Genomic DNA, 57671 nt, shown 5'->3' on the forward strand with positions numbered 1-57671 from the left:
CGCACTGATCGGCATCGCCACGGTCTTGTCGGCCGTGTTTATCCCGATGGCCTTCTTCTCCGGTTCGGTCGGCATCATCTACCGGCAGTTCTCGGTGACGATCGTCTCGGCGATGGTGCTGTCCGTCATCGTCGCTCTTATCCTCACGCCAGCTCTTTGCGCCACCATTCTCAGACAGCCCAAACATGGTGCGAAGGAAAAGGGCGTGTTCGGCTGGTTCAACCGCAATTTCGAGCGGGGAACACGCAGTTATCAGCGCGGCGTCCACCGCATGATTCGCATGACCGCCGTTTTTCTGCTGATATTCGTCCTGATCGGCGTCGGCGTCGGTTATCTCTTCAACCGCTTGCCGAGCTCCTTCCTTCCGGACGAGGACCAGGGCATTCTGCTGACGGCCATCCAGCTGCCTCCAGGCGCCACGGATTCCCGTACCTGGGCGGTGCTCGACCAGGTGAGAGATTATTATCTCAACAACGAGAAGGACTATGTCGAGGGCGCATTCGCAGTCGCCGGGTTCGGATTCAGCGGTCAGGGCCAGAATGTCGGTCTCGTCTTCGTCAGGCTGAAGGACTTTGATCAGCGCAAGACGCCGCAGTCTAAGGCACAAGCCATCGCCGGTCGTGCCATGGGAGCCTTTTCCAAGATCAAGGACGGTAGCGTCTTTGCGCTGGCACCGCCGGCAATCCCCGGCTTCGGCAGCTCGAGCGGCTTCGACTTCTTCATCAAGGATATCAACGGCGCCGGCCATGAAGCGCTCATAGCGGCCCGCAATCAGCTGCTTGGCGCAGCCGCACAGAACCACAAGCTGTTCGGAACGCGTCCGAACGGCCAGGAGGACACGCCGCAATATTCCGTAAACATCGACCAGGAAAAGGCGAGCGCGCTGAACATCGGCCTTTCGGATATCGACACGACGCTGTCGACGGCCTGGGGCGGCACCTATGTCAACGACTTCATCGACCGCGGCCGTGTCAAGAAGGTCTATGTCCAGGCCGACAAGGATTTCCGCATGCAGCCCGAAGACCTGGGCCGTTGGTATGTGCGCAATTCCGGTGGCGACATGGTGCCATTCTCCGCTTTCTCGAGCGGCGAATGGACCTACGGCTCACCGCGTCTGGAGCGCTATAACGGCTCGTCGGCGGTCGAAATCCTCGGCTCCGCGGCTCCTGGCGTCTCCTCGGGCGACGCCATGAACGAGATCGACAAGATCATGGCGAGCCTGCCGCCCGGCTTCAGTCATGAATGGACCAGCCTGTCTGCCCAGGAAAAGCTTTCGGGCAACCAGGCGACCCAGCTCTATGCGATCTCGATCCTGGTCGTCTTCCTGGCACTCGCCGCCCTTTACGAGAGCTGGTCGATCCCGCTTGCCGTCATGCTGTCGGTGCCGATCGGCATCTTCGGCGCACTCTTGGCAGCCACCATTTTCGGCCAGTCGAACGACGTCTACTTCAAGGTCGGTCTGCTGACAACAATCGGTCTGGCGGCAAAGAACGCCATCCTGATCGTCGAATTCGCCATCGAGCAACAGAACCAGGGCAAGAGCCTGATCGACGCAACGCTGGAAGCATCCCGCCAGCGCTTGCGACCGATCCTGATGACCTCGCTCGCCTTCATCCTCGGCGTGCTGCCGCTGGCGGTCGCCAATGGGGCCGGTTCCGGCAGCCAGAACTCGATCGGCATCGGCGTCATGGGCGGCATGATTTCGGCGACCGTGCTCGGCATCTTTTTCATCCCGCTGCTCTTCGTCTCCGTCCGCCGTATCTTCAAGGGCAATGTTCGGTCGCCGGCAGGGCGGGAGGCTGGTAACCCTGACGTGGCGCATTAAGGTCTCTCCACTCGCTCTCTCGAAGCAGAGAGCGAGTGGAGATCTCGATCGGGTATCGGATGCTTCGTCTTGATTTGCCAAGATTGTCATCAATGATTAATATGCAATCATTGATGATGGGATACTTCCATGGCCAGTATGACGATCCGCAACATCGACGATCATTTAAAGACCCGACTGCGCATTCGCGCGGCTGCACATGGGCGATCGATGGAGGATGAGGCGCGAGACATTCTGCGGGCGGCCTTGTCGACCGAAGAAAAGCGTCAACCCAACTTGGTTGAGACAATCCGTCGCCGCATGGCTGCGAGTGGTGGGGTCGTGCTGGATATGGCTCCGCGTGAACCAATCCGACCGGTCGATCTCGATCCATGATCGTTCTCGACACAAATGTCATTTCTGACCTATTGGCACCATCACCATCGCCAATGGTTGAAGCGTGGCTCGCCGCCCAGCCTCCTCTCGCCATCTTTACGACGGCAACGACGCAGGCGGAAATCCTTTACGGTCTCCGGCTGCTGCCTGCGGGCCGACGCCGAAGCGAATTGGAAGCTGCTATTCTCCCGATATTCGAAGAGGATTTCGCCGGAAGAGTTCTCCCCTTCGATAGCGAAGCCGCGGGAGCTTATTCCTTCATTGCAACATCGCGGCGTCGGGCCGGCAAGCCGATCAGCCAGTTCGATGCTCAGATCGCCGCAATTGTAGCGTCGCGAGGAGCAACCCTTGCCACCCGCAACGTGTCGGATTTCCTGGACATCGGAATAGCTGTCGTCAATCCGTGGGATTATCAGGGCTGATCCGGTCCATCCATACACCGCTAAACATTCAAGTTGAGAGCGGAGATATTGGCGGCACCGTGGCTTGTGCCTTCGGCGACCATTTTGCATGCAGCTTGGCAAGCATCAGGTAGATGATCGGCGTGGTATAGAGCGTCAGCACCTGTGACACGACGAGCCCGCCGACGATCGTGATCCCAAGCGGCCGACGCAGCTCTGCGCCGGGGCCGGTGGCGATGATCAGCGGAATGGCGCCCATCAATGCGGCAAGGGTCGTCATCAGGATAGGCCGGAAACGCTTGAGGCACGCCTGATAGATGGCTTCTTCCGAAGACAGGCCGAGTATGCGCTCGCCCTGCAGCGCGAAGTCCACCATCATGATGCCGTTCTTCTTGACGATGCCGATCAACAGGATGATGCCGATGAAGGCAATGATCGTCAGCTCGGTGCCGCTGATCGCAAGCGCCAGCAGCGCGCCGAGACCGGCGGACGGCAGCGTCGAGATGATCGTCAGCGGATGCGCCAGGCTCTCATAGAGGATGCCGAGGACGATATAGACCGTCAGCAATGCCGCCAGCAGCAGCAGCGGCTGGCTGCCCGACGACTGGGTGACGCTCGCCGCATCGCCGGCGAAATCCGCATGCAGCGTATCGGGCAAATGCATGTCCAGCACCGCCTTCTGAATGGCGTCGTTCGCCACCTGCAGCGGCGTGTTGAGCGCCAGATTGTAGGAGATGGTGACGGAGGGATATTGGCCCTGATGATTGACCACCAGCGGCGCCAGCGTCCGGTCGATCGACGCCACCGCGCTCAGCGGCACCTGCGTGCCGCCGGAGGCGGGCACATAGAGCTTGGAAATATCGTGGGGATCGAGCGCATACTCGGGATTCGCCTCCAATACGACACGATACTGGTTGCGCTGCGTATAGATCGTCGAGATCTGCCGCTGCGCGAAGGCATTGTTCAGCGCGGAATCTATGGACTGAATGTTCACGCCGAGCTGCGAGGCCAGACTGCGGTCGATATTGACGGTCGCCTGCAAGCCGTTAGGCTGCCTGTCGGTCGCGACATCGGCCAATCCCGGCAGGGCCTGCATCCGCTCCAGCACCTTGGGCGCCCATTCCACCAACTCGTCGTAATTCGCGCCCCAGAGCGTGAACTGATATTGCGATTGCGACTGGCGCGCGCCGGCGCGGATATCGCCCGGCGAAAACAGGAAGGTGCTGAGGCCTGGAACGGCCATCAGCTGCTTGCGCAGCCTGTCTATGACGTCGGCCGTCGGCGCACGCTCCGATTCCGGCTTCAGCGAGATGAAAAGCTGGCCACGATTGATGGAGCTGGAAAAGCCGCCACCGCCGACGGAAGAGCCGATACCGGAAACGGCGGGATCCTTTGAGGCGATATCCGCGGCCTGCTGCTGCAGCTTGACCATGGCGGGATAGGAAATGTCGGTCGCAGCCTGCGTTCCGCCCTGGATGAAGCCGGTGTCATCCTGTGGGATGAAGCCCTTCGGAACCTTGACATAGAGATACCCGGACATGACCACGCAGGCGATGATGACGACCACGGAAAGGAAACGGTGATGCAGCACCGCCCGTAGCGTGCGGCCGTAAAAGCCGGTAATGGCACTGAGCGTGCCCTCGACGATGCGGCCGAACAGGCCGGGCCGGGCATCGATATCGTGCTGACGCAGTCGATGGCCGCAGATCATCGGCGTCAGCGTCAGGGATACCAGTGTCGAAACGACGATGGTAAAGCCGAGCGTCAGCGAGAAGGTCTGAAAGAACCGGCCGACAATGCCGCCCATGAAGAACAGCGGAATGAAGGCGGCAAGCAGCGACAGGCTGATCGAAACGACGGTGAAGCCGATCTGCTTGGCGCCTTCGAGCGCCGCCCGCATCGGCTTCATGCCCGCTTCCAGATTGGCATAGATATTCTCGATCATAACGATGGCATCGTCGACGACGAAGCCGACGGAAACGGCAAGCGCCATCAGCGAGAGATTGTCGATCGACAGGCCGAAGAGCCACATCGCGGCAAAAGTGCCGGCAAGAGACAGCGGCACAGTAACGCCAGCAGCGACTGTAGGGGTAGCGCGCCGCAGGAACACGAAGACGACGGCCATGACCAGACAAATGGTGGCAAGCAACGTCCATTGCATGTCGGTGACGCTGGCATGGATCGTCGTGGTGCGGTCGGAGAGAATCGAGATATTCACACCGGCAGGAATGAGCCGCTGCAATTCGGGGATCAGCTGCTTGACGCCATCGACGGTGGCGATGACGTTCGCATCCGCCTGCTTGGTGATGTTGAGCAGCACGGCCGGTTTGCCGTCATACCAGGCATCCGAGCGGCTGTTGCGTACGCCCGGCTCGACAGTGGCGATATCGGACAAGCGAACCGCCGTGCCGTCCCCGCTCTGTACGATGATCCGTCCATAGGCTTCCGGCGTCCGCAACTGGCTGTTCACGGCAAGGGAGAATGCGCCCGAAGCTCCATCGATCGAGCCGAAGGGGCCGAGCACGCTGGCATTGACGATCGCGGTGCGTACGGCATCGAGCGACAGGCCCATGGCCGAGAGCCGATCAGGATCGAGCCTGACGCGGATGGCCGGCTGGTCTGCGCCACTGACGGTAACGCCGCCGACGCCATCGACCTGCGAAATGCGCTGCACGACCACAGTGTCGGCCGCATCGTAGATGGCGCTCGCAGGCACATTGTCCGAGGTCAGCGCCAGGATCAGCACGGGAGCGGCAGCCGGGTTGATCTTGCGGAAGGATGGCAGCGTCGGCAGGTCGCCCGGCAGGTCGGTCGCCGCCGCGTTCAACGCCGCCTGCACGTCCTGCGCGGCGCCATCGACGCTGCGGGAAAGATCGAATTGTGCGATAATGCTGCTCGAGCCGAGCGAGCTCACCGATGTCAGCTGCGTGACACCGGCGATCGTGCCGAGATGGCGTTCCAGCGGCGCTGCAACGCTCGCCGCCATGCTGGCGGGATCGGCGCCCGGACGGCTGGCGGAGACGACGATTGTGGGAAGGTCGACGGTCGGCAGGCTGGCAACCGGCAGGAAACGATAGGCAACGATGCCGAGGATCACCAGCCCGATCGCCAGAAGCGTCGTCCCGACAGGGCGTTTGATAAACGGCTCGGAGATGTTCATCTCTCGCCACCCGCCAATTCATTCATCTCAGCGCTCGGCGTGCCGCTGGTGCGGCCGACGACCTTGGCGCGCAGACGCTCGAAGGCGAGATAGATCACCGGCGTCGTATAGAGCGTCAAAAGCTGCGAGAGCACGAGACCGCCGATGATGGTGATCCCGAGTGGAATGCGCAACTCTGCGCCCGTGCCCTGCGCCAACGCCAGCGGCAAAGCGCCGAAGAGCGCCGCGAGCGTCGTCATCATGATCGGCCGGAAACGCAGAATCGAGGCTTTCAGAATGGCCGCGCGGGGCTCGAGACCTTCCTTGCGCTCCGCCTCCAGCGCAAAGTCGATCATCATGATCGCATTCTTCTTGACGATACCCATCAGGAGCACGACGCCGATGAGAGCGATGATCGAGAGATCCTGCCCGAACAGCATCAGCGCCAGCAGTGCGCCGACGCCGGCCGAAGGCAGCGTCGACAGGATCGTCACCGGATGCACGGCGCTCTCATAGAGCAGGCCGAGCACGATGTAGATCGTCACGATAGCCGCCAGGATCAGCCAGGGCTCACCCGCAAGCGACGAGGCAAACTCTTCGGCATCGCCCGAATATTTGCGCTGGATATTGTCGGGCATCTCGATATCTCGCTCCGCCGCCTTGATCTCCGCGACGGCATCGCTGAGCGAGGCGCCCTTGGCGAGATCGAAGCTGAGCGTCACGGCCGGGAATTGCTCATCATGGCTGATGACCAGCGGCGCGGTCGTGAAACTCGCCGTCGTGAAGGCGTTGAGCGGCACCTGCGTATCGCTGGCACCGGCGACATAAAGCTTGTCGAGCGATTTGGGATCCGACTGATATTGCGGCGCCGCCTCCAGGATGACGCGATACTGGTTGGCCTGGCCATAGATCGTTGCGATCTGCCGCTGGCCGAAGGCATCATTCAAAGTATCGCTGACGGCCTGCATCGACACGCCGAGCCGCGAGGCGGTCTCGCGATTGACATCGACGAAGATGCGCCCACCACCCATCTCCACTTCGGAGGCGACATCCATCAGCTTCGGGCTTTCCTGCAGGCGCTGGGCGAGCTTCTGCGCCCAGTCGACCACCGTATTCGTGTCCGTGCCCGTCAAGGTATATTGGTAGGGTGCACGGCTGGCCCTGGTGCTGATCGAAATATCGCGCACACTTTGGAAGGTGACGTGGATGCCGGGCATGCCGGTAACTTCGCCGCGCATTCGTTCGATAATCTGATCAGCGGACGCATTACGCTCACTCCGCGGCTTCAAGACAAGGCTGAGATTACCGGTATTCAGCGTCAGATTGCTGGCGCTGGCACCGATGACGGCAACGACGCCGGTAACATCCGGATCCTTGCGCAGTCGGTCGGTCACATCAGCCTGGATCTGCTTCATGGTTTCGAAGGAGGTCGTCGGTTCGGCCTCGATGACGGCGGTGATGAGGCCCGTATCCTGCGCCGGCAGGAAACCCTTGGGGATGACGACATAGAGCGCGATCGTCGCAGCCAGCGTCACCACCGTCACCAGCAGCATGAGACGGCTGCGATCCACGGCCCAGACAAGGCTGCGCCGATAGCCTTCAACCATCCAGTCGGTGAAACGGTCGGCACCGGCCAGAAAGCCGCCCTGATGCTCTTTCGGCTTGCGCAGGATGCGCGCGCACATCATCGGCGTGAGCGTCAGCGAGACCACGGCCGACACGACGACGGCAATGGTGAGCGTCAGTGCGAATTCGCGGAACATGCGGCCGACAATGCCGGTCATGAACAGTAGCGGAATGAAGACGGCGACCAGCGATACGGTCAGCGAAATGATGGTGAACCCGATCTCGCCGGCGCCCTTCAGCGCCGCCTGCATCGGATTTTCACCTTCCTCGATATGGCGGGCGATGTTCTCGATCATCACGATAGCGTCGTCCACGACGAAGCCGGTGCCGATGGTCAGCGCCATGAGCGAGAGATTGTCGAGGCTGAAGCCGGCAAACCACATGACGCCGAAAGTGGCAATCAGCGACAGCGGCAGCGCGACGCCGGCAATGAAGGTCGCAGTCATCGTCCGCAGGAACAGCAGCACGACCAGGATGACGAGGCCGATGCTGATGACGAGCGTCCATTGCACGTCATGGATCGAAGCGCGGATCGTCTCGGTGCGGTCGTTCACGATGTCAAGCGAAATACCGGCCGGCATCGCCTGCTTCAGCTTCGGGATCTGCTTCAGCACGTTCTCGACGGTCTGGATGACGTTGGCGCCCGGCTGACGCATGATATCGAGAATGACGGCGGGCTGCCCCTGATACCAGGCACCGACTCGATTATTCTCCAGCCCCTCGACGACCGTTGCGACGTCCTTCAACTGCACCGGCGCACTGTTGCGGTAGGCGACGATGACGGATTTATAGACATTGGGATCGACGATCTGATCGTTCGCGGCGAGCGTGAAACTCTGCTGTGTGCCGTCGAGCGAACCCTTAGCGCCGGCCACGCTGGCATTGGTGATCGCCGAGCGAATATCCTCCAGCGCCAGCCCATAGGAAGCGAGACGCGGCAGATCCACCTGGATGCGGATGGCGGGTTTGACGCCGCCCTGGATGTTGACGTCGCCGACACCCGACACTTCGCTCAAGCGCTGCGCCATCATGGTGTCGGCAAAATCGCTGAGCTCACGGATCGAATAGCTGTTGGAACGCAGCGCCAGCGTCACGATCGGCGTATCGGCCGGATTCACCTTCGAATAGGTCGGCGGATAGGGAAGCGTGCGCGGCAAAGTCGATCCGGCGGCGTTGATCGCTGCCTGCACGTCCTGCGCGGCGCCATCGATATCGCGGCCAAGATCGAACTGCAGCGTGATCTGGCTGATACCGAAGGCGCTCGACGAGGTCATGGAGGCAAGCGAAGGGATCTGGCCGAGCGGTCGCTCCAGGGGTGCGGTCACCAGCGCCGCCATCGTATCGGGATCGGCGCCCGGAAGCTGCGTCGTCACCTGGATCGTCGGGAAATCTACCTGCGGCAGCGGCGCGACCGGCAGGAAGAGAAAGCCGAGAATGCCGCCCAACAGAACCGCTACCCCGAGAAGCGTGGTGGCGATCGGCCTGGAAATGAAGAGCGACGAGACGTTCATTGTTGCTGCGTCGGCGTAGCGGAGGAATTGTTGTTGGAGGCCGAGCCGCCGCCCGTATCCGCACCCTGCTCGCCGCCGGCGCCAGGCTGACCATCGTGGCCGCGATGGCCACTATGACCGCCGGCACCGCCCTGCCCGCCCTGGCCACCATTTCCACCCTGGCCATTGTGGCGGCGGTGCGGACGTTCGCTCGCATTCGCGGTGCCTGGAGCAGCATTCTGTTGGTCGTTTTCTGCAACAGGCTGCCCGTTATTGTCGGTTGACGGAGCAGCCGGCGACGCCTGATCCGGATTGGCCGAAATCTGCACCTTCGATCCATTCTGAAGCCGCGCGAAACCGGTCGTCACCACTTTATCGCCGGGCGCCACCCCATCGGCGATGACGGCGAGCGTATCGTCCTGCTGGCGCACCTTCACCGGCTTCATCGCGACCGTCTGATCCCGGCCGATGATATAGACGAAGGTGCCGTTCGGTCCGCGCTGCACGGCGCCGCTCGGAATGACGGTAACGCCCTTCAGCGTCTCGACGAGCAAGCGGGCATTGACGAAGGCGCCTGGCCACAGCGCCAGTTTGTCGTTGGGGAAATTCGCCTTCAGCTTGACCGTACCCGTAGTGGGATCGACCTGATTGTCGACCACGCCAAGCGAGCCGTTGTCGACCACCGTCTCGCCGTCATTGCCCATGGCCTGGACGGCAAGCGTTCCGGCCTCACTGGCCGCATTGACGCGGGCAAGCTGTTGCTGGGGAATGGAAAACAGCACGGAGATCGGCTTGATCTGCGAGAGCGTCACGATGCCGGTCGCATCGGACGAGCTGACGAGATTGCCGACGTCCACGTTGCGGATGCCGGTGCGCCCATCGAAGGCCGCCCTGATCGTCGTATAATCGAGTGTTGCCTGCGCGCTTTCGATGGCTGCCACATCCACCTGGACCTGTGCTGTATATTGGGCCACCAATGATGTCTGCGTGTCGACCTGCTGCTGCGTGCCGGACGCGCTCTTTACCATCAGCTGATAGCGGGCGAGATCGCGCTGGGCGCCTGCAAGCAGGGCTTCGTCCTGCGCCTTCTTGGCGATCGCCTGGTCGAGCTGCGCCTTATAGACGGAATCGTCGATACGGGCGATGACATCACCCTTCTTGATATCCTGGCCCTCACCGAAATTGATTTCGACGATTCGTCCGCTGACCTGCGCGCGCACCGTCACGGTATTCAGCGCCTTCACCGACCCAACGCCGTTAATGTAGACGGGGACATCGGCCGTCGTCGCATCGGCAGCAAGCACGGGAACCGGCCCGCTGAACTGCGACATGCTGCGCCGTCCGCCACCACTGCCACCCTGCCTTTGACCGCCACGGCGTCCGTCCTGGGCTTGTTCCCCCGGTGCTGCAGCATTCTGGTAGCCAAGCAGCTTCTCCGCCGGCCCAAGCCAACGATCGCGGGTCGCATAGGCGCCATATCCGACTGCGCCGATCACTGCCAACCAAACGACGACCCGAAACGTCCGAGCCATTCACGCACCTTTCCTCAAATCCCGGGGCGACGACGATCCCGCGCTATTCATGGCGCGACCTTAGCTTGCATCGTGCCGCTTAGGAATTTGGTATGGCCATTAAATTTTGTCCATTTTAGCGCCACTTAGCGTAACAAACTGTAACATTGGACGAAAAACTAGGGTTGTGGTTGCAAGGTGGATGCGTCTACCCGCACAAGCCGCTGCAGCGCCTCAAAGCACGCCCCAGCCACGGTAGCGACCGCGACCCGTCATCTCGCGCAGGCCGAGCTCGGCCACCAGATTAAGCGCGCCTCTGGAGGTGACGCCGACATGACGTGCGATCATTTTCGCCGAAACGATCGGCCGCGACAGCACGATATCGATGACTTCGGGCAGGCTGCTGTTGGACCGCCGGTCCTTGAGCCGGAGCTCCATCTGCAGCCGGGCAAGCGAAAGGCGATCGAGCTCCTTCAGGCCCGAATCGGCCGAAAGTGCCATGGCCTCCAGAAAGGCTGTCAGCCGCGTGGTGCGATCCGGTGCACGCCGGCGATCGTGACGGACGGCTTTCAGGCCGACATTCAGGCAGAAGAGATGGGATGTGACCTTGCCCCGGCTGCGCAGATAGGCGCTGACCAGCAAGCCGCCGAGCCAATGCTGCCGCCGCAGTGGCTCGATGCGCTCCCAGGCATCGAAAAGCACCGCCGCGCCGAGAACGGGCGGCAGCAGATCCGCGTCGCGAATGACGGCGCGCCAACTCTCCAGCCGCTCATCCTCATCCCAATCCTCATCGCGAACGAGCGCAAGGGGATCTTCGACATCGATCGTAGGCTGCCGGGCTTCCGGAACGCCGCCGTTCAGGATCTTGTCGGATCGGGCGAGAATGGCGTCGATCTCGGCGAAATCAACGCCGAAATCGTCTTCCTCGTCCACTGGTTCGTCGGGCTCTATGGCCGGGGCACGCGTCGAACGCGGCGAAATGGTGTCTTCGGTTTCGCCGACATCCCCGCGTAAGACGGCAAGGCCGGCTGGCTCCAGCCCCCAGGACGGATCGGCGGCCCATAGCCGGCGACGGCTGCGCAGCACCGCATGGGCGATGGTCAGCTCGTGCGTCGGTGTGCGCGTATCCATGCGCGCATCATGCAGGACGAGATCCTCCACATGCACGAGTTCGCCGCCGACCCAGAGCGCGCCTGCGGCATCGAAAAAGTGCCCGCGCTCGCGAAAACCATCCGCCACCGCATGCCTCAGGACACGCTCATCCAGCCGTGCCAACATATCCTCCGCCTTGACGATGGCGGGCAGAAGCGCGGCAAGCGGCAGTGTGGTTAGATCATATCGCATTGGAATCACATCATTGCATCGATCTTACGGAACTTATCATCGCCGTCCGCGGCGAGATAGGAAGGCAACCCTGTGAACTGTGGATGGCAATCACTATTTTCCGCCTTGACCTTCCAGCGATCGGAAGGTTCATAAGGGTTTCCGACGCCCTTTCGGGCAAAGGAGTATGACATGGCACCGCACCACGAGCACGATCACGGCCATCATGGCCACGGTCATCACCATCATCATGATGCCGACATTCAGGATGTGGTGATCCGCGATCCCGTCTGCGGCATGACCGTCAATCCCGATGCTGGTAAGCCGTCGATGGATTATCACGGCTGTATTTTCCACTTCTGCAGCAATGGCTGCCGCGCAAAATTCGAGGCTGCACCGGAAAACTATCTCACAGCAAAAGATCCCGTCTGCGGTATGGTGGTCGATCGCGCCACCGCCCGCCATTTCATGAAGCACGAGGGTGAGAAATTCTATTTCTGCTCAGCCAGCTGCAAGGCGAAGTTCGAAGCGGAGCCATCAGCTTATCTCGATGGCAACAGACCCGCGCCAAAGCCGGTGCCGAAAGGCACGCTCTATACCTGCCCGATGCACCCCGAAGTCATCAGCGACCATCCCGGCGACTGCCCGAAATGCGGCATGGCGCTGGAGCCGATGGGTGTTCCCGCGGCCGATGAAGGCCCGAACCCGGAACTTACAGATTTCACACGCCGGCTCTGGATCAGCGCCGCGCTGTCGCTGCCGCTGCTTGTCATCAGCATGGGTCCGATGATCGGCCTGCCGATTCGCGACTGGATCGGCGAACCCCTCGCCACCTGGGTCGAACTTCTGCTCGCGACGCCGGTCGTGCTTTGGGCGGCTCTTCCTTTCTTCCGCCGCGCCTGGAATTCGCTCGTCAACCGCAGCCCTAATATGTGGACGCTGATCGGCCTCGGCGTCGGCACTGCCTATCTCTACAGCGTCATCGCCACGTTCGCCCCTGGCTTGTTTCCCATGAGCTTCCGAGGCCATGGTGAGAGCGTGCCCGTCTATTTCGAGGCAGCTTCCGTCATCGTCGCATTGGTCTTCGTCGGCCAGGTGCTCGAGCTGAAGGCCCGCGAACGCACGGGCTCGGCCATTCGCGCGCTTCTCGATCTCGCACCGAAAACAGCACGGCGCGTCGGCGCCGACGGAAGCGAAACCGATGTGCCTGTCGACGAAATCCAGGCCGGCGACCGGCTGCGTGTGCGCCCGGGTGAACGCGTCCCCGTGGACGGCTCCGTCGTCGAAGGACAATCCACTATCGATGAATCGATGATCACGGGCGAGCCCCTGCCGGTCGAAAAGACCAAGGGCGACGCCTTGACCGGCGGCACCATCAACAGGAACGGCGCGCTCATCATGCAGGCCGAAAAGGTCGGCGCGGAGACCACGCTCTCGCGCATCGTCGAGCTCGTTGCCAAAGCGCAACGCTCACGCGCGCCGATCCAGACAATGGTCGATCGCGTCTCTACCGTCTTTGTGCCCGCCGTCGTCGCGGCTGCCATCATCGCTTTCGCCGTCTGGACCTTTGTCGGGCCGGAGCCTCGGCTGGCGCATGCGCTGCTTGCCGCCGTCGCCGTGCTGATCATCGCCTGCCCCTGTGCGCTTGGGCTGGCGACGCCCATGTCCATCATGATCGCCACAGGCCGAGGCGCACATGAAGGTGTGCTGGTGCGCGATGCCGAGGCGCTGGAACACTTCGCCAAGGTCGACACGCTGATCGTCGACAAAACAGGCACACTGACCGAAGGAAAACCGCACCTGACCGACATCGTCACCGCGGCGGGCACAGACGAGGCACGCCTCCTCTCGCTCGCCGCCAGCCTGGAGCGCGGCTCCGAGCACCCGCTGGCTGAAGCCATCGTTGCCGGCGCGAAGGAGCGCGGGGCACGCTTCGTCGAAATCTCCAGCTTTGCGGCGGTGACCGGCAAGGGCGTGGAGGGCCGCTCCGGTGACACCGCGATCGCTCTCGGCAATGCCGCGATGATGGCCGACCTTGGCGTTGCGGCTGACGCATTGAAAACCGAGACAGAGCGCCTGCGCAGCGAAGGCAAGACGGTCATGTTCGTCGCCATCGGCAGGAAGCTGGCCGGCCTCGTCGCCGTCGCCGACCGGATCAAGCCGACCACGGCAGCCGCCATCAAGGCGCTGCATGAAAGCGGCCTGACGATCGTCATGGCGACCGGCGACAACGGCAAGACCGCCGCTGCCGTCGCCAGAGAGCTCGGGATCGACGAGGTGCGTGCGGACATGCTGCCGGAAGGCAAGAAGGCGCTGGTCGACGAGTTGCGGGCTAAAGGCCGTATCCTTGCCATGGCGGGCGACGGCGTTAACGATGCTCCGGCACTTGCATCAGCCGATGTCGGCATTGCCATGGGCACGGGCGCCGATGTCGCCATGGAAAGCGCCGGCATTACCCTGGTGAAGGGCGATCTCAACGGCATCGTCCGCGCCCGCCATCTCTCGGAAGCGACGATCCGCAACATCAAGCAAAACCTTGCCTTCGCCTTCGGCTACAATGCGCTCGGCGTGCCGCTTGCGGCCGGCGTGCTCTATCCGGTGTTCGGCCTGCTGCTGTCACCGATGATTGCGGCCGCCGCAATGAGCCTGTCCTCGGTCTCGGTCATCGGCAATGCACTGAGGCTGAGATTGGCGAAATAGCGCGATGCCGGGAAACTGGACACAGCAAATGGCCGATGCCAGTATCCATATCCGAGACAAGATAACGGACCTGGCATGAATAGGGATCGATTCCAGCTGAAGCGACGGAGCGATGATTTGGTCTATACGTTCCATCGCAAACAGCTATCCGATGGAAGGATCGGCTACCGGCGTGAGGATGCCGATCTCTGGATCAGGTTTCAAGTTGGCTTCGGTTGGGGCACTTGGGATGATGAAGACGGAGCCTTGCTCGGCAGGCCATGGAGCGTACCGTTTCCGGAACAAGACGCCGATTATCCGCCGGAAGGCGAGTGGGTGAGCAAGAAGGGTTCGAAATCCTACGTCTACGAACTGGTCTATGTTTGACGGCATGGAGAGGGCGAGGGCATGCACTCTTCCTGCTCGTGGGAAGAGGGAATTTTAGTTGATAGCCTACGATCTTTTACACAAATTCGCCGCCTCGCGCGGTCGTCCCTTCTCCCCGCATGAGCGGGGGAAGGCTAGATGAGGGGCCATGCCCACACTTGCGGCATCGGAAGACGCACCTGACTTGCCCAAATTCGCTTACGCGACCCGCTCCACAGCAATCGCGGTCGCCTCGCCACCGCCGATGCAGAGCGCGGCAACACCACGCCGCGCACCTTGACACTGCAGCGCATGCAGCAGGGTCACGATCAACCGCGCACCTGTGGCGCCGATCGGATGGCCAAGCGCGCAGGCGCCGCCGTTAACATTGAGACGGTCACGAGCAATGCCGAGCTCCTTGGCAGCCGCCATGGCGACGACGGCGAAGGCCTCGTTGATCTCGAAAAGATCGACATCGCCGATCTTCCAGCCCGTCTTGTCGAGCAGCTTGCGGATCGCCGGGATCGGCGCTGTCGTGTACCAGGCGGGCTCTTGGCTATGCGTGGCATGCGCCTTGATTTCGGCAAGGATCGGCAATCCCTCACGCTCGGCAAGCGAACGGCGAGTCAGGATCAAGGCGGCCGCGCCATCGGCATTGGCCGAGGCACTGGCAGCCGTAATCGTGCCGTCCTTGCGGAAGGCGGGCTTCAGCGTCGGGATTTTTTCCGGCGAGACCTTTTGCGGATGCTCGTCCTTGGCGATGGTGATCGGGCCGCCCTTGGCCATGACGGAAACTGGCGTGATTTCGGCTTCGAAGGCGCCGTTCTCCGTTGCGGCACGGGCGCGCGATAAAGTCTCGATCGCATAGGCATCCTGATCGTCGCGGCTGAACTGATAGGCCTCGACCGCCAGCTCGCCGAAATCGCCCATCGAGCGGCCCTTCTCATAGGCATCTTCCAGCCCGTCCAGCATCATGTGATCGAAGATGCGGTCGTGGCCCATGCGGTAGCCGCCACGCGCCTTGGCAAGCAGATAAGGCGCATTCGACATCGATTCCATGCCGCCGGCGACTGCGATGGAGGCCGAGCCGGCGAGAAGCAGATCATGCGCCAGCATGGTGGCCTTCATGCCGGAGCCGCAGACCTTGTTGACCGTAGTGGCGCCGACGGCATCCGGCAGGCCAGCCCCGCGAGCAGCCTGCCGGGCCGGCGCCTGTCCCTGCCCCGCAGGCAGGACGCAGCCGAACAGAACTTCATCCACTCTCTCCGCCGAAAGACCCGCACGCGCTAGCGCGGCGCGGATGACATGCGCGCCAAGCTCGTGCGCCTGCAAAGGCGAGAGATCTCCCTGGAAGCGGCCGAGCGGCGTGCGGGTGGCGGAAACGATGACAATGGGATCGATAGCGGACATGACATCTCCTTACGGTCGGCAAACATATCTTCAGCCCATTTCTATCACGTTAGATGATGATCGTCATCTAAATATCGCAGGAAAGAGGATACGACCGACGGCGGATATGATTGCCCTCACCGCGTACAGACCCTAAGGATATCCATAGACTTTGAAGGAATATTCCATGCCGCTTTACATTAAGGACGACGCCATCGACCGATTGGCGCGCCGCTATCAGGCGCTGACCAGGGCCACCACCAAGACGGAAGCCGTACGGCTTGCCTTGCAGAAGGCGCTGGATGAGGAGCTGACCAAGCCGGCTCTTGCTGACGTCGCCGTCGCTTTTTGCCGCAATCTCAAGCAGAAGGCCATCGCCAAAAGCGTAAGCGCCGACATAGCGGGAGAGATTTGATGTTCATCGACGCTTCAGTGCTGTCGGCGATGATGACCGATGAAGAGGAGGCGCGCGCCTTCGCCATCCGCATGCAGCCGGCAACGGCACGAATGACCTCGCCGCTTGTCGCAGCGAATGCCGCAATCCTGGTCTCCGATATTTTGGGATTGTCGCCTATCGAGGCCGGCGAAGCTGTCCGCACGTTTCTGCAGCTCATGAACATTCAGCCGCTTGCGGTGCCGCCTCGCGCCGCCATCTTGGCGACCGAAGCCTACGAGCGCTATGGCCAAGGCGGCCATACGGCGCGCCTCAGTCTTGACGATTGCATGACCTATGCCTGCGCTCGCTATTATCGCCAGCCGCTATTGTCGAAAAGCGACCGGTTCAAGCAGACAGATATCGAGCTGGCATAGAGCATGTCGCGTAAAAGTGTGCAGCGGTTTTGCGACGACGACATGCACAAAATCAAAGACCTAAAGCGTGAGAAGCGAATCTGAAAGATCGCGACGCGCTTTAGGCCAGCTCGAGCCATCACGTCATTACGGGCAAAGCGAGGCGGAGCCTGCACTATAGGTGCTCGAACGAGCACCGACGGAGTTAGGAGCAGCGGCGCATTGCAAGCGGGAAATGGAGTCGCCGGCGCGGATCGGGCCGGTCACCGACGGATCGGTATTGATCGTGCCGTCCGGAAGGATTGCATCCTTCGAATGGTCGACGCTGCCGACATCGGCCTGGAACGCCTCGACATTGACGCGCTTGGGATGATGCTTATGCACCTGCTCTGCCATGGCGGCGCTGGACATGCCGAGGACGAGAGCGGAGATGGCGAGGGTTCTGAGCAGCATGGGACTGCCTCCTGTGGGAGTTGACGCGGATTTCATATGGGAACCGGCAGCTCACTTTACAGCGGCTTGCCTGTCAATATCGTTAAGAATTTGAAGGTTTTGATTAGGTCTTCACTTTATGGCGGGATACCTCTGCGCCGGCATCGTACGGCAGGCTGATAAAACGCAATGCGGAGATGCCACCGATAAGGCCAATGATGAGGAAAGCCCAGCGAAAATCGATGAGCGAGAGCGTTTCCCCACCATGAATCGTGCGCGAGAGATTGAGAACGGCGGCAGCGACGGCAACGCCGAGCAATAGCGAAACCTGCTGCAGCATGCTCGACAATGTCGAGGCGGAGCTGCGCTGCGCGGCATGGATATCGGCAAACCCCAGCGTATTCAGCGCCGTGAAGTTCATCGACCGTGACAGGCCGGCGATGAATAGCAGGCAATATATCAACGCATCTGGTGTCGATGGAGACAGAAGCGCGCATCCGGCAATGCTTGCGGATGAGATCAGGCCGTTGACGACGAGCACGTTGCGGAAACCGAAAATCCTCAGCATGTGCGTCGTTATCGCCTTCATGCCGAGATTGCCGGCGAAATAGAAGAGCAGATAAGTGCCCGCATCGATCGCCGTACGGCCGAAACCGACCTGGAAGAGCAGCGGGATCAGGAAAGGCGTCGCGTTGATCGCCACACGGCTCGCCGTGCCGGCCGAAAGCGTCGACATCGCGAAGGTCTGCACCTTGAAGGCGGAGAGATCGAGCAAGGGCGCATCGACCGTCATGAAATGCCGGGTGGCGATGATGGAGAAAACCACACCTGCTACGATCAACCCAATGCTGGGCGCCAACCCCGTCGTGCCCTGCACCACGAATTCGAGGCCGGCAAGCAGGAAGGTCAGCCCCGCCGCCGATTGCAGAAAGCCGATAAAATCGAGCCGCGCGACCTTTTCCTCCCGCTGATCCGGCACGAAGCGCAGAACGAGGCCGAGACCGATGACGCCGATCGGGATATTGATCAGGAAGTTCCAATGCCAGCTGAGATAGGTGGTGATGAAGCTGCCAAGCACCGGGCCGATGACAGGAGCGGTCAGCGCCGGCCAGGTGATCATCGACATCGCATGCACCAGATCGGATTTGCGAGCATTCTTCAGCACGATGATGCGTCCCACGGGCGTCATCAGCGCGCTGCCAACGCCTTGAACGGCACGGGCAATGATGAACTCGGTCAAATTGCCCGAGAGACCGCAAAACAGCGATGCCACGGTGAAGATCGTAATCGACGCCAGGAACACTCGCCGCGCGCCATAACGATCGCCGGCCCAGCCGGCCAGGGGCACGAAGGCGGCCATGGTCAGCAGATAGACCGTGATGCCGATGCTCATCGAAACCGGCTCGACGCCGAAGGTTTTCGCCATCTGCGGCAGCGAGGTGGTGACGATGGTGCCGTCCAGGATCTGCATGAAGAAGGAGACGGCGACGACAAAGGCGATGATGCGGGACTGCCGGCCGAAACTTACTTCGGAAGGCTCTTCTATGGTCCGGACAACGGTCATGATCTGAATTCGGAGATTGGCGTTCAAAGGAGCCGTGCATGCCGGCCGTAATCATACGATCATTGAATACGCCCATGATGGTGGCTTGCAAAGCCACAAACCCAGCCGTCGCCATCAAAAATTGACACGGTGACATAAGAACCGCGATTCCAGAGAGCCAGGCCACCTCACCCGCAAGGCGCCGGGAGCGTCAATCGTCGGAGTAACGCTGCTCCCGCCACGGATCACCATACATGTGGTAGCCGTTTTTCTCCCAGAAGCCGGCCCTGTCCGCACCGATGAGCTCGATGCGGTTCAGCCATTTGGCGCTCTTCCAGAAGTAAAGATGCGGCACGACGAGGCGCATCGGGCCGCCATGTTCGACTGTCAGCGGCTGGCCTTCCCAGGCGGTCGCGAGGATCGCATCCTCGGCAGCGAAATCAGCAAGCGGCAGGTTGGTGGTATAGCCGTCATAGCTTGTCAGCAACACGTGCTGTGCCTCGGCCGTCGGCATGGCAAGATCGAGGAGATCACGCGTCGAAACCCCTTCCCAGCGATTGTCATAGCGCGACCAGGTCGTCACGCAATGGATATCGCTGACGCGGGTGCTTTGCTCGATCGCCTGGAAAGTCGCCCAATCGAGGCTGAGCCGATTTTCCACGAAGCCGATCACATCGAGCCGCCAATTCGACAAAGAAATCTGCGGCTGCACGCCGAGGTCGAGCACCGGCCAATTCTTGACGAGATGCTGCCCCGGCGGCAGCCGCTCGGTCTCGGGCCGACTAATGCGCCCCGTCAAAAACTTGCCCTCCGCCGCCCAGCGGCGCTTAGAGGTGGTGAGCTTGCTATCGGCGGGGATTTGGTCGTCACTCATGCCGGTATCCTCTCTGCTGAACAGAAATAGGATGACCGAGCTGGGCAGGTGTCAAGTCAAGGAACGGCGGATAGCCGACTATATTGCCGCGATGGCGATATAGAACAGCTGCGTCTTGCCCGAGATCGGGTGTCGCTCGGCACCGCCGTTGGAAATCAAAAGGCAATCGCCCGCAGCTAGCGCCATGCCATCAACCTCGGCACTGCCCCGATGGCAAAGAACAAAGGTGGTCCCGCTCTGGAAGGTGATTTCCTTATGTCCATCTATGGCGACGCGCCGCACCGAATGTGTGAAACGTCCCCGGCGCGTCATCACGTTGAGATCGGTGATCGTGCCATCAATCAAGGTCGCCGAGGTCGGCGCGTCGGCTGCAAAGGATAGCGGTTCGCTGGCCTGCGTCAGGCGGTCGGGCGCGCGCCCCTCGATGAAGAGGATCATGCCCTCGCCTTCAAGAATAGATAGCGTACGATCGATGCCCGGAAAAACCGAAAACGGCCCGTCCGTGGCAACGGTTGCCATGCTGACGCGCCAGTCGAAGTCGGCAAGCCCGGCGCCCTCGGGCGAAATGGCGATCTCCACCGTTTCCCCGCCGCCGTTTTTCCAGGGCATGCGACGGTGACTATCGCTGCGGAGAAGCGTGATTTTCGGCGTTGTCATCTAATCATGTCCCATCATTGCAATTCGATTCAGAGTAAACTAAGTTTAGTGGACTAAGTCCATTCGGAGCCTGCTATGGAAACCGTCAACATTCACGAGGCGAAAACGCATTTGTCGCGGCTGATCGAAAAAGCCGCCAAGGGCGAAGCTTTCATTATCGCCAAGGCGGGCAAGCCGATGGTGAAGGTCGTGCCGATCAAAGAGAAAGAGGCGCCAAAGAAGCGTCGCATTGGTTTTATGGATGGCCAATTTACCGTCCCCGAAGACTTCGACACGATGATGGCCGATGAAATCGAAGAGATGTTTTATGGGAATCTCAACGATTTCAAAGACATCAAAGAAAAATGAGGCTTCTTGTCGATACGCATATTCTGCTTTGGATGACCGGTATGTCCCAACGATTGCCGGAGAAAGCCCGCAATCTGATTGAAGATATCGACAATACGATTGTATTTTCGACCGTCAGCATATGGGAAGTGGCAATCAAGACCGGACGTGCTCGGGCAGACTTTACCATCGATGCCCGCAAGCTTCGCGAAAATCTGCTCGAAAATGGCTACCAAGAACTCCCAGTTCTGGGTGAACATGCAACTGCGGTCGCGGATCTGCCTGATATTCATAAGGATCCTTTCGACCGAATTCTTGTTGCCCAAGCCTTCGTTGAAGGCCTTTCCCTGATAACCGCCGACAAGACCGTCGCAAGCTACGGCGGCCTTGTGCGGCTGGTCTAGGCCTTAGTTCCCCAGGATGGCCGGCAGGCGCAGGCCCTGCTGCTTAGCCCAGTCGAGTGCTATGTCATAGCCCGCATCGGCGTGGCGCATGACGCCGGTGGCCGGGTCGTTCCAGAGAACGCGCTCCAGGCGCTTGGCCGCATCATCCGTGCCGTCGGCGCAGATGACCATGCCGGAGTGCTGGCTGAAGCCCATGCCGACGCCGCCGCCGTGGTGCAGCGATACCCAGGTGGCACCCGATGCGGTGTTGAGCAGGGCGTTGAGCAGCGGCCAGTCGGAAACGGCATCCGAACCATCCTTCATGGCTTCCGTTTCGCGATTCGGTGAAGCGACCGAGCCGGAGTCGAGATGGTCGCGGCCGATGACGACGGGAGCCTTCAGCTCGCCATTCCTGACCATTTCGTTGAAGGCGAGGCCGAGACGATGGCGATCGCCGAGGCCCACCCAGCAAATGCGCGCCGGTAGGCCCTGGAAGGCGATGCGCTCGCGCGCCATGTCGAGCCAGTTGTGCAGGTGCTTGTTGTCGGGCAGCAACTCCTTCACCTTGGCGTCGGTCTTATAGATATCCTCCGGATCGCCCGAGAGAGCAGCCCAGCGGAACGGACCGATGCCGCGGCAGAACAGCGGGCGGATATAGGCCGGCACGAAGCCCGGGAAGGCGAAGGCGTTTTCGAAACCCTCTTCCTTGGCGACCTGGCGGATATTGTTGCCGTAATCGAGCGTCGGCACGCCGGCATCCCAGAAGGCGACCATGGCTTCGACATGCACCTTCATCGAGGCGCGGGCGGCAGCTTCGACGGACTTCGGATCGCTCTCGCGCTTGGCCCGATGTTCGGCCACCGTCCAGCCGATCGGCAGATAGCCGTTCAGCGGATCGTGGGCAGAGGTCTGGTCGGTGACGATATCCGGGCGCGGGCCGCCGGCCTTCATGCGCTTCACCAGCTCGGGGAAGATTTCGGCGGCGTTGCCGAGCAGACCGACGGACTTGGCTTCGCCGGCCTTCGTCCACTTGTCGATCAAAGCAAGCGCTTCATCGAGCGTCCTTGCCTTCTCGTCGACATAGCGGGTGCGCAGACGGAAATCGATGCGGGTTTCGTCGGATTCAACAGCGAGGCAGCAGGCGCCCGCCATGACGGCCGCCAGCGGCTGTGCGCCGCCCATGCCGCCGAGACCGCCGGTCAGGATCCACTTGCCCTTGAGGTTGCCATTATAGTGCTGGCGGCCGGCTTCGACGAAGGTTTCGTAGGTGCCCTGCACGATGCCTTGCGTGCCGATATAGATCCACGAGCCGGCCGTCATCTGGCCGTACATGGCGAGGCCCTTCTTATCCAGCTCGTTGAAGTGATCCCAGGTTGCCCAATGCGGCACGAGGTTGGAGTTGGCGATCAGCACGCGCGGCGCATCCTTGTGGGTGCGGAACACGGCGACCGGCTTGCCGGACTGCACGAGCAGCGTCTCGTCTTCGTTGAGCGTCTTCAGCGTCGCAGCGATACGGTCGAAATCGTCCCAGGTGCGGGCGGCGCGGCCGATGCCGCCATAGACGACCAGCTCGTTCGGGTTCTCCGCAACGTCCGGGTCGAGGTTGTTCATCAGCATGCGCAGCGGCGCTTCGGTCAGCCAGCTCTTGGCGTTGAGCTCCGGACCACGAGGCGCCCGGATTTCGCGGATATTATGGCGTGGATTGGTCATGTCACATCTCCAAGGAGGGCAGGATGTCGGTTGAAATCGAGGCATTGAGGGCGCCGGAAGCGATGAGGTCGCTGGCGGCCTTGAGGTCGTTTGCCATGTAGCGGTCCTCTTCCAGCGACGGCACGGCGGCGCGGATCGAAGCGATGGCAAGGGTCAGTTCCGGGCTGGTCGTCAGCGGCGCGCGCAGCTCGACGCCCTGGGCGGCGGTCAGCGCTTCGATGCCGATGATGCCGAACAGATTTTCGGTCATTTGCAGCAGGCGGCGCGCACCATGGCAGGCCATGGAAACGTGATCTTCCTGGTTGGCGGAGGTCGGGGTCGAGTCGACCGAGGCCGGATGCGACATCTGCTTGTTTTCCGACATCAGCGCGGCGGAGGTCACTTCGGCGATCATCAGGCCGGAGTTCAGACCGGGCTTCTTCGCCAGGAAGGCCGGCAGGCCGTAGCTGAGCGCGGGGTCAACGAGCAGTGCGATACGGCGTTGCGCGATCGCGCCGATTTCGCAGACGGCGATGGCAATCTGATCGGCGGCGAAGGCGACGGGCTCGGCATGGAAATTGCCGCCGGAAATGACGGAATTGTCGGACAGCACGAGCGGATTGTCGGTGACCGCATTGGCTTCGATTTCAAGCGTGCGGCCGACAGAACGCAGGAGGTCGAGGCAGGCGCCGTCGACTTGCGGCTGGCAACGGATGCAATAAGGATCCTGCACGCGCTCGTCGCCCTCGATATGGCTCTCGCGGATTACCGAGCCAGCCAGCAAGCCGCGAAGGGCGGCGGCGGTATCGATCTGGCCCTTATGACCGCGCAGCGTATGGATATCCGGATGGAACGGGGCGGAAGAGCCCATGGCCGCATCCGTCGACATCGCGCCGGTAATGAGAGCGGCCTGGGCGGCACGATGGGCACGGAAGAGGCCGGCAAGCGCAAGCGCGGTCGAGACCTGCGTGCCGTTGATCAGCGCGAGGCCTTCCTTGGCGGCAAGCACGACCGGCTTCAAACCGGCCTTTTCGAGCGCCGCCGCGCCGGAGAGCTGCTCACCGGCATAGAAGGCCTCGCCATGACCCATCATGACAGCGGTCATATGCGCGAGCGGCGCCAGATCGCCGGAAGCGCCAACCGAACCCTTTTCGGGGATGACGGGCACGACGCCCTTTTCAAGCATGCCTTCGATCAGTCGTACCAGCTCCAGCCGCACGCCGGATGCGCCGCGGCCGAGCGAAATGAGCTTCAGCGACATGATGAGGCGAACGACGTTCTCAGGCAGCGGCTGCCCGACGCCGCAGCAATGCGAGAGGATGAGATTGCGCTGGAGCGTGGCGACATCGGCGCTGTCGATCTTGATCGATGCCAATTTGCCGAAGCCGGTGTTGATGCCATAGACGGGCGCGTTGCCGGCAGCGATTTCGGCGATGCGAGCAGCTGCCTTGGCAATGCCGGCATCGAAGGACGCATCGAGCTTCGCCGGCTCACCGCTCCAATAGATCGTCGCCAGCTGTTGCAGCGAGACGGAACCCGAATGGAGAACGACAGTCATCGGTTGAACCTCTTTCCCTTGAAAACATGTGCATGGAGCGGATTGAAGCCGATGCGGTAGACCAGCTCCGCCAGGCTTTCGACATCCCAGATGGCAAAATCGGCCGACTTGCCGGCCTCGAGCGTGCCGGTTTCGGAGAGCAGTCCAAGGGCGCGGGCGCCTTCGCGCGTCGCGCCGGCAATGCACTCCTCGACCGTCAGGCGAAAAAGGGTGGCAGCCATGTTCATGGTCAGCAGCAGCGAGGTCAGCGGCGAGGTACCGGGATTGGAGTCCGTGGCAATGGCGATCGAGACGCCCGCATCACGCAGGGCCTGAACCGGTGGCTTCTGCTTCTCGTTGATGGCATAGAAGGCACCTGGCAGCAGCACGGCAACCGTGCCAGCCGCAGCCATCGCCTTGACGCCATCCTCATCGAGATATTCGACATGATCGGCTGATAACGCACCATAAGAGGCGGCAAGCTTGGCGCCGCCGAGATTGGAAAGCTGTTCGGCATGCAGCTTCACGGGAATGCCTAGCGATTTGGCAAGATCGAAGACGCGGGCGATTTCCGCGGTCGAAAAGGCAATCCTCTCGCAGAAGCCATCAACAGCATCGACAAGACCTTCGGCGTGCGCCTGTTCCAGGCCGGGCAGCACGACATCAGTGATATAATCGGCGTTACGTCCCTTGTACTCCACCGGGGTCGCGTGCGCGCCGAGATAGGAGGTGACGACGCGAACCGGGCGAACTTCGCCGAGCTTGCGTGCGGCCCGCAGCATCTTCAATTCGGATTCAATGTTGAGGCCGTAGCCCGACTTCACTTCGATCGTCGTTACGCCCTCAGACAGCAGCGTATCGAGGCGCGGCAAGGCAGCGGCAACAAGCTCGCTTACCGAAAGTGCCCGCGTCGCGTTGACGGAGGAGACGATGCCGCCGCCGGCGCGGGCGATCTCTTCGTAGCTCGCGCCTTCCAGCCGCATCTCGAATTCACGGGCGCGATTGCCGCCATAGACGATGTGCGTGTGGCAATCGACGAGGCCAGGGGTCACCCAGCGCCCTTCGAGATCGATGATTTCAGCGCCTGATGTATCGGGCAAGTCGGCTTCATGGCCGGCGAAGACGATACGGCCGCCCCTGGTCAAGATCGCGCCTTTCTCGATCGCGCCGAGCCGGGCCTCACCCTCTTTCAAGGTCGCAAGGCGAGCATTGCGCCAGACACGGCCTGCCGCGCCGTCTTTCTCGCCATCTTCGGAAAAATTATTCCCACCCATCAGCTTTACGCCTTTCCTCATTGGCTCATAATGTATATACATAATCGAAAGGCTGACAAGAGGGATTTTGGACTCTGCGTCCGAAAGGAAAGGGTGAGACCATGATGAGACTTCACGCACGCACGGCTTTGCTTGGCGACGGATGGCACGAGAATGTGCGACTGACCCTCGCAGACGGCCAGATCACCGAGATCGCGACCGATGTCGCTCCCGAGGCCGGTGATGACAGGCAGGATGTTCTTGTTCCGGCGATGCCGAATCTGCACAGCCATGCCTTCCAGCGCGCCATGGCCGGCCTGGCCGAAGTCCGCGGCCCTGCAAACGACAGTTTCTGGAGCTGGCGCACGGTGATGTACAAGTTCGCTTTGTCGATGACCCCGGACCATGTCGAGGCCGTCGCAGCGCAGCTCTATATGGAAATGCTCGAAGCCGGCTTTTCCCGCGTCGGCGAGTTCCACTACCTGCATCACGACAAGGACGGCAGCCATTATGCCAATATCGCCGAACTGGCCGAGCGCATCGGCGCCGCCAGCACTGAGACCGGTATTGCGCTGACGCTGCTTCCTGTCTTCTACGCCCATTCCGGCTTCGGCGGCGCCGCTCCCATTGACGGCCAGCGCCGCTTCATCAATTCAATCGAGAGCTTCGAAGCCCTCATGGCCGGCTGCCGTACGGTCGCCAGCCGCCTCCCCGGCGCCGAACTCGGCATCGCACCGCACAGCCTGCGCGCCGTCACACCGGAAGAGCTGGCCAAACTCGTGCCGATCGCCGGCGATGGACCGATCCATATCCACGTCGCCGAGCAGGTGAAGGAAGTCGAAGACTGCATCGCCTGGTCGGGTGCCCGCCCAGTGCAATGGCTGCTCGACAACGCTCCTATGAACGAGCGCTGGTGCCTGATCCACGCCACGCACATGACCGAGGATGAAACCCGCCGCATGGCAAAGAGCGGTGCTATCGCCGGCCTTTGCCCCATAACCGAGGCTAATCTTGGCGACGGCGTTTTCGCTGCACCGCTCTTCCTCGAAGAAGGTGGTCGTTACGGTATTGGTTCGGATTCCAACATCCTGATTTCGGTGCCTGAGGAGTTGCGGCAGCTCGAATATTCGCAGCGCCTGGCGCTGCGTGCCCGCAACGTTATCGCCGAAACCGGCGGTTCGACCGCCCGCATGTTGTTCGACGGCGCTCTGGCTGGTGGTGGTGCGGCTCTGAAGGCACCAGCGGGCCTTGCCGTCGGCAACCATGCCGATATCGTTTCGCTCGATGTGAGTGCCGTGCCCTACCTCTCCGGCGACCGTATTCTGGATCACTGGACCTTCGCCGGCGGCGTCAAGGTCGATGGCGTATGGGCGCTGGGCCGCAAGCAAGTCGAAGGCGGTCAGCATATCAAGCGGGAGGCAATCTCTGCGCGATTCCGGCAGACGATGGCCGAGCTGATCGCTTAAAAACCGCTTTTCCTCCCCTAGATTGGCCTCTAAATAACCTGCGGGAGATCCCATGTCTCACACGGAACAGACGGACGGTATGACCACAGGCAAAGAGGCGACCCTCCATCAGCGCATCCTCAGCGATATCGAGGGCCGGATTGTCTCCGGCGCCTGGCCTCCAGGGCATCGCATTCCGTTCGAGATGGACCTGGCGGAGCACTATGACTGCTCGCGCATGACGGTGAACAAGGTGCTGACCCAGCTTGCCCGCGCCGGCCTGATCGAGCGGCGAAAGCGTTCGGGCAGTTTCGTCACGCATCCGCAGGCGCAATCCGCCGTACTTGAGATTCACGACATCAAGTCCGAGGTCCTGTCGCTCAACCTGCCCTATTCGCACCGACTGATAAAGCTTGCCGAACGGCGTGGACGGTCGGAGGACGCGCGCAGGCTGCAGTTCGTCGGCTCCATCCCCGTGATAGAGATCACCTGCATCCACTACGCCGGTCCGCGCCCCTTCTGCCTGGAAAATCGCGTCATCAATCTCGACGCGGTGCCGGAAGCAGCGACGGCAGATTTCGAGACATTGCCGCCGGGCCCTTGGCTGCTCAACCAGGTGCCATGGAGTACCGCCGAACATCAGATCCGCGCCATATCGGCCGAAGGCGACGCGGCCGTCAACCTCGATATTCAAAAAGGGACGGCATGCCTCGTCGTCGAACGGCGCACCTGGAGCGCCGCCGGCCCGATCACCCACGTTCGCCTCACCTATCCTGGTGATCGCCATAGCCTCGTGGCGCGCTTTACGCCGGCAAGCTGACCATTTCCCAGCCCCGCTTTAAGGACGCTGGGGCGAGTCTGTCGGCGGCGGAATGAGGCTGTCGGATTGACGGATAGGCTGGTGAGGATCGACCAGCAGGATACTGAGCGCAATCAGAACCAGTGCCAGAATCAGGAGGATTCCGATCAGAAGCGGACGAATCGCGGTCATTTCGTTCTCCAATCTCCCCAGCCCAGCGCCAAGCGCGATAGGGAATTCGAGATAACCGGCGCAGTCTAACGGTAAATGTTAAGCAATGCTTGATGTTCCGCGAAATAATAGGCCTTTTCCAGTAATTTCTGCCCACGCCGGACGAGACGACAATCTCACGCTTGTTTGAATGGCGAGTGATGGAAGCGCCGCATAGGATCGCGATGTAGATGGCTTCAAAGCCGTTCTTCGGCCTCCTGCCCCTCGTCCAACCTTCTTATCAAGCACGACCGGGGCATGGCTCGGCCGATATCTCAAGGGAGACTCCACCCATGGATCGCAAACGTCTGATCGCGGCTGCGCTGATGCTCTCCGTCGCCACGCTTGCCGCTTTTCAAAACGCCGAGGCCGCCGAGCGTGTAAAGGTGCGCGGCATCGTGGAAAGTCTCGATGGCGATACGCTCAAGGTCAAGTCCCGCGACGGCAAGGACATTACAGTTGCGCTGAAATCCGGCTGGAGCGTCGGTGGCGTCGTTAAGGCCGCGGTCAGCGACATCAAGCCCGGCGATTTCGTCGGCATCGCCTCGCAGCCGACCGATAGCGGCATCAATGGCGCGATCGAAGTCGTCATCTTCCCGGCTTCGATGAAAGGAACGGGCGAAGGCGACCGCCCCTGGGATTCAGCGCCGAATGGCTCGATGACCAATGCTACGGTCACCAATGCCGTGACCTCGGTCAGCGGCCCGACATTGACCCTCACCTACAAGGGCGGCGAACGCAAGATCAAGATCCCGGATGGAACGCCCGTCGTGACGCTGACATCAGCAACGAAAGCCGATCTGAAGCCCGGCACCGGCGTCTTCATCACTGGCGAGCAAACCGGAGAGACCACAGTCTCCGCCAACCGGGTTGCCGTCGGTCTCAACGGCACGGTGCCGCCTATGTGATCGCTTCGAAAGCCGCAGGCAGCCGGGCAATCTTGAATTCGATCGCCAAAAGTAATACCTCTTTTCGAGAGGGTATTACCGAGGAAGAGATGAGTACGACCGTAACGGCAAAAGGACAGGTGACGATTCCCAAGGCCGTCCGCGACATGCTCGGGATCGGCCCCGGAAGCCAGGTTGATTTTCGCCTGATGTCCGATGGCAACATCGTCCTTGTCCCGGTGGATGCCCAGAAGCAGGCTAGCCGATTCAGCAAGTTCCGCGGCCATGCCGGCAAGGGTATGACCACGGATGAAATCATGGCTTTGACGCGCGGCCAAGATTGAGGTGATTTTCGTCGATTCCAACATATTGCTGGATATTATCACGAATGATCCGGTGTGGTACGGCTGGTCGCTCTCGCAACTCGACGCCGCAAGCTTTCTCGGCCCCTTATGCATCAATGATGTCGTATATGCCGAAATTTCTGTCCGTTACGACAGGATCGAAGATCTCGATTATATGCTTGCCGAAACCGGCCTCGACATAGTGCCGATCCCGCGGCCGGCACTTTTCCTCGCCGCTAAGATCTTCTCTCAATATAGAAAATCAGGTGGGACACGCAGCAGCGTCCTGCCTGATTTCTTTATTGGCGCCCACGCAGCTGTCAGCGGCCTGCCTTTGCTGACGCGCGATACGAAGCGCTTCCGGACCTATTTCAAATCGGTCACGCTCATCAGCCCTCAAGGAAACTGAGACGAGACGGAACAGGAAATCCTGTTCCGCCACATGCAGCATCACCTTAATTGCATCGTCCGACCTATGGTCGGGTCGCTGAGTTGCCGGCGATCCTGCTCGCCGAATGGCTTAGATCTAGCAACTCCTTTTCCCTCATCAATGTCGGCGAACGGCTCATACGCCCTCTCGTCGGCTCGACGCGATATGATGACGGCCGATAGTTATTCGCCCACATGCCGCATGGCGTCGGCCAGCGAAATGTCCGACTTGATCTCCCGCGTCGACATCGAGGTCACCGTATGCCGGACGCCCGGCAGCCGGTTCAGCTCCTGCCGTAACAGCCGGTCGAGAGCAGCCATGTCGGTCGCCAGGATATGGAGGAGATAATCGGCCTCCCCCGTCGTCGCATGGCAGCGCCAGATCAGCGGATGCCGGCGCACGGCCGCTTCGAAGGCATCGAAGCGCTCGACGTCGATGGAGACCTGCACGAAAGCCTCCAGACCGAAGCCGAGGCGGGCGGGGTCGAGAAGTGCCCTGTATCCGCGGATCACACCAGCCTCCTCCAGCGCCTTCACCCGCTTCCAGCATGGCGTCTTGCTGAGGCCGGCGAGTTCGGCAAGTGTGGCAAACGAGATGCGGGCATCGGCCTCGAGGGCTGCGACGATCTTGTGATCCAAAGCGTCTAACTCCATCGTTCTCTCCACAGCGTCAATACTGCTCGATCGTACTCTATTTATGCGATTCTGGATGACAAATAGGAACAATGTTCAAGCCGAAATTTCGTATTCTGCAGGAAGAGCAAACATGCTTAGCGGCCGAGAGCCGGAACAAAGGGAACGAGGATGCAGAAGAAAGATTATTACGCGCGCATCGAAGCGCCCGAAATGCGCGACTACGGCGTCTACCTGCAGTGCGACAAGCTGCTGGCCTGTCAGAAGCCGTTGAACGGCATGGTCAACGGCGACGAACTGCAGTTCCAGATCATCCATCAGGTCGAAGAACTCTGGATGAAGCTGATGGCCTATACGCTGGTCGATGTCATTGCCTTCATGGAGGAGCACAACACGCATCGCGTCGTGACGCTCATGGGCCGCGTGCACCGGATCATGCGCATGATGACGACCCAGCTCGATCTTTTGGAAACCATGTCCCCGAAGGAATATCAGCAAATCCGCCTGCAGCTCGGCAATGGCAGCGGCCAGGAATCACCTGGCTTCGGGTTTCTGCTGCGTATGCCGCCGGATCTCTGGCACGCCTTCAAAGCGAACTATCTCGATGCCGCCGGCCTGACGGTCGAAGATATCTATGACGGCAAATACGATCACGGCGACAGCTATGTAGTCGCCGAAGCGCTGGTCGAATATGACGAACTGTTCCAGAAGTTCCGCGCCAATCACATCTATCTGATCCAGCGTTCCATCGGCCTCGGCTCGAAATCGTTGAAAGGCCGTCCCGTCGAGCTACTGCAGGCCGGCACGCGCCATCGCTTCTTCCCCGAACTATGGGATATTCGCCACGAAATGACAGATCGCTGGGGTGGCCAATATGGTGTCATCCGCGATTCCATCTCCAAGCACGACGCCGCCGACTAGGCGCTGAGCAAAGCCGGCATTCCGCCGCCCTCACCATGCGGCGGAAGCTTTCCGGGCGACAGCCGGCTCTTGCGAGAACCCGCAGTCGCGCCTCGGCGCAGCAACCAACATCAAAGGCCGCTGCGATTTTGGTCCCTCATAGGCTTTCAGCCGATGATCGATGGCCGCACCGGCCGGCAGCAACGCGGCCCTCCACCATAACGGTCCGGTCATCCGCATCCTTTCCTTAAAATCCTTCTGATGGCTTCGACACCCGAGCCTCCCTTGGCGCTCGACTCAAGGAGCCGGGACGCGCATTTTGATGCTACGAAATGCAAAAACTATGAAATATAGCCTATTGCATAAATTTGTTGCCTGGCATATTTGTTTAGTAACTCGCAATCCGATCCTCCCCGGAGCCACGTAAGCATGACGCAAATTCAGGAGGCCGCTGAGCAGCGGCGTGCATGGAAATTCGCTGATTCCGTAGAGGATGCCCGTCCGAGCCTTCCCGAAGTCAATGCCACGGTTAAGGTTCCTCATGGCGGCAGCTGGATTCGGCGCCTGATGGCTTTCGTCGGTCCCGGCTACATGATCTCCGTCGGCTATATGGATCCCGGTAATTGGGCGACCGATCTCGCCGGCGGCGCACAGTTCGGCTATACGCTTCTCACTGTCATCATGCTGTCAAACCTGATGGCGATCCTGCTACAGGCGCTGTCGGCAAGGCTCGGCATCGCCACCGGCCGCGATCTCGCCCAAGCCTGTCGCGATCACTATCCGCGGCCGGTCAATCTGGCACTTTGGTTCGCCTGCGAGCTCGCCATCATCGCCTGCGATCTCGCCGAGGTTATCGGCACGGCGATCGCGTTGCAGCTGCTCTTCGGAATTCCGCTGATCGGCGGCGCGCTGATCACCGCGCTCGACGCCTTTTTGTTGCTGCTGCTGATGAGCAAGGGCTTCCGCTACCTCGAAGCTTTCGTCATCGCGCTGCTGACCGTCATTGCCATCTGTTTCGCCATCCAGATCGCCGCGGCGGCACCGCCGGTGGCGGCGATTCTCCGAGGCTTTATCCCCTCGCCCGAAATCGTCACCAATCATGAGATGCTCTATATCGCCATGGGCATCATCGGCGCGACGGTGATGCCGCATAATCTCTACCTGCACTCCTCCATCGTGCAGACCCGCGCCTACAAGCGCACGGAAGAGGGTCGCCGCGATGCGATCAAATGGGCAACGATCGACAGCACCGTCGCCCTCATGCTGGCGCTCTTCGTCAATGCCGCGATCCTGATCGTCGCAGCCGCCGCCTTCCATACCAGCGGCCATTCCGATGTCGCCGAGATCGGTCAGGCCTACGAGCTGCTGTCGCCGCTGCTCGGCCTCGGCATCGCTTCGACGCTTTTTGCCGTCGCGCTGCTCGCCTCCGGCCTCAACTCCACCGTGACGGCGACGCTTGCCGGCCAGATCGTGATGGAAGGCTTTCTCCGGCTCAGGATTCCGCATTGGGCAAGACGGCTTTTGACGCGCGGCCTCGCAATTATTCCGGTTGTGTTTGTGACCGCTATTTATGGTGAAAAAGGCACTGCGAACCTGCTCGTGCTGAGCCAGGTCGTTCTCTCCATGCAACTGCCCTTTGCCGTCGTTCCACTGGTGCAATTCGTCACGAATCGCGAGAAAATGGGTAGTTTCGTCGTCTCTAGAAGCATCGCCATTCTATCCTGGATAGTTGCCGCGATCATCTTGGCGCTGAACTTCAAACTGCTCTACGACACCATCTTCGGTTGACGAATCATCTTGAACGCGCGAATCTCGCCCTGTGGACGATCACGGCAGTTAACTGACTCGTAATATTTGCCTAGATTTTGCCATGATTTGCCCTAGTTTGGGCCCACCGCAATCTGCAGGGTTCCTCACTTCATGGCCGAAAGTCCATTGCGCGTTCAATTTCCTGCAGAGGCTGCGATTCAGGCGCGGCCGCATCACGATTTTCATATTCCATTTCTGCCGCGCTCCGCCCATCTTCGCCACCTGATCGTCATCGGTCTCGCAGGCACTGCGTCCTTCGGCCTGCTCGCCACCGTGCTCTATCCCTTGCTGGCGCGTCACACGATCGAGCGGGCAACGCCGGTGGGCACGGCCCAGCTCGCGCGCCCTCAGCCAGCCATGCGCAAGGCCAGCCGGCTGGCCGCAAAACAGCGTTTCGACGGCGCCCGCTTTGCGCAGGTGGCCGAAAAATTATCCAGTGGTGAAACCCGCATCTTCACCTATCATCGCACGACGCTGGTCTTCAAATCCGACGAAGCTGCTCTGGCGCGTGACGGCGGGCTCGACATCAACGCCTCCTATGGCGAGGAGCGCGCTGACAATGTGGCATTTTCGCCGCCTTCACTTTCCGATATCCGCCACGGCATCTATCCGCAAACCACGCATTATGATGCCGTGCGCCGCTCTCGCTTTCCGGTTCGCGGCGTGCCGCTGAATGTCAGCGTATCGCGCGCAACGACCGGCGAAGCCGGCCGCGAGTTTCACAGGCTCGTATCCATGCCGAAGGACAAGCAGGATCTGCAGGACATCCTGGCGTCTGCGGGCCTCGGCAGCGACGCCGGCGACGAGCTGCAGCGCGCCTTGGAGACCGATACCGTTTCCCCCGGCGACAGCCTGGAACTGCTGCTTGAGAAAAAAGGCACCAATGCCCGCCCGAAGCTGATCATGGCCCGCCTCAGCGGCGACAAGACGCCGGAGCGCGTCGTTGCCCGCGACGATGCCAACGGCTTCGTCCCGGTGGCCGATGACAGGCTGTTTTCGATGCTCTACAGCGAAAGCCAGGCCGATGCTCCATCCTCGACGGAGGTTGCCGCGGTCGATTTGAAGGGTGTCGACGAGAGCGACGAGCGGGCAGTCAGCAACAAGCTCGAAAGAGCCGGCCTGACCAAGGAATATGCCTCGCAGCTCATCAAGCTCGCCAAGGCCAAGGGCATCTCGCTCACCAGCATCGACGATGCTCCCGACAGCGTCGACCTGCTCTTCCGCAAGGCGGAAGACGGCCGGACCGAACTTATGTTCATCGAATTCCATGCCGACGGCGACACGCATCGTTTCTATCTGCATAAGAATGAAGGCGAAGGCCCCTCGGAATTCTACGACGAGAGCGGCCACTCGATCGCGAAGTCGCTCGTGCACCGACCCGTGCCGAATGGCACGCTTGGTGACGGCTTTGCCTGGCGAATCCACCCCATCCTGGGTGTGAAGAAATTCCACAATGGCGTCGATTTCCGCGCACCGATGGGAAGCCCCATCCAGGCCGCCGGCGACGGCGTCGTCGAAAAGATCTCCTGGGAAACCGGTTACGGCAAATATGTCCGCATCCGCCACGACGGCGGCTACGAGACCACCTATGCCCATATTTCGGCAACGCCGTCGGATCTGCGCGTCGGCCAGCGCGTCACCCAGGGCCAGGTCATCGCCTATGTCGGCTCGACAGGCTACTCCACCGGCCCGCACCTCTATTACGAGCTGCGCGTCAACGGCCGTTACGAAAACCCGCTGACAGCGCAATTGCCCGCTGGCACCAATCTGACCGGCAAGTCCCTCGACAGCCTGCGCTCGCAGGTCAACCATGTCGAGAACATCATGAGCTATCTCGACGTTCCGCCGGCCCGTGAAAATCCGCCCGCCCCGTTCGCCAATTTCGAGCAAGGCCCAAGCTTCGGGCCGAATTCAGGCCCGGACTTCGGACCGAACTTGGGATCGGGCTTTGGGCCGAGCCATTTCGGCGCACCGTCTCCATAGGCCGGCCAGACATCCGCAAAAACGTCCTTCCCGATCCTTGCAAGCCCGATTCCCGCGGGCGGCAATGGCGCCTTGATGTCGAATGCGATAACAATCCTTTTGTGTTTCGCCATGGAGAAGATATCGCCGCGCACTATCTGACGCGATGCCGATATCATCGTGGCACCCTGCAAGGAGCAGAAATTGGCGCGCAAGCCGTTGCCGGAACCAAAGCCTATGCCGCCGAATGAAAGCCGGCGGCTGCGCGCCGATGCGCGGCGCAATTATGACAAGCTGATCGAAGTTGCAGCGCAAGCCTTCGCCAGCCACGGCACCGCCGCCTCCCTGGAAGACATAGCTCGCCGCGCGGATGTTGGTATTGGCACGCTCTATCGCCATTTTCCGAGCCGGGAACATTTGGTGGAAGCGGTTTATCGTCATGAGGTCGAAGCGCTGTGCGCTGCCGCAGAAGAGCTTTCGCGCGAGCGCGCGCCGGATGAAGCTCTGGAAGAGTGGATGAACCGCTTCGTCGGTTACATCGCAACGAAACGCGGCATGGCCGACAGTCTGCGCATCCTTCTCAGCAGCAATTCCAAGCTCTTCACCGACAGTTACGGCCAAGTGCCCATCGTCCTCGCAAGCCTGATCGACCGCGCCGTCGCCGCCGGTACGATCCGCACCGATGTCGATAGTACCGATGTGCTGCAGGCATTGTCCGGCACCTATTCCATGCCCAATTCGCCGGAATGGTATGAGCGGTCCCGCCGTCTCGTACGTCTGCTGATGGATGGATTGCGCTGGGGTGCCCCGAAAACACGAGTGTCGCAAAAGACCTGATAATCGGCAGGACGCTTCCTATATCCCTTTGAAGTGAGATCGTCAGGTGAATCTGGTTCTGCCGCAGCTTATGTGGCTGGCCCCTCACCCTAGCCCTCTCCCCGCTAGCGGGGAGAGGGGACGACAGCGCAAAACAACACGCTGCTCCATTGGGGCGGAAGCGCCTTAATCACCAAAGCCCCCTCTCCCCGCGATGCGGGGAGAGGGTTGGGGTGAGGGGCCATGCACGAAGCTGCGGCAGAACCAAACTCTGCTGACTATTGCTAAGCTGAGGAGAGCAAGAATGTCCGAAAGACCCATTAAAATCCCCGGTCCGGATCATCCAATCACGATCGAGGACAAGCGGGCCCATGTCATCGTCTCCGTCGCCGGCAAGGTTGTCGCCGATACGCATGAGGCGTTGTCGCTCAAGGAAGCGTCCTATCCGGCCGTCATCTATATCCCGCGCAAGGATGTCGATATGTCGTTGCTGGAAAGGACCAGCCACGAAACCTACTGCCCCTACAAGGGCGAATGCTCCTATTACAGCATTCCGGCCGGCGGCGAGCGCTCGGTGAACGCCATATGGACTTACGAAAATCCCTATGCATCCGTCAGCCGGATCAAAGATTACATGGCCTTCTATCCCGATCGCGTCGATTCCATCGATGTGAGAACTTAAAGAGCCAGGCCGCTCGCGGCGTCGAAGACATAGACCTGCTCCGGGTTCACCGAGACATTCAGCGGCTGCCCATAGCGCACCGGTGCTTCGCCATCGACAACGGCCGTCACCTGCTCTCCAGCAAGATCGAAGAGCACATGCGTCTGAGCGCCTGTCGGCTCCACGAGCAAGGTTTGACCCATAAGTGGCGAACCGCCGCTGGCAAGGCTGAGATGCTCGGGCCTGAGACCGATCTTCACGCTCTGGCCGGCCTTCACCTTGCGCTCCCCGGCGATGCGGATCGGCGTGCTGTCCTTCAGCCGTACGGCCGGCGAGCCTTCGACGCCCTCGACCACGCCGTCGAGGAAATTCATGGCTGGCGAGCCGATGAAGCCGGCGACGAAGAGATTGGCTGGCTTGCGGTAAAGCTCGATCGGCGTGCCCTGCTGCTCGATCTTACCCTGGTTCAGCACCACGATGCGGTCGGCAAGCGTCATGGCCTCGATCTGATCGTGGGTGACATAGATCGAAGTGGTCTGCACCTTCTGATGCAGCGCCTTAATTTCCGAGCGCATCTGCACGCGCAGCTTCGCATCGAGGTTGGAAAGCGGCTCGTCGAACAGGAAGACGGCCGGGTTGCGCACGATGGCGCGGCCCATGGCGACGCGCTGGCGCTGACCGCCGGAAAGCTGCGCCGGCTTGCGGTCGAGCAGCTTTGTGAGATCGAGCATGCGCGCCGCTTCATTGACCCGTTGTTCGATTACCGGCTTGGTCTCGCCCGAGAGTTTCAGGTTGAAGCCCATATTCTCGGCGACCGTCATGTGCGGATAGAGCGCATAGGACTGGAAGACCATGGCGATGTTGCGCTCGCGCGGCGTCATGGCGTTGACCACCTGACCGCCGATCGACACGTCGCCATCGGTGATTTCCTCCAATCCGGCGATCATCCGCAAGAGCGTGGACTTGCCGCAGCCGGAGGGGCCGACGAGCGCGATGAACTCGCCATCCTCGATCGACAGCGAGATATCATGGATGACGGTCAGCGCCCCATAGGCCTTGTGGATGTTGTGCAGTTCGACGGATGCCATGTTGTTTGTGCTCCGATGAGAGCAATTCCAGGAAAAGTGCCTAGCGGTTTTCCGCCCGGAATTGCTAAAACAAAGAGATAGAGCGGTTCAGAGTTTCCGTGAAAAGCTGAGCCGCTCCAGGCTCAGGATTTCACGGCGCCGGCGGTAAGGCCGGCAATGATGTGCTTCTGCGCCAGGAAGAAGACGATGACGGTGGGCAGGATAGTCAGCGTGATGAAGGCGAGCACCAGCTCCCATTCCGTGCCGAATTCGCCGCTATAGACCATCATGCCGAGCGGCCAGGGATAGATCGAATCCGAGTTCAGCATGATCAGCGGCAGGATGTAGCTGTTCCAGCTGCCGACGAAGGAAATGATGCTGACGGTCGCAATGATCGGCCGCGAAAGCGGCAGCGAAATATGCCAAAAGAAACGGATATAGCCGCAACCGTCGACAAAAGCCGCCTGGAACAATTCTTCCGGAAGGTTTCGAAAATAATTCCGGAAGAGCAGAATGCTCATGCCGAGGCCGAAAGCCACCTGCGGCAGCACCACGCCCCAATAGGTATTGAGCAGGCCGAGATCGCGAATGCGGATGAAGAGCGGCAGGATGGCGGTGGCGGCCGGGAACATCAGGCCGATGAGAAAATAGTTCAGCAGGAAGTTCGAGCCGAAGAATTTCACATGCGCGAAGGCGAAGGCAGCCATGGCCGAGACCGACAGTGTCAGGAACACGGTGAGAACGGCGATGATCAGCGAATTCATCATCTGCCGCCAGTAGCGGTCGCCGAACAGAATGCCGGTATAATTCTCGAAATGCCACTCGGCCGGCAGGCCGAACGGGTTGGTGCGGAGATCGCCGAGGGTCTTGAAGCCGCCGAGTGCGGTCGTCAGCAGCGGGATCAGCACGATCGCGGCAATGATGGTCAGCGACACATAGAGATAGATCTTCGTGCCGGTGGTCAGTCGAACGGATGAGGCCAGATCAGTCATTGCGCATAAATATCCGTTTGTAGCCGAAGGCGAGGGTGACGCAGATCACGAACAGCACGACGCCGACGGCGCTGCCGAGGCCGACCTGCATGCGAGTGACGCCGAAATTGTAGAGGAAGGTCACCATCGTCTGGGTCGAGTTGAACGGGCCGCCGCCGGTGAGCGGCATGATCATATCGAAGAGCTGCAGCGAACCGACGACCGCGAAGAAGACGGAAAGACGCAGTGTCGAGCCGAGCAGCGGCAGCGTCACGTAACGGAACTTCTGCCAGCCGGTGGCGCCGTCGATCTCGGCTGCCTCGAGCACACTCTTGTCTAGGGATTGCATGCCAGCGATGAACAGCATCATGTGGAAGCCGAAATATTTCCACACGATCACGCCGAGCACGGCGTACATCGCCAGGTCCTTGTCGGCGAGCACATAGGGTGTCGGCGTGCCGAGGAAATGCGCGATCGCGGCAAACAGGCCGTAATCGCCGTCATAGACGAAGCGCCAGATCAGGCCTGCGGCCACTTCGGCCAGCACATAGGGCAGAAAGAAGATTAGCCGGAAGAGCACGACGCCGCGAATGCGGTGCGCCAGCATCGTCGCGAGCCAAATGGCAAGCGGCACCTGGACCGCAATCGACACGACGATGATCAAAGCATTGTTCTTCAGCGACGTCAGGAAAGCGCCGTTCTTGAAGAGAACCTGGAAATTGCGCAGCCCCACGAACTCGGTCGGCGGACCATAGCCGTTCCAGCGATAGAGGCTGTACCACGCTGCTTCCCCCATCGGCAGGATGACGAAGATGGTGAAAAGCAGAAGAGCGGGCGGCAGGAACAGCAGGATAACGGGCAAGCGGCCCCGCGCGGCCGGCGATTTTCGCTTCGCTGCGACCTTCGTTCTTGCGACGGAGGGCATGGCGGTCGTGGCGCTGACATCGGTCATGGGCAGTCTCGACAGTTGCAGTTCAAAGAAAAACCGGCGCCGGCACAAGGGAGAGGCCGGCGCCAGAAGGCACTAGAGCTGATCCTGCTCGAAGGCGTCCTGGACCTGCTGCGCGCCATCCTTCGGCGTGATCTGGCCGGAGACGATGCCGACAGCCACATCGTTGACGACGCGGCCGACCGAGGGGCCGAGATCCTGGTCAAAGAAATTCTGATGCCAGGTCGAATGCGCGAGCTGGTCGGCTGCTTCGTGCATCAGCGGACCCTTCACGCCATCTTCGGCGCCGACGGCGACTGGGATGATCATGCCGGCCTGTGCCATGGTGCGCTCGTTTTCGGCATTGGTGAGGTAAGCGAGGAAATCGAGTGCCTCGGGCGGGGCCTTCTTGGTGACGGCCCAGCCATTCAGGCCGCCGAGCGTGTCTGTGGGAAGACCGGCGCCGCCGGTTACGGCCGGGAAGGCAAAGCGGCCGATATTGTCATCCGCCAGGCCCTTGCCGTCGCCGGCATTGGTGCGCTGGTTGGCAACCGTATTTTCGAAGCCGAGGATCATCGCAGCCTTACCGTCGCCGAAAACGCCGAGCGCCTGCGGCCAGGTGGTGCCGAGATAGCCGGGCTGGAAGGGTTCGAGCTTGCCGAGCTCGGCAAGCTGCTCGCCGGCCTTGATGATCGCCGGATCGTTGAAACCGTTGCCTTTCCCGTTTTTGGCGTCGTTGAAGACCTGCTGACCGCCGTCGCGCATCACCAGATAGCTCCAGTAGAAATGGATCGGCCACTTCTCGCCGCCGCCGCCGGCGATCGGCGCGATACCAGCAGCCTTGATCTTCTTGACCGCGGCCAGATAATCGTCCCACGTCTTGATGGCACTGGCATCGACACCGGCCTTGGCGAACAGGGCTTTGTTGTAGAAGAAGGAAACCGTGCCGAGCTTATAGGGTACTGCGCTGATCTTGTTATCGAAGGTCAGGCCCTTGACGGCCGCCTGATTATAGCTCTTCAGCCAGGCGCCATCCTTGGCGTTCATCGCCGCGGTCAGGTCGAGCAGCGTGCCGGTCTGCTGCTGCTGCTTCAAGACACCACCGCCCCAGCTGAAGAAGAAATCGGGAGCATCCTTCGATTGCAGCAATGTCGGCAGCTTCGCCTTGAAGGCTTCATTGGCCAGGAACTGCATCTCGATCTTTGTGCCGGGATGCTTGGCCTCATACTGATCCGCGATCTTGCGCCAGACGGCGACATAGTTTGGATCGGTTTCCAGATGCAGCCATTTGACGACGGTGTCGGCAGCAGCGCCCGTCGCGCCAGCGAGAATCGCCAGGCCGGTCGTAGCGGCGACAGCGGCAATGCGAAGGGCTTTGACCCCACGTAGATGGATCATGATTTTCTCCTCCCAAGGGAACCAAGAGCCTCAAATATTTTTTCCCTTATGCGGAATAATTCAACGGAGCTTTGCCCAAATGTCAACCGCCATCGCTAAATTTTCGGCAGATCACTGCGAAATGGCTTGACATTAGGCAATGGCCATAGGCTATTTAATTCGCATTCCGTTAAAAATACCAGGCCGCAGCCGAGCGGGTCCGTCATTCGGCGCCATTCTCATGAAAACAGCAGATCCCGAGCTTATGCGGGCGATAAACCGCTTCAACGTGCTGGATACGATCCGGCGGGCGGGCTCCATCGCACGTATCGAAATCAGCGACCGCACCCAACTTTCGACTACGACAGTCTCTGCAATCACGGCCTCGCTGCTGGATGACGGGCTGATCCTGGCCCGCACCGAAGGCGACCTGCGCGAGGCGGCCAGCCGCGGCCGACCCCGCGTCATGCTGGAGCTCAACCCGGATGCCGCGCGCGTCGTCGGCGCGAAAATCGCCGCCAATCGCATGGTTTTCGTCGTGACGGACTTCTGCGGCGAGGTTCTTTCGACGCTGACACTGGCGCTGCGTGTCGACCGGCAGCCGATCGGCGTCATTGCCGATCTCCTGGAGGATGGCGTGCGGCGCTGCGTTGTCGATGCCAATCTGGCGCTCGACGAGGTCGACTCCGTCTGCCTCGGCCTGCCCGGTGTTGTCGAGCACCGCACCGGCCATATCCGCACCAGCCCGATCTTCCGCGAGACGGGCGTCGATTTCGCCAAGGAAATGTCCGAGCGGCTGGGCGTGACCACCATCGTCGAAAGCGATGCGCATGCCATCACGCTGGCGCATCACTGGTTCGGCAAGGCAAGAGATCTGGACGACATGGTTCTCGTGTCGCTGGAACAGACGTTGGGGCTCGGCGTGCTGCATGGCGGCCAGCTCTTTCGCGGCGCCGGCGGCCTCAGCCACAATCTCGGCGATCTCGTTCTCGGCATGGGTCCACAAGGCATTATTCGTCTGGCAAGCCTTGCCGGCGAAAGCGCCATTCTCGGCGACCAGCCGAGCGGCCGTTTTGCCGAAGCCATTCGCCTCGGCCGCGGAATGGCGCATGCCAAAACGCTGATCGATGCCGAGGATATCTCGCTGATCAATGCTGCCATCCGCGCCGGCGAGGCATGCGGCATGGCGCTCGCCAACATCGTCACGCTGTTTGCCCCGCCGCGCGTTATTCTTGTGGGATCGAGCCTAGCGCTCGGCCAGCCCTTTCTCGACAGCCTGCGGGAGGCCTATTCGCTGGCCATCCCGCCATCGATCAGGGGCGTGACCGAACTCGTCTTCGACCAGTCGACCGACGAGACCTGGGCTCAAGGCGCCGCCGTCGTGGCACTGCGCGAACTCTACGAATCGCCCTGGGGAACGACGGGACCGGCACCGGCCCTCTGATCCCGGAGCAGTTCCAGGAAAAGTGCGTAGCGGTTTTCCGTCCGGAATTGCGTCGAAACAATAGAATAGAGCGGTTCAGCAGCTCCGTGAAACGCTGAACCGCTCCAGGACAGCAAAGACAATTTATTTGGAGGAATCTATGAACAAGGTCGGCATCGGCATCATCGGCTGCGGGAACATTTCCGGCGCCTATCTCACCGCCATGAAATCCTTTCCCATTCTTGACATCAAAGGTGTGGCCGACCTCAATCGCGAACTCGCCGAGGCAAAGGCTGCCGAATTCGGCCTGAAGGCAGTCGATATCGCCGCCCTGCTGGCCGACCCTTCGATCGAGATCATCGTCAATCTGACCATTCCGAAGGCGCACGTCGCTGTCGGTCTGCAGGCGCTGGATGCCGGCAAGCATACCTATTCGGAAAAGCCGCTCGGCATCAATTTCGCCGAAGGCAAGAAACTCGCGGATGCCGCAGCCGCCAAGGGTCTGCGCATCGGCGCCGCCCCCGATACCTTCCTCGGCGGCGGCCATCAGACGGCGCGTGCCATCATCGACGAGGGCGCGATCGGCATCCCGGTCGGCGGCACCGCCACCTTCATGTGCCCCGGCCATGAACGCTGGCATCCGAATCCGGCTTTCTACTATGAAGTCGGCGGCGGCCCGATGCTCGATATGGGCCCCTATTACATCACCGATCTCGTCAATCTGCTCGGGCCCGTCTCTCAGGTCGCCGGCTTTGCCATTACCCCACGCAAAGAGCGCATTATTACCAGCGAGCCGCGCAATGGCGAGCACATCCCCGTGCATGTGCCGACGCATGTTGCCGGCGTCATGGCCTTTGTGAGTGGCGCTGTCGTCCAGATCGGCATGAGCTTCGATGTCGCCGGCCACAAGCATGTTCCTCTCGAAGTCTACGGCACCGAAGGCACGCTGATCGTGCCTGATCCCAACCGTTTCGGCGGCCCTGTGGAGTTTCTAAAGAAGGGCGGCGAATTTGCCGAGCGCGAGATCACCGCGCCCTATGCCGACGGCAATTACCGTTCGCTCGGTGTCGCCGACATGGCGCACGCCATCCGCTCGAACCGTCCGCACCGCGCCAATGGCAGCCTCGCGCTGCATGTGCTCGAAGTCATGGAAGCCTTCCAGACGGCTTCCGATACCGGTCGCACGGTCGCCATCACGACGCAAACGGAGCGTCCGGCCCCTCTGTCCGAATCCCTGGTGGACGGGCAGATCGGCCGCTAACCAAGTAATTTCAGGAGAACTATCATGCGTGAAGCACTTATCGTCTGGGGCGGCTGGAGCGGCCACGAACCGCAGGAATGCGCCCATATCATCCGGGACATGCTGGAAGAGGATGGCTTCAAGGTCTATCTCGAAAACAGCACCGAGGCCTTCGCCGATCCCTCGATCCACGATCTCAGCCTGATCGTGCCGATCGTCACCATGTCGAAGATCGAAAAAGAAGAGGTGAAGAACCTCGCGGATGCGATCGAAAGCGGCGTTGGCATAGCCGGCTATCATGGCGGCGCGGGCGATAGTTTCCGCGAAAGCGTCGAATATCAGTTCATCATCGGCGGCCAGTGGGTCGCCCATCCCGGCAACATCATCGACTATACGGTCAATATCACCCGCCCGGACGATCCGATCATGGAGGGGATCACCGATTTCCCCTACACGTCGGAGCAATATTACATGCATGTCGACCCATCGAACGAAGTTCTGGCGACCACGACCTTCACCGGCGATCATGCCTACTGGATCGACGGCGTCGTCATGCCGGTCGCATGGAAGCGCAAATACGGCAAGGGCCGCGTCTTCTATTCCTCGCTCGGCCACCAGGCCAAGGAATTCGACGTGCCGCAGATGAAGACCATCTTCCGTCGCGGCGCCAACTGGGCGGCGCGCTAAGCCCTGTCTATTGCGAAAATCACCGCCCCTCATAATGCTTGAGGGGCGGTTCTGCGTCCGCCATCCCGATGATGGCGCGGTCGCGCACGGCGGTTTTCATCGTTTTGAGCAATGACGAGCAGGCGGGACAGACCGCCGCGAACGGAGCTTGGGCAGGGGCTCCATCCCGCGTCCTGCAATCAGCTATCAACCGTCCTTATCTCACCTCGACGTAGCAGATCCTGCCTCGCATTCCGTGCCAGGCTTCACTCCCCATTTTGATCGTGCGACTATCAGCACGGGCGACCAAGCTCCGTTCAGCCCCAATGCGCGTGGACGCATCGAAAGGTGCGTCAGCCTCCATTTGCAATTCCGATCAATTGCTTACCAGATTGATAATAAATCGCTAAAACACGCCTGAGACGGGATTTATGAAGCGAAACTGAAACGCGGTCAGTTTTCGTTTGACATTCCTTTATCTTCATTTATCGTCATTCTTGTTTCGGTTTTCGCGTGAGGGATGCAAATCGAAACAGGGGGAGGAATAATTGTCCGAATATCAGATCGATACGGAAAACGGCATGGTTGGCGGCATCGGCCGCATGGCCACTGACGTCGCCTGGCGCAATCCTCGCCGGCGCGACGGTTCCGCGGGCAGATCGGCGCAATCCACTTCCGAACAATCATAATCTCAGCAGCAGGCGCCGTCCGGCAACGACAGGACGGTTTGGTCTCTTCGCAATCCTCGCGGCAGCATTGACATGCGGCGCATGGAAGGAATCTATCGTGCTTGAACTCAGGGGCGTATCGAAGTCTGTCGGCGGCGAAACGCATATCGCGGAAACAAATCTGACGCTGCAGCGCGGCACGCTGAATGTGCTGCTGGGGCCGACGCTGTCGGGCAAGACGTCGCTGATGCGGCTGATGGCCGGGCTCGACAAGCCGACCACGGGCGCGATCCATGTCGATGGCAAGGATGTCACCGGCCTGCCGGTGCAGCGCCGCAACGTCGCCATGGTCTACCAGCAATTCATCAACTATCCCGCGATGACCGTATACGACAATATCGCCTCGCCGATGCGGTTGAGCGGCAAAAGCGCGGCGTCCATCGACAAGGAAGTAAAAAAGGCAGCCGATCTTTTGCGGCTTGGTCCTTTTCTTGATCGCCTCCCTTTGAGCCTTTCCGGTGGCCAGCAGCAGCGCACGGCGCTCGCCCGCGCCATCGTGAAAAATGCCGGGCTGGTGCTGCTCGACGAGCCTCTCGCCAATCTCGATTACAAACTGCGCGAGGAGCTACGTGCCGAATTGCCGAAGATCTTCGCCGAATCCGGCGCGATCTTCGTCTACGCCACCACCGAGCCCTCCGAAGCGCTGCTTCTCGGCGGCAATACCGCGACCCTGGCGGAAGGCCGCATCACGCAATTCGGATCGACGATCGATGTCTTCCGCAATCCCCATGACTTGATTACCGCGACCACTTTTGCCGATCCGCCGCTGAACACGATGACGCTCGACAAGCGCGGCCGGGAATTCGTGCTCGACAGCAACATCCGCCTGCCGGTACCGAGGGGTTTGGAAGACCGGCCGGATGGCCGCTACACGATCGCCTTCCAGCCGCATCATCTCGCGCTTGCGCCGCAGACGCCGGAGGCCGTCGCCGCTCCGGCACGGGTGATGGTGACCGAGATCACCGGCTCGGAGAGCTTCATCCATATCGATTTTGCCGGCCGGCGCTGGGTGATGCTGACGCAGGGCGTGCAGGATATCGATGTCGACGATGCGATCGATGTCTATATCGACCCGCGCCACATCATGGTCTTCGACACCGATGGCGCCGCCGTCACTCCCGTCCTGCAACAAGCCGCCTGAGGAGAGACCATGGCCCGCATCGATCTTGACCACATCCGGCACGCCTACAATGATCACCCGAAATCCGATGCCGATTACGCGCTGAAGGAAGTCAACCACAGCTGGGAAGATGGCAGCGCCTATGCCCTGCTCGGCCCCTCGGGCTGCGGCAAGACCACGCTTCTCAACATCGTTTCCGGTCTGGTACAAGCTTCCGAAGGCCGCATCCTGTTCGACGGCAAGGACGTAACCCGGCTGTCGACCCAGGAGCGCAACATTGCGCAGGTTTTCCAGTTCCCGGTCGTCTACGACACGATGACCGTCTACGACAATCTCGCCTTCCCGCTGCGCAACCGGCACGTTCCGGAAGCAGAGGTCAAGCGCAAGGTCGATGAGATCATCGAGATGATCGGCCTTTCCGACAGCGCCCATCGCAAGGCCCGCGGCCTGACGGCCGATGCCAAGCAGAAGATCTCCCTCGGCCGCGGCCTCGTGCGCTCCGACGTCAACGCCATCCTGTTTGACGAGCCGCTGACCGTCATCGACCCGCACATGAAGTGGGTGCTGCGCTCGCAGCTGAAGCAGCTGCACCGCCGCTTCGGCTTCACCATGGTCTATGTCACCCACGACCAGACGGAAGCGCTGACCTTCGCCGACAAGGTAGTGGTCATGTACAATGGCGAAGTGGTGCAGATCGGCACGCCGAACGACCTTTTCGAGCGCCCGCGCCACACCTTCGTCGGCTATTTCATCGGTTCACCCGGCATGAACGTCATGCCTGTCGAAATCGAAGGCAGCAGCGCGCGCATCGGCAACCGCACAATCGCGCTTCCCGGCGCGCCGAAGGAAAAGCAGACCGGCCGTTCCGAACTCGGCATTCGCCCCGAATTCGTCCGCATCGGCCGCGAAGGCATGCCCGCCACCGTCACCAAGGTCGAGGATCTCGGCCGCCGCAAGGTGGTCCGCGCCAAGCTCGATGGCCAGGACATCGTCGCTGTCATCGGCGAGGACCAGACGGTGCCGGCCGAACCGCACATCGCCTTCGATCCGGCGGGCATCAATATCTACGCCGACTCCTGGCGCATCGAGATGGGAGCCTGACGATGGACAAGACCTGGAACAACAAAGCCTGGTTCATGCTCATTCCGGTTCTGCTGCTCGTCGGTTTTTCCGCCGTCATTCCGCTGATGACGGTCGTGAACTATTCGGTGCAGGACACCTTCGGCAACAACGTCTTCTTTTGGGCGGGCACCCAGTGGTTCGAAGAAATTCTTCGGTCCGGCCGTTTCTGGGATTCGATGATCCGCAACCTGATCTTCTCCTTCGTCATCCTGGCGATCGAGGTACCGCTCGGCATTTTCATCGCGCTCAACATGCCGAAGAAGGGCATCGGCGTTCCCGTCTGCCTCGTGCTGATGGCCTTGCCGCTGCTCATCCCGTGGAACGTTGTCGGCACGATCTGGCAGGTCTTCGGCCGCAGTGACATCGGGCTGATGGGCTATGTGCTGGTCAATCTCGGCATCGACTACAATTACGTCTCCGATCCGGCAGACGCTTGGGCGACGATCATCATCATGGACGTCTGGCATTGGACAAGCCTCGTCGTGCTGCTCTGCTATGCCGGCCTCGCCTCGATTCCCGACGCCTTCTACCAGGCCGCCAAGATCGACGGCGCGTCGCGCTGGTCCGTCTTCCGTTACATCCAGCTGCCGAAGATGAACCGCGTGCTGCTGATCGCCGTGCTGCTGCGCTTCATGGACAGTTTCATGATCTATACCGAACCCTTCGTCGTCACAGGCGGCGGCCCCGGCAACTCCACGACCTTCCTGTCGATCGATCTTGTGAAGATGGCACTCGGCCAGTTCGACCTCGGCCCGGCCGCGGCCATGTCGCTGGTCTACTTCCTGATCGTGCTGCTCTTGTCCTGGGTCTTCTATACCGTCATGACCAATTACGATGCGGGAGCAAGCCGATGAGCGGCAAACCCCTTTCCACCACGGCCGATAACGCCACTATGCACAAGCTGACCGCTTCCGATGCCGCCGCCAATGCGAGCACTGCCACGGGCGCACAAGTTGCCCGCCGGCACGGCGAAAAAGGGCGATGGGCCTGGCTGGTCCCGACGATCTACATCATCTTCCTGCTCCTGCCGATCTACTGGCTCGTCAACATGAGCTTCAAGACCAACGAGGAAATCATCGGAGGCCTGACGCTCTATCCGCACCAGCCGACGCTGCGCAACTACGCGATCATTTTCACCGATCCGTCCTGGTACAAGGGCTATATCAACTCCATCACCTATGTCGTCATGAACATGGTGATCTCGGTCGCCTGCGCGCTTCCCGCGGCCTACGCCTTCTCGCGCTACCGCTTCCTCGGCGACAAGCATGTGTTCTTCTGGCTGCTGACGAACCGCATGGCGCCGCCGGCGGTCTTTGCGCTCCCCTTCTTCCAGCTCTATTCGGCCTTCGGCCTGATCGATACCCACATCGCCGTGGCGCTGGCGCACTGCCTGTTCAACGTGCCGCTGGCGGTCTGGATCCTCGAAGGCTTCATGTCCGGCGTGCCGAAGGAAATCGACGAGACGGCCTATATCGACGGCTATTCATTCCCCCGCTTCTTCATCAAGATCTTCATTCCCCTGATCGCAAGCGGCATCGGCGTCGCCGCCTTCTTCTGCTTCATGTTCTCCTGGGTAGAACTGCTGATCGCCCGCACGCTGACGACGACCGATGCCAAACCGATCGCCGCCATCATGACACGCACGGTCTCGGCCGCCGGCATGGACTGGGGCCTGCTTGCCGCCGCCGGCGTGCTGACGCTGATCCCCGGCGCACTCGTCATTTATTTCGTCCGCAACTACATCGCCAAGGGCTTCGCGCTCGGCCGCGTCTGAAGGAAAACCGCCATGAATACAGACTTTTCCTGGATGGCTTGGACCCTGCCGACGGCGCTGTTCTTCGCGACGATCCTGCTGCTTTTGATTGGCATGGCGGTCTGGGAATATGTTTCGCCAGGCGGTAATCCGCGCCTCGGCATTCTGCGCTTCGAAACGACGCGCGGCGACCGGCTGTTCATTTCGCTGCTCGGCGCCGCCTTCATCCATCTCGCCTGGCTGGGCCTGGGAGGCCCCAGCCTGTGGTGGGCTCTTGCTCTTTCCGTGGTCTACGCGATCGGCGTCTTCCGTCTGGTCTGACGCGGAAATTCAACCCGTTACCGCCCCGTTGCCCATCCGGTCATGCGGAGCAGTAAGGCAAATCGGTACAGATGGCCGGAAATCCGGCTGGCTGACAATGCACTCGCAACCTGTAGGGAGGAATATATGCGACGGCATCTCTTGACGACAACGGCAGTTGCCTTGCTGGCTCTGGCCGGCACGGCGCACGCCGGCATGAACGAAGCCAAGACATTCCTGGACAAGGAGATCGGCGATCTCTCGACGCTTTCGCGCGCCGACCAGGAAAAGGAAATGCAGTGGTTCATCGATGCGGCCAAGCCTTTCCAGGGCATGGAAATCAAGGTCGTGTCGGAAACTCTGACGACGCATCAGTATGAATCGCAGGTTCTCGCCCCGGCCTTCACCGCCATAACAGGCATCAAGGTCACCCACGACGTCATCCAGGAAGGCGACGTCGTCGAAAAGATCCAGACGCAGATGCAGACCGGCCAGAACCTCTATGACGGCTGGGTCAACGATTCCGACCTGATCGGCACGCATTGGCGCTACAAGCAGGTTCGCAACCTGACCGACTGGATGGCTGGCGAGGGCAAGGACGTCACCAATCCGGGCATCGATATCGCCGACTTCATTGGCACCAGCTTTACGACTGCTCCGGACAAGAAGCTCTATCAGCTCCCTGACCAGCAGTTCGCCAACCTCTACTGGTTCCGCTACGACTGGTTCAACGACCCGAAGAACAAGGCCGATTTCAAGGCTAAGTACGGCTACGAACTCGGCGTGCCGGTCAACTGGTCGGCCTATGAAGATATCGCCCAGTTCTTCACCGGTCGCGATGTCGACGGCAAGAAGGTCTTCGGCCATATGGACTATGGCAAGAAGGACCCGTCGCTCGGCTGGCGCTTCACCGATGCCTGGCTGTCGATGGCCGGCAACGGCGACAAGGGCCTGCCGAACGGTCTACCGGTTGACGAATGGGGCATCAAGGTCGATGCCAATTCACGTCCTGTCGGCTCCTGCGTCGCCCGCGGCGGCGACACCAACGGCCCGGCGGCGGTCTACTCGATCCAGAAATATCTCGATTGGTTGAAGGGCTACGCTCCGGCGGAAGCCCAGGGCATGACCTTCTCCGAATCCGGCCCGGTTCCGGCGCAAGGCAATGTCGCCCAGCAGATCTTCTGGTACACGGCCTTCACCGCCGATATGGTCAAGCCCGGCCTGCCGGTTATGAATTCGGATGGCACGCCGAAGTGGCGCATGGCACCGTCTCCGCATGGCGTCTATTGGAAGGACGGCATGAAGCTCGGCTACCAGGACGTCGGCTCCTGGACGCTGATGAAATCGACTCCGGTCGATCGCGCCAAGGCCGCATGGCTCTATGCGCAGTTCGTCACTTCGAAGACGGTGGATGTGAAGAAGAGCCATGTCGGCCTCACCTTCATCCGCGAATCCACCATCCGCGACAAGAGCTTCACCAAGCGTGCACCGGAACTCGGCGGTCTGATCGAGTTCTACCGCTCGCCGGCCCGCGTGCAGTGGTCGCCGACCGGCACCAACGTTCCTGACTATCCGAAGCTCGCACAGCTCTGGTGGCAGGCGATCGGCGATGCCGCTTCCGGCGCCAAGGATGCGCAAGGAGCCATGGATGCGCTCTGCGCCGATCAGGAACGCGTCATGCAGCGCCTAGAACGCGCCGGCGTTCAGGGCGACATCGGCCCGAAGCTCGCCGAAGAGCACGATCTTGCCTACTGGAACGCAGATGCCGTCAAGAACGGCCATCTCGCCCCGCAGCTGAAGGTCGCCAACGAAAAGGAAAAGCCGATCACCGTCAATTACGACGAACTGGTCAAGAGCTGGGCCGACGCGAAGAAATAAGCAACCGCACTTGGAGATGCGGCGGTGCCGGGGTCTGAAAGGACCCCGGCATTTTATTGTTTCAGAGCTCCAGCACGGCCCTGTCAAAAACGCCGCCGCATGATGGAGGCGCTTGGCACAGGGGACCGCAAATCGAAATCAACTGAACCCGGATCCACCAGCTGTCATATACTTGACACATTCCGTCTACGCGCAAACTATCCTTGCCCGGATCAGGACTTTGACGCCTGTTTGAAATCGTTGATGCGATGAGTTGATTTCCAGAATTTCATAAAGGAGAACGGAGTGGAAAATAGATATATAGGGCGCCTGACATTCGTGATCGGCCTTGCGTCCGCGTTGCCGGCTTTGGCCGCCGATCTGCCGGCCGCCATGCCCGACGACAATCTCAATGCCGTTCTTTGGGATCAGACCTCGGTGGAGGCGCAGGCCAATGCGCTTGGTGCCTATGCGCTCGGCCGTATCAGGCTCGATGAAGCGCTGGCCGATAAGAACTGGACCGCAGCTCCGGTTGAGCAGACAGGTAATTTCCAGGACTTTCCACCCGCCATCATCCTCGATGTCGACGACACCATCCTTAACACCTCGCCCTATCAGGCGCGCAACATCACGACGGGTACAAGCTTCAAGCCGGACACCTGGACGCAATATGTCAATGCCCAGCAGGACAAGCCGATTCCCGGCGCGGTGGAATTTACCCGATATGCAGCGTCAAAAGGCGTGAAGGTCTTCTACGTGACCAACCGCACCGCCGATGAGGAAGGCCCGACCGTTGAAGAAATGAAGCGTTTCGGCTTTCCGATGGGCGACAATGTCGACACTTTCCTGAGCGCCAAGGAGCAGCCGGACTGGGGTTCGGCCAAGGGCACGCGCCGCGCCTTCATCGCCAAGAACTACCGCATTCTCCTGATGTTCGGCGACAATTTCGGCGACTTCACCGACGACTACAAGGGTACGGTCGAAGAGCGCCAGAAAGTCTTCGAAGCCAACAAAGCGCATTTCGGCCACGACTGGATCGCCATCGCCAACCCGACCTATGGCTCGTTCGAAAGCGCACCCTACAAGGGCGATTACAAGCTGCCGCCGGAAGAACAGCGCCGGATGAAGCAGGATGCACTGAAGCCCTGGGATGGGAAGTAGGCGTCTTTCGAGAGTGATTGCCAGGCGCGTTCAACTCTGTGGGACCTTTGTGCCTAGCCCCTCATCCTAGCCTTCTCCCCGCAAGCGGGGAGAAGGGACGATCAAGAAACCGCCGATCGTCAAGGAGACTGAAGCTAAGTGAGGCACGATACCCCCTCGCCCCGCTTGCGGGGAGAGGGTTGGGGTGAGGGGCCAGGCACAAAATCAAGGCATAGCCGAACTGGCCTGACAGCCATCCACATAATCGGCCTTATCAGCTCTTCCGCTTTAGCTTCGCCGCACCTTCCTCCACCAGTCGCTTCGCCGCCTCGGCGACCGTAATCTTGCCGAAGGCGAGCTGGTCGGCGACGGGGCGGGCGACGTTCGCGTCGAATTCCTGGGAGCCGAGCGGGGCGGGCACGGGATAGGTGCCGACCTGATCCTTCAACAGCTCGATATAGTGCACCGTCTGCTGCTCCACCGGATTCAGCGTCGGCAGGATGGCGGCGCGCACGGCAGGCGACATCGGCACGCCGCGCTCGACGCCGAGAATCTTACCGGCATCGACATCGTTGACGAAGAAATTGATGAATTTCGCCGCCGCTTCACCGTTCTTGCTGGTGGCGCCGACGCTCCAGATCAGTGCGGGGCGATAATAATGGCCGGACGGGCCGTCCTTCTTCTCGCGCGGCAGCGTGGTGACGGCGAGCTTGCTCTTGACCACGAGCTGATAGCCGACGAGCTGGTTCGAATAGGCCATGCCGATCGCCGATTTTCCGAGTGCCAGACAGTTGCTCTCGATGACGTTCTGGTCGAGCGTCTGGACATCGGCGGAGACCGTGCCGCCGCGTTTGCGCAGATCTTCCCAATAGCTGTACCATTCCTTGGCGTCGTCAACGCCGAAGCCGAGCCCGCCCTCCTCAGTAAAGAGGCTCTTGCCGCGCTGGCGCAGCCAGACATCGAGCACATAATTGTAGCGCGCGCCATAAGGGCCGCCCCAATAGCCACGCTTGCCGGCAGCCTTGGTCATTTCCACCGCGAGATCGGCATATTCCGTCCATGTCGTCGTCGGACCGGGCGGCGTCAGGCCGGTCTTCTTGAACATGTCCTCATCATAGAACATCGCGAAGGAGTTAAGCCCGAGGCCAACGCCATAAAGCTTGCCGTCGACCGTGGTCAGCTTCAACACATCCTTGCCGAAACTGTCGATATTCAGCGTCGAAGGCACGAACTGGTCGAGCGGCATGCAGGCGCCGCGTTTCGAATAATCCGAGATGGTGCTCGGCTCGAGCTGGAAAACGTCCGCGATGTTCTGGCTCGCCATTCCGGTTGCCAGCTTGGCCCAGTAACCCTCACCGCTGATGCTCTCGCCGATGACAGACAGATCGGGATTCTTGCTGTGAAACAGTTCGGCAACGGCGACGGTGCGTTTGCCGCGATCGGGCGAGCCCCACCACATCGCCCGCAGCTGCGTCGTATCGGCAAAGGCGGGGATTGCGCTTCCCCCAAAGGCAAGGCCAGCTGCGGTTCCGGCAGCTCCGATCATGAAAGAACGACGATTCATGCGCATGAGATTCCTCCTTCTCTTGCGTGTCATCCGCGGCGATCTCCCCGACGCCTTCAGCGGACAAGTCAGCGTGACGATATGCAACTTCCTTGCACTGTGCAATAAAAAATCTTTCTATTGCAAATTTGCATAATTTTGCATAGCGTTTGCGATATGAACGATATTCGCTCCAAACGCATCAGGCAGGCCGACATCGCCACTGCCGCCGGCGTCTCCGTCTCGACGGTGTCGCGGGTCCTCACCAATGAACCCGGCATCAGCGAGACGATCCGCCAGCACATCTTCAAGGTAGCGAGCGATCTCGGCTATCCGGTGAAGACCGCAGCCGAGACGGCGGCCGGTGGCCTGGCATTGATCGCCAGCGACAGCGTCACCGGCGGTTTGAGCGTCTTCTATGAAGGCATTCTGGAGGGCCTTCGCGCAGGCGCTGCCGAGCGCGGCATGCGCTTCGACATCCGCCTCATCCGCGAGGCAAGGACGGAACCGGAACTGGTGAAGGAATATCTGCAGACCGCCGGCGCCGAGGGCCTCTTTCTCGTCGGTATCGACCCCTCGGAAGAGCTCTGCCGGTGGCTCGACACCAGCGGCACGCCGACCGTGCTCGTCAACGGCACCGATCCGAAGCTGCGCTTCGACGGCGTTTCACCCTCGAATTTCTTCGGCGCCTATAACGCGACCGGGCGCCTGCTTGATGCCGGTCACCGCCGCATCCTGCATTTGACCGGCTCGCATCGCCAGACGATCCGCGAGCGCATCGGCGGCTTCGAAGCGGCGATCGCTTCGGTGGAAGGCGCTGAAGGCCGCATCATGCCGATGAATTTCAGGGGCAGCTCCAGCCAGGAAGCCCACGACAAGACCGCCGAGATCCTTGCAGCAGACAAAGGCTATACCGCCGCCTTCTGCATGAACGATTTCATCGCCGTCGGCGTGCTCGACGCCGTCATTGAAGCCGGCCTGCGTGTGCCGGAGGATTTTGCCATCGTCGGCTTCGACGATCTTCCCTGCGCCCTGATGACCAATCCCCGGCTGGCAACCATGCGCGTCGATCGCGCAGCCCTCGGTCGCGAAGCGATCGGCCTGATGATCGCACGCTTCCGCGACCGTGATGCGCCAGCCCGCCACATCTGCCACGGCGTCCAGCCGATCGCCGGCGGCACGCTGCCACCCGAAACCTGAAGCTCAATCCCACCGCGGAAACGATCGAGAAGGCCGAACCGATGATCTATGACCCCGCCAGCTCCAATCCGCTTGCCGGCAACCCGCTGAAGACCCTTCCGGACATGCGCCGCGCGCTGACCGATCTGTTCGATCCGTTGCTGCCTTATTTTTCCGAAGGCAATGCCCGCGTCCGCATCGATGGCGCAGGCGCTCATTTCGACCGCGCAGCCGCCGATCTCGAAGGTTTCGCCCGCCCCCTCTGGGGCTTGGCTCCGCTCGGCGCCGGCGGCGGCGACTTCCGCCATTGGGATCGTTACGCCGCAGGTCTCGCCAATGGTGTCGACCCGAAGCATCCGGAATATTGGGGCGCGGTCAATGGCCGCGACCAGCGCATGGTCGAGCTGGCTGCCCTCGGTTTCGCGCTTGCGCTCGTGCCCGAAAAAATCTGGGAGCCGCTCGATCAGCGCGGCCGCGACAATCTGATTGCCTATCTCAAGCACGCCCGTACCTTCGATTATGCCGACAACAACTGGAAATTCTTCCGCATTTTCGTCGATATCGCGCTTGACCGGCTCGGCGTCTCCTTCGACCGCAGCCTGACCGAAACCTATCTGAACGAACTGGACGGCTTCTACATCGCTGACGGCTGGTATCGCGACGGCAATGTCCGGCGCATCGACCACTACATTCCCTTCGCCATGCATTTCTATGGGCTGATCTATTCCAAGCTCGTGGATGATGATCGCGCCAAGCGCTACCGCGAGCGTGCAGCGCTCTTCGCCAGGGATTTCCGCCATTGGTTCGCGCCCGATGGCGCCACGATCCCCTTTGGCCGCAGCCTCACCTATCGCTTCGCCTGCGCCGGTTTCTGGTCGGCGCTCGCCTTCGCGGATGTCGAGGCGTTGCCATGGGACGAGATCAAAGGCCTGTGCCTCCGGCATCTGCGCTGGTGGGCCGACAAGCCGATCGCCCATCGCGACGGCACCCTGCCGATCGGCTTTGCCTATCCCAACCTACTGATGTCGGAGAACTATAATTCCGCCGGCTCGCCCTATTGGGCCTTCAAGGCCTTCCTGCCGCTGGCGCTGCCTGAAACGCATCCATTCTGGACAGCGGAAGAAAAGGCCCCGGAAAATGAGCCGGCTATCATCCCGCAAAAGCATCCCGGCATGGTCCTGCTGCGTAGTAGGGATGATGTCGTGGCACTCTCCTGCGGCCAGGAAAATCAGCAGATGCGCTTCGGCGCGGAGAAATATTCGAAATTTGCCTATTCCACCCGCTACGGCTTCAGCATTGAAAGCGACGAACGCATCTTTACCGGCGGCGCCTTCGACAGCATGCTCGCCTTCAGCGATGACGGCCTGCACTACCGCGTGCGCGAAACAAATGAAGAGGCGAAACTTGCCGGCGATACGCTCTATGCCAAATGGTCCCCCTATCCGGATGTGACAGTGGAGACTTGGCTGGTGCCGGCTGCGCCTTGGCACATCCGCCTGCATAGGATCAACACGCCGCGGCCGCTGCAGACGGCCGAAGGCGGCTTTGCCATCGCGCGGCGGGATTTCGAAGCCGACACGCTCTCCTCCACGACCGGTGCCGCCTATGCCATCGGCGAAGAGGATTTTAGCGGTATTCTCGACCTCGGCTCGACGATCCCTCGTGAAGGCGTCGCGCAGAAGGCCCCGCCGAACACCAATCTCATCGTTTCCAAAACGCTGGTGCCGCAGCTGCGTGGCACCATTCCCGCAGGCGAAACCATTCTGGTCTCTGCCGTGCTTGCGGCGAAAGACCCATCCGCTGTCGATCACGCCTGGAGCAAGCCGCCAGCCAAACCCGATATCGATGCGCTGCGCGCACTCATTAAAGATAAGGGCGTCACGGTCAGCGCCATCGAGGCACCAGGTCGCCTGCCATGACACAACCTCTCTCCAGCCGCCCGGCCATCGCTTTTGCCATGCTGCCGTCGCGTACGCAGCATGTTCTTCCGGACGCACTTATTCAGCGCCTTGGAACCATCGGCCGCGTGCTCGATGCCGCACCGATGCAAAGTTTCGAGGATGAGCGTGCGGTCAAGCTGCTCGCGGAAACCGAAATCCTGATCACCGGCTGGGGTTCGCCGACGATCGATGCTGCCGCACTGGCGCAGGCGCCGCATCTGAAACTGGTGGTCCACGCTGCCGGCACAGTGAAAGGCCTGCTCGGCGATAGCCTCTTCGATCGCGGCATTCTCGTCAGCCATGCCGCCCAGGCCAATGCCCTGCCGGTCGCCGAATTTACGCTTGCGGCCATCATCTTTGCCGGCAAGAAGGTCTTCCGCTTTCGCGATTTCTACGTCGCCGACCGCAACCGCAATCGGACTATACCGATGCAGACCGACGCCATCGGCAATTACGGCCGCACCATCGGCATCATCGGCGCCTCGCGGATCGGCCGGCGGGTGATCGAGTTGCTTGCCCCCTTCAACTACCGCATCCTGCTCTATGACCCCTTGGTCGATATCGCAGAAGCGGCACGCCTCGGTGTCGAAAAGGCCGAGCTGGACACACTGATGGCATCGGCCGACATCGTCTCGCTGCATGCGCCTTCGCTGCCCGCCACACGGCACATGATCGACGCCCGACGCCTCTCGCTGATGAAGAAGGGGGCGACGTTCATCAATACGGCACGCGGCGCGCTGGTCGATGAAGCAGCCCTGATCGCCGTGCTGAAGACCGGGCGTATCGACGCTATCATCGACGTCACCGATCCAGA

General features: G+C 60.9%; 52 protein-coding genes (1 of these 52 running past the window's edge). 33 read left to right on the forward strand and 19 right to left on the reverse strand.

Features of this window, described 5'->3' with window-relative positions; genetic code table 11:
* The 3 genes from AC13RM_RS10775 to AC13RM_RS10785 all read left to right on the forward strand — a co-directional run.
* On the forward strand, nt 1-1825 hold a 1825-nt coding region (locus tag AC13RM_RS10775; RefSeq protein ID WP_488554923.1), incomplete at its 5' end, for an efflux RND transporter permease subunit.
* Between the two features lie 129 nt (nt 1826-1954).
* A complete protein-coding gene (locus AC13RM_RS10780; protein ID WP_285176877.1) occupies nt 1955-2200 on the forward strand; it encodes a FitA-like ribbon-helix-helix domain-containing protein in 246 nt (81 codons plus the stop codon).
* The gene (locus tag AC13RM_RS10785) at nt 2197-2622 is read left to right on the forward strand and encodes a PIN domain-containing protein (protein WP_488554924.1); all 426 of its coding nucleotides are present in this window, start codon (nt 2197-2199) and stop codon (nt 2620-2622) included. Before AC13RM_RS10780 ends, AC13RM_RS10785 begins: the two co-directional genes overlap by 4 nt.
* Before the next feature lie 28 nt (nt 2623-2650).
* On the opposite strand, the gene AC13RM_RS10790 is transcribed toward AC13RM_RS10785, so the two are convergent.
* The 4 genes from AC13RM_RS10790 to AC13RM_RS10805 form a co-directional block, all read right to left on the reverse strand.
* Entirely contained in the window at nt 2651-5761 is a 3111-nt protein-coding gene (locus AC13RM_RS10790) for an efflux RND transporter permease subunit (protein WP_285176881.1), read from the reverse strand.
* Nucleotides 5758-8877: an efflux RND transporter permease subunit gene (locus tag AC13RM_RS10795; RefSeq protein ID WP_285176883.1), complete on the reverse strand. Its 3120-nt coding sequence runs from the start codon at nt 8875-8877 to the stop codon at nt 5758-5760. Before AC13RM_RS10795 ends, AC13RM_RS10790 begins: the two co-directional genes overlap by 4 nt.
* On the reverse strand, nt 8874-10388 hold the full coding sequence (locus AC13RM_RS10800; protein WP_285176885.1) for an efflux RND transporter periplasmic adaptor subunit: 1515 nt from the start codon (nt 10386-10388) through the stop codon (nt 8874-8876). The genes AC13RM_RS10795 and AC13RM_RS10800 overlap by 4 nt, the downstream gene beginning before the upstream one ends.
* Nucleotides 10389-10601: 213 nt before the next feature.
* Nucleotides 10602-11711, reverse strand: coding sequence for an RHE_PE00001 family protein (locus AC13RM_RS10805; RefSeq protein ID WP_488554925.1), 1110 nt, complete (start codon nt 11709-11711; stop codon nt 10602-10604).
* Nucleotides 11712-11882: 171 nt separating this feature from the next.
* Here AC13RM_RS10805 and AC13RM_RS10810 point away from each other — a divergent pair, with 171 nt between their 5' ends.
* Together AC13RM_RS10810 and AC13RM_RS10815 are read left to right on the forward strand one after the other, a co-directional pair.
* Nucleotides 11883-14390, forward strand: a complete 2508-nt coding sequence (locus tag AC13RM_RS10810) for a heavy metal translocating P-type ATPase (RefSeq protein WP_374819538.1) — start codon at nt 11883-11885, stop codon at nt 14388-14390.
* 75 nt (nt 14391-14465) lie between these two features.
* Entirely contained in the window at nt 14466-14756 is a 291-nt protein-coding gene (locus AC13RM_RS10815; RefSeq protein ID WP_374819540.1) for a hypothetical protein, read from the forward strand.
* A gap of 198 nt (nt 14757-14954) precedes the next feature.
* Here AC13RM_RS10815 and AC13RM_RS10820 read toward each other — a convergent pair whose 3' ends face one another.
* Nucleotides 14955-16145 carry an acetyl-CoA C-acyltransferase gene (locus tag AC13RM_RS10820; RefSeq protein WP_374819542.1) on the reverse strand — a complete coding sequence of 397 codons (1191 nt, stop codon included), beginning with the start codon at nt 16143-16145 and terminating at the stop codon, nt 14955-14957.
* 166 nt (nt 16146-16311) lie between these two features.
* On the opposite strand from AC13RM_RS10820, the gene AC13RM_RS10825 reads away from it, so the two are divergent.
* The gene (locus tag AC13RM_RS10825; protein WP_285176891.1) at nt 16312-16539 is read left to right on the forward strand and encodes a type II toxin-antitoxin system VapB family antitoxin; all 228 of its coding nucleotides are present in this window, start codon (nt 16312-16314) and stop codon (nt 16537-16539) included.
* Complete coding sequence (locus AC13RM_RS10830; RefSeq protein WP_374819544.1) at nt 16539-16934, forward strand: type II toxin-antitoxin system VapC family toxin; 396 nt, start codon at nt 16539-16541, stop codon at nt 16932-16934. The genes AC13RM_RS10825 and AC13RM_RS10830 overlap by 1 nt, the downstream gene beginning before the upstream one ends.
* Before the next feature lie 126 nt (nt 16935-17060).
* Here the strand turns inward: AC13RM_RS10830 and AC13RM_RS10835 are convergent, their stop codons facing one another.
* From AC13RM_RS10835 to AC13RM_RS10850, 4 genes are all read right to left on the reverse strand, one after another.
* A complete protein-coding gene (locus tag AC13RM_RS10835) occupies nt 17061-17366 on the reverse strand; it encodes a hypothetical protein (protein WP_113231398.1) in 306 nt (101 codons plus the stop codon).
* Between the two features lie 103 nt (nt 17367-17469).
* A complete protein-coding gene (locus tag AC13RM_RS10840; protein WP_374819547.1) occupies nt 17470-18909 on the reverse strand; it encodes an MFS transporter in 1440 nt (479 codons plus the stop codon).
* Between the two features lie 190 nt (nt 18910-19099).
* Nucleotides 19100-19762 (reverse strand): sulfite oxidase-like oxidoreductase, encoded by a 663-nt coding sequence (locus tag AC13RM_RS10845; RefSeq protein WP_374819549.1) that lies wholly within the window; start codon nt 19760-19762, stop codon nt 19100-19102.
* Nucleotides 19763-19840: 78 nt separating this feature from the next.
* Nucleotides 19841-20419, reverse strand: a complete 579-nt coding sequence (locus AC13RM_RS10850; RefSeq protein ID WP_488554926.1) for a HutD/Ves family protein — start codon at nt 20417-20419, stop codon at nt 19841-19843.
* Between the two features lie 75 nt (nt 20420-20494).
* Here AC13RM_RS10850 and AC13RM_RS10855 point away from each other — a divergent pair, with 75 nt between their 5' ends.
* Together AC13RM_RS10855 and AC13RM_RS10860 are read left to right on the forward strand one after the other, a co-directional pair.
* Nucleotides 20495-20767, forward strand: a complete 273-nt coding sequence (locus AC13RM_RS10855; RefSeq protein ID WP_374819553.1) for a type II toxin-antitoxin system Phd/YefM family antitoxin — start codon at nt 20495-20497, stop codon at nt 20765-20767.
* Nucleotides 20764-21150, forward strand: coding sequence for a type II toxin-antitoxin system VapC family toxin (locus tag AC13RM_RS10860; RefSeq protein ID WP_069611599.1), 387 nt, complete (start codon nt 20764-20766; stop codon nt 21148-21150). The genes AC13RM_RS10855 and AC13RM_RS10860 overlap by 4 nt, the downstream gene beginning before the upstream one ends.
* A 3-nt stretch (nt 21151-21153) precedes the next feature.
* Here the strand turns inward: AC13RM_RS10860 and hutU are convergent, their stop codons facing one another.
* The 3 genes from hutU to hutI are packed head-to-tail and all read right to left on the reverse strand — an operon-like array spanning nt 21154 to nt 25629.
* The gene (hutU, locus tag AC13RM_RS10865; protein WP_374819555.1) at nt 21154-22839 is read right to left on the reverse strand and encodes a urocanate hydratase; all 1686 of its coding nucleotides are present in this window, start codon (nt 22837-22839) and stop codon (nt 21154-21156) included.
* Between the two features lies 1 nt (nt 22840).
* Nucleotides 22841-24376 carry a histidine ammonia-lyase gene (hutH, locus tag AC13RM_RS10870; RefSeq protein WP_374819557.1) on the reverse strand — a complete coding sequence of 512 codons (1536 nt, stop codon included), beginning with the start codon at nt 24374-24376 and terminating at the stop codon, nt 22841-22843.
* On the reverse strand, nt 24373-25629 hold the full coding sequence (hutI, locus tag AC13RM_RS10875; protein WP_374819559.1) for an imidazolonepropionase: 1257 nt from the start codon (nt 25627-25629) through the stop codon (nt 24373-24375). The genes hutH and hutI overlap by 4 nt, the downstream gene beginning before the upstream one ends.
* 101 nt (nt 25630-25730) lie before the next feature.
* On the opposite strand from hutI, the gene AC13RM_RS10880 reads away from it, so the two are divergent.
* Both AC13RM_RS10880 and hutC read left to right on the forward strand, forming a co-directional pair.
* Nucleotides 25731-27074, forward strand: a complete 1344-nt coding sequence (locus AC13RM_RS10880; protein ID WP_440480126.1) for a formimidoylglutamate deiminase — start codon at nt 25731-25733, stop codon at nt 27072-27074.
* A 79-nt stretch (nt 27075-27153) separates the two neighbouring features.
* Nucleotides 27154-27873, forward strand: a complete 720-nt coding sequence (gene hutC, locus AC13RM_RS10885; protein WP_285176927.1) for a histidine utilization transcriptional repressor HutC — start codon at nt 27154-27156, stop codon at nt 27871-27873.
* An 18-nt stretch (nt 27874-27891) separates the two neighbouring features.
* Here hutC and AC13RM_RS10890 read toward each other — a convergent pair whose 3' ends face one another.
* Nucleotides 27892-28044 (reverse strand): hypothetical protein, encoded by a 153-nt coding sequence (locus AC13RM_RS10890; RefSeq protein ID WP_285176905.1) that lies wholly within the window; start codon nt 28042-28044, stop codon nt 27892-27894.
* A gap of 311 nt (nt 28045-28355) precedes the next feature.
* On the opposite strand from AC13RM_RS10890, the gene AC13RM_RS10895 reads away from it, so the two are divergent.
* From AC13RM_RS10895 to AC13RM_RS10905, 3 genes are all read left to right on the forward strand, one after another.
* Nucleotides 28356-28970 (forward strand): hypothetical protein, encoded by a 615-nt coding sequence (locus AC13RM_RS10895; protein ID WP_374819564.1) that lies wholly within the window; start codon nt 28356-28358, stop codon nt 28968-28970.
* Between the two features lie 89 nt (nt 28971-29059).
* Nucleotides 29060-29293, forward strand: a complete 234-nt coding sequence (locus AC13RM_RS10900; RefSeq protein WP_113231389.1) for an AbrB/MazE/SpoVT family DNA-binding domain-containing protein — start codon at nt 29060-29062, stop codon at nt 29291-29293.
* Nucleotide 29294: 1 nt separating this feature from the next.
* Nucleotides 29295-29702, forward strand: coding sequence for a type II toxin-antitoxin system VapC family toxin (locus AC13RM_RS10905; RefSeq protein WP_285176908.1), 408 nt, complete (start codon nt 29295-29297; stop codon nt 29700-29702).
* Nucleotides 29703-29905: 203 nt separating this feature from the next.
* Here the strand turns inward: AC13RM_RS10905 and AC13RM_RS10910 are convergent, their stop codons facing one another.
* Entirely contained in the window at nt 29906-30376 is a 471-nt protein-coding gene (locus AC13RM_RS10910) for an Lrp/AsnC family transcriptional regulator (protein WP_374819566.1), read from the reverse strand.
* Nucleotides 30377-30526: 150 nt separating this feature from the next.
* Here AC13RM_RS10910 and AC13RM_RS10915 point away from each other — a divergent pair, with 150 nt between their 5' ends.
* From AC13RM_RS10915 to AC13RM_RS10935, 5 genes are all read left to right on the forward strand, one after another.
* Nucleotides 30527-31276 carry a tryptophan 2,3-dioxygenase family protein gene (locus AC13RM_RS10915; protein ID WP_374819568.1) on the forward strand — a complete coding sequence of 250 codons (750 nt, stop codon included), beginning with the start codon at nt 30527-30529 and terminating at the stop codon, nt 31274-31276.
* 408 nt (nt 31277-31684) lie between these two features.
* Nucleotides 31685-33043: an Nramp family divalent metal transporter gene (locus AC13RM_RS10920; protein WP_374819570.1), complete on the forward strand. Its 1359-nt coding sequence runs from the start codon at nt 31685-31687 to the stop codon at nt 33041-33043.
* Nucleotides 33044-33175: 132 nt separating this feature from the next.
* Nucleotides 33176-35047: a peptidoglycan DD-metalloendopeptidase family protein gene (locus AC13RM_RS10925; protein ID WP_488554927.1), complete on the forward strand. Its 1872-nt coding sequence runs from the start codon at nt 33176-33178 to the stop codon at nt 35045-35047.
* Between the two features lie 216 nt (nt 35048-35263).
* Nucleotides 35264-35863, forward strand: coding sequence for a TetR/AcrR family transcriptional regulator (locus AC13RM_RS10930; protein ID WP_113231381.1), 600 nt, complete (start codon nt 35264-35266; stop codon nt 35861-35863).
* Nucleotides 35864-36146: 283 nt separating this feature from the next.
* Complete coding sequence (locus tag AC13RM_RS10935; protein ID WP_374819573.1) at nt 36147-36524, forward strand: DUF427 domain-containing protein; 378 nt, start codon at nt 36147-36149, stop codon at nt 36522-36524.
* Here AC13RM_RS10935 and AC13RM_RS10940 read toward each other — a convergent pair.
* The 4 genes from AC13RM_RS10940 to AC13RM_RS10955 form a co-directional block, all read right to left on the reverse strand.
* On the reverse strand, nt 36521-37591 hold the full coding sequence (locus AC13RM_RS10940; protein ID WP_374819575.1) for an ABC transporter ATP-binding protein: 1071 nt from the start codon (nt 37589-37591) through the stop codon (nt 36521-36523). The genes AC13RM_RS10935 and AC13RM_RS10940 overlap by 4 nt on opposite strands.
* Nucleotides 37592-37713: 122 nt before the next feature.
* Nucleotides 37714-38562 (reverse strand): carbohydrate ABC transporter permease, encoded by an 849-nt coding sequence (locus AC13RM_RS10945; RefSeq protein ID WP_015341575.1) that lies wholly within the window; start codon nt 38560-38562, stop codon nt 37714-37716.
* Nucleotides 38555-39493 carry a carbohydrate ABC transporter permease gene (locus AC13RM_RS10950; RefSeq protein WP_374819577.1) on the reverse strand — a complete coding sequence of 313 codons (939 nt, stop codon included), beginning with the start codon at nt 39491-39493 and terminating at the stop codon, nt 38555-38557. The genes AC13RM_RS10945 and AC13RM_RS10950 overlap by 8 nt, the downstream gene beginning before the upstream one ends.
* A 72-nt stretch (nt 39494-39565) precedes the next feature.
* On the reverse strand, nt 39566-40867 hold the full coding sequence (locus AC13RM_RS10955) for an ABC transporter substrate-binding protein (RefSeq protein WP_374819579.1): 1302 nt from the start codon (nt 40865-40867) through the stop codon (nt 39566-39568).
* A gap of 220 nt (nt 40868-41087) precedes the next feature.
* Here AC13RM_RS10955 and AC13RM_RS10960 point away from each other — a divergent pair, with 220 nt between their 5' ends.
* The 11 genes from AC13RM_RS10960 (at nt 41088) to AC13RM_RS11010 (ending at nt 52216) form a co-directional block, all read left to right on the forward strand.
* Nucleotides 41088-42290, forward strand: coding sequence for an ROK family protein (locus AC13RM_RS10960; RefSeq protein WP_374819581.1), 1203 nt, complete (start codon nt 41088-41090; stop codon nt 42288-42290).
* A gap of 139 nt (nt 42291-42429) precedes the next feature.
* Nucleotides 42430-43530, forward strand: a complete 1101-nt coding sequence (locus tag AC13RM_RS10965; RefSeq protein WP_374819583.1) for a Gfo/Idh/MocA family protein — start codon at nt 42430-42432, stop codon at nt 43528-43530.
* Nucleotides 43531-43554: 24 nt separating this feature from the next.
* The gene (locus tag AC13RM_RS10970; protein WP_068389995.1) at nt 43555-44196 is read left to right on the forward strand and encodes a ThuA domain-containing protein; all 642 of its coding nucleotides are present in this window, start codon (nt 43555-43557) and stop codon (nt 44194-44196) included.
* Nucleotides 44197-44723: 527 nt separating this feature from the next.
* Nucleotides 44724-44864, forward strand: coding sequence for a hypothetical protein (locus AC13RM_RS10975; protein WP_374819586.1), 141 nt, complete (start codon nt 44724-44726; stop codon nt 44862-44864).
* A 97-nt stretch (nt 44865-44961) separates the two neighbouring features.
* Nucleotides 44962-46044, forward strand: a complete 1083-nt coding sequence (locus AC13RM_RS10980; RefSeq protein ID WP_374819588.1) for an ABC transporter ATP-binding protein — start codon at nt 44962-44964, stop codon at nt 46042-46044.
* Nucleotides 46045-46053: 9 nt separating this feature from the next.
* Nucleotides 46054-47124 carry an ABC transporter ATP-binding protein gene (locus tag AC13RM_RS10985; protein ID WP_374819590.1) on the forward strand — a complete coding sequence of 357 codons (1071 nt, stop codon included), beginning with the start codon at nt 46054-46056 and terminating at the stop codon, nt 47122-47124.
* 2 nt (nt 47125-47126) lie between these two features.
* The gene (locus AC13RM_RS10990; RefSeq protein ID WP_113231372.1) at nt 47127-47999 is read left to right on the forward strand and encodes a carbohydrate ABC transporter permease; all 873 of its coding nucleotides are present in this window, start codon (nt 47127-47129) and stop codon (nt 47997-47999) included.
* Nucleotides 47996-48919 carry a carbohydrate ABC transporter permease gene (locus AC13RM_RS10995; RefSeq protein ID WP_374819593.1) on the forward strand — a complete coding sequence of 308 codons (924 nt, stop codon included), beginning with the start codon at nt 47996-47998 and terminating at the stop codon, nt 48917-48919. Before AC13RM_RS10990 ends, AC13RM_RS10995 begins: the two co-directional genes overlap by 4 nt.
* Before the next feature lie 12 nt (nt 48920-48931).
* Nucleotides 48932-49219 carry a DUF2160 domain-containing protein gene (locus AC13RM_RS11000; RefSeq protein WP_488554928.1) on the forward strand — a complete coding sequence of 96 codons (288 nt, stop codon included), beginning with the start codon at nt 48932-48934 and terminating at the stop codon, nt 49217-49219.
* Between the two features lie 126 nt (nt 49220-49345).
* Nucleotides 49346-51076, forward strand: a complete 1731-nt coding sequence (locus AC13RM_RS11005; RefSeq protein WP_285176924.1) for an ABC transporter substrate-binding protein — start codon at nt 49346-49348, stop codon at nt 51074-51076.
* 285 nt (nt 51077-51361) lie between these two features.
* Nucleotides 51362-52216, forward strand: coding sequence for a 5'-nucleotidase, lipoprotein e(P4) family (locus tag AC13RM_RS11010; protein ID WP_488554929.1), 855 nt, complete (start codon nt 51362-51364; stop codon nt 52214-52216).
* Between the two features lie 253 nt (nt 52217-52469).
* On the opposite strand, the gene AC13RM_RS11015 is transcribed toward AC13RM_RS11010, so the two are convergent.
* Nucleotides 52470-53765 (reverse strand): ABC transporter substrate-binding protein, encoded by a 1296-nt coding sequence (locus tag AC13RM_RS11015; RefSeq protein WP_374819597.1) that lies wholly within the window; start codon nt 53763-53765, stop codon nt 52470-52472.
* Between the two features lie 150 nt (nt 53766-53915).
* Here AC13RM_RS11015 and AC13RM_RS11020 point away from each other — a divergent pair, with 150 nt between their 5' ends.
* The 3 genes in view from AC13RM_RS11020 to AC13RM_RS11030 are tightly spaced (at most 41 nt apart) and all read left to right on the forward strand, a layout consistent with a single transcriptional unit that may run on beyond the window.
* Entirely contained in the window at nt 53916-54938 is a 1023-nt protein-coding gene (locus tag AC13RM_RS11020) for a LacI family DNA-binding transcriptional regulator (RefSeq protein WP_374819599.1), read from the forward strand.
* Between the two features lie 41 nt (nt 54939-54979).
* Nucleotides 54980-56836: a DUF2264 domain-containing protein gene (locus AC13RM_RS11025; RefSeq protein WP_374819601.1), complete on the forward strand. Its 1857-nt coding sequence runs from the start codon at nt 54980-54982 to the stop codon at nt 56834-56836.
* A protein-coding gene (locus tag AC13RM_RS11030; RefSeq protein WP_374819603.1) for a hydroxyacid dehydrogenase crosses the window boundary here: on the forward strand, nt 56833-57671 show its 5' portion. It continues 187 nt past the right edge of the window; 839 of the gene's 1026 nt are visible here — the first part of the coding sequence; it begins with the start codon at nt 56833-56835; the stop codon falls past the right edge of the window. Before AC13RM_RS11025 ends, AC13RM_RS11030 begins: the two co-directional genes overlap by 4 nt.

This window comes from Martinezella sp. CNPSo 3732 (assembly GCF_057784515.1).

Coding starts and splice junctions, on each gene's coding strand:
- AC13RM_RS10780 (WP_285176877.1), top strand. CDS start 1,955: ATGGCCAGTATGACGATCCGCAACATCGACGATCATTTAAAGACCCGA.
- AC13RM_RS11020 (WP_374819599.1), top strand. CDS start 53,916: ATGAACGATATTCGCTCCAAACGCATCAGGCAGGCCGACATCGCCACT.
- AC13RM_RS10950 (WP_374819577.1), bottom strand. CDS start 39,493: ATGACCGATGTCAGCGCCACGACCGCCATGCCCTCCGTCGCAAGAACG.
- AC13RM_RS10795 (WP_285176883.1), bottom strand. CDS start 8,877: ATGAACGTCTCGTCGCTCTTCATTTCCAGGCCGATCGCCACCACGCTT.
- AC13RM_RS10985 (WP_374819590.1), top strand. CDS start 46,054: ATGGCCCGCATCGATCTTGACCACATCCGGCACGCCTACAATGATCAC.
- AC13RM_RS11005 (WP_285176924.1), top strand. CDS start 49,346: ATGCGACGGCATCTCTTGACGACAACGGCAGTTGCCTTGCTGGCTCTG.
- AC13RM_RS10880 (WP_440480126.1), top strand. CDS start 25,731: ATGATGAGACTTCACGCACGCACGGCTTTGCTTGGCGACGGATGGCAC.
- hutU (WP_374819555.1), bottom strand. CDS start 22,839: ATGACCAATCCACGCCATAATATCCGCGAAATCCGGGCGCCTCGTGGT.
- AC13RM_RS10810 (WP_374819538.1), top strand. CDS start 11,883: ATGGCACCGCACCACGAGCACGATCACGGCCATCATGGCCACGGTCAT.
- AC13RM_RS10850 (WP_488554926.1), bottom strand. CDS start 20,419: ATGACAACGCCGAAAATCACGCTTCTCCGCAGCGATAGTCACCGTCGC.
- AC13RM_RS10910 (WP_374819566.1), bottom strand. CDS start 30,376: ATGGAGTTAGACGCTTTGGATCACAAGATCGTCGCAGCCCTCGAGGCC.
- AC13RM_RS10955 (WP_374819579.1), bottom strand. CDS start 40,867: ATGATCCATCTACGTGGGGTCAAAGCCCTTCGCATTGCCGCTGTCGCC.
- AC13RM_RS10995 (WP_374819593.1), top strand. CDS start 47,996: ATGAGCGGCAAACCCCTTTCCACCACGGCCGATAACGCCACTATGCAC.
- AC13RM_RS10825 (WP_285176891.1), top strand. CDS start 16,312: ATGCCGCTTTACATTAAGGACGACGCCATCGACCGATTGGCGCGCCGC.
- AC13RM_RS10840 (WP_374819547.1), bottom strand. CDS start 18,909: ATGACCGTTGTCCGGACCATAGAAGAGCCTTCCGAAGTAAGTTTCGGC.
- hutC (WP_285176927.1), top strand. CDS start 27,154: ATGACCACAGGCAAAGAGGCGACCCTCCATCAGCGCATCCTCAGCGAT.
- AC13RM_RS10895 (WP_374819564.1), top strand. CDS start 28,356: ATGGATCGCAAACGTCTGATCGCGGCTGCGCTGATGCTCTCCGTCGCC.
- AC13RM_RS10835 (WP_113231398.1), bottom strand. CDS start 17,366: ATGCTGCTCAGAACCCTCGCCATCTCCGCTCTCGTCCTCGGCATGTCC.
- AC13RM_RS10925 (WP_488554927.1), top strand. CDS start 33,176: ATGGCCGAAAGTCCATTGCGCGTTCAATTTCCTGCAGAGGCTGCGATT.
- AC13RM_RS10830 (WP_374819544.1), top strand. CDS start 16,539: ATGTTCATCGACGCTTCAGTGCTGTCGGCGATGATGACCGATGAAGAG.
- AC13RM_RS10970 (WP_068389995.1), top strand. CDS start 43,555: ATGCGTGAAGCACTTATCGTCTGGGGCGGCTGGAGCGGCCACGAACCG.
- AC13RM_RS10890 (WP_285176905.1), bottom strand. CDS start 28,044: ATGACCGCGATTCGTCCGCTTCTGATCGGAATCCTCCTGATTCTGGCA.
- AC13RM_RS10845 (WP_374819549.1), bottom strand. CDS start 19,762: ATGAGTGACGACCAAATCCCCGCCGATAGCAAGCTCACCACCTCTAAG.
- hutH (WP_374819557.1), bottom strand. CDS start 24,376: ATGACTGTCGTTCTCCATTCGGGTTCCGTCTCGCTGCAACAGCTGGCG.
- AC13RM_RS10800 (WP_285176885.1), bottom strand. CDS start 10,388: ATGGCTCGGACGTTTCGGGTCGTCGTTTGGTTGGCAGTGATCGGCGCA.
- AC13RM_RS10965 (WP_374819583.1), top strand. CDS start 42,430: ATGAACAAGGTCGGCATCGGCATCATCGGCTGCGGGAACATTTCCGGC.
- AC13RM_RS10855 (WP_374819553.1), top strand. CDS start 20,495: ATGGAAACCGTCAACATTCACGAGGCGAAAACGCATTTGTCGCGGCTG.
- hutI (WP_374819559.1), bottom strand. CDS start 25,629: ATGGGTGGGAATAATTTTTCCGAAGATGGCGAGAAAGACGGCGCGGCA.
- AC13RM_RS10815 (WP_374819540.1), top strand. CDS start 14,466: ATGAATAGGGATCGATTCCAGCTGAAGCGACGGAGCGATGATTTGGTC.
- AC13RM_RS10945 (WP_015341575.1), bottom strand. CDS start 38,562: ATGACTGATCTGGCCTCATCCGTTCGACTGACCACCGGCACGAAGATC.
- AC13RM_RS11015 (WP_374819597.1), bottom strand. CDS start 53,765: ATGCGCATGAATCGTCGTTCTTTCATGATCGGAGCTGCCGGAACCGCA.
- AC13RM_RS11000 (WP_488554928.1), top strand. CDS start 48,932: ATGAATACAGACTTTTCCTGGATGGCTTGGACCCTGCCGACGGCGCTG.
- AC13RM_RS10805 (WP_488554925.1), bottom strand. CDS start 11,711: ATGCGATATGATCTAACCACACTGCCGCTTGCCGCGCTTCTGCCCGCC.
- AC13RM_RS10920 (WP_374819570.1), top strand. CDS start 31,685: ATGACGCAAATTCAGGAGGCCGCTGAGCAGCGGCGTGCATGGAAATTC.
- AC13RM_RS10935 (WP_374819573.1), top strand. CDS start 36,147: ATGTCCGAAAGACCCATTAAAATCCCCGGTCCGGATCATCCAATCACG.
- AC13RM_RS10915 (WP_374819568.1), top strand. CDS start 30,527: ATGCAGAAGAAAGATTATTACGCGCGCATCGAAGCGCCCGAAATGCGC.
- AC13RM_RS10990 (WP_113231372.1), top strand. CDS start 47,127: ATGGACAAGACCTGGAACAACAAAGCCTGGTTCATGCTCATTCCGGTT.
- AC13RM_RS10860 (WP_069611599.1), top strand. CDS start 20,764: ATGAGGCTTCTTGTCGATACGCATATTCTGCTTTGGATGACCGGTATG.
- AC13RM_RS10785 (WP_488554924.1), top strand. CDS start 2,197: ATGATCGTTCTCGACACAAATGTCATTTCTGACCTATTGGCACCATCA.
- AC13RM_RS10930 (WP_113231381.1), top strand. CDS start 35,264: ATGCCGCCGAATGAAAGCCGGCGGCTGCGCGCCGATGCGCGGCGCAAT.
- AC13RM_RS10790 (WP_285176881.1), bottom strand. CDS start 5,761: ATGAACATCTCCGAGCCGTTTATCAAACGCCCTGTCGGGACGACGCTT.
- AC13RM_RS10900 (WP_113231389.1), top strand. CDS start 29,060: ATGAGTACGACCGTAACGGCAAAAGGACAGGTGACGATTCCCAAGGCC.
- AC13RM_RS10820 (WP_374819542.1), bottom strand. CDS start 16,145: ATGTCCGCTATCGATCCCATTGTCATCGTTTCCGCCACCCGCACGCCG.
- AC13RM_RS10960 (WP_374819581.1), top strand. CDS start 41,088: ATGAAAACAGCAGATCCCGAGCTTATGCGGGCGATAAACCGCTTCAAC.
- AC13RM_RS10940 (WP_374819575.1), bottom strand. CDS start 37,591: ATGGCATCCGTCGAACTGCACAACATCCACAAGGCCTATGGGGCGCTG.
- AC13RM_RS11025 (WP_374819601.1), top strand. CDS start 54,980: ATGATCTATGACCCCGCCAGCTCCAATCCGCTTGCCGGCAACCCGCTG.